52 protein-coding genes and 1 tRNA gene (2 of these 53 cut by a window edge) are annotated in these 56,055 nt (G+C 69.0%); 27 read left to right on the top strand and 26 right to left on the bottom strand.

Going from position 1 to position 56,055, the window contains the following annotated elements; translation table 11 throughout:
* From pstA to ACIQ6S_RS04115, 7 genes are all read left to right on the top strand, one after another.
* Positions 1-945, top strand: partial view of a phosphate ABC transporter permease PstA gene (gene pstA / locus ACIQ6S_RS04145; protein WP_397607261.1) — the 3' portion only. It extends 12 nt beyond the left edge of the window; 945 of the gene's 957 nt are visible here — the last part of the coding sequence; its start codon lies off the left edge, out of view; the stop codon is at positions 943-945.
* A complete protein-coding gene (pstB, locus tag ACIQ6S_RS04140; RefSeq protein WP_397607260.1) occupies positions 938-1,753 on the top strand; it encodes a phosphate ABC transporter ATP-binding protein PstB in 816 nt (271 codons plus the stop codon). Before pstA ends, pstB begins: the two co-directional genes overlap by 8 nt.
* A gap of 14 nt (positions 1,754-1,767) precedes the next feature.
* Positions 1,768-2,460 carry a phosphate signaling complex protein PhoU gene (gene phoU, locus ACIQ6S_RS04135; RefSeq protein WP_397607259.1) on the top strand — a complete coding sequence of 231 codons (693 nt, stop codon included), beginning with the start codon at positions 1,768-1,770 and terminating at the stop codon, positions 2,458-2,460.
* Positions 2,461-2,464: 4 nt separating this feature from the next.
* Complete coding sequence (locus ACIQ6S_RS04130) at positions 2,465-2,899, top strand: hypothetical protein (RefSeq protein ID WP_397607258.1); 435 nt, start codon at positions 2,465-2,467, stop codon at positions 2,897-2,899.
* Between the two features lie 41 nt (positions 2,900-2,940).
* Positions 2,941-3,357, top strand: a complete 417-nt coding sequence (locus tag ACIQ6S_RS04125; RefSeq protein ID WP_397607257.1) for a hypothetical protein — start codon at positions 2,941-2,943, stop codon at positions 3,355-3,357.
* Between the two features lie 88 nt (positions 3,358-3,445).
* Positions 3,446-4,126 (top strand): ribonuclease T, encoded by a 681-nt coding sequence (gene rnt / locus ACIQ6S_RS04120; RefSeq protein WP_397574197.1) that lies wholly within the window; start codon positions 3,446-3,448, stop codon positions 4,124-4,126.
* A gap of 6 nt (positions 4,127-4,132) precedes the next feature.
* The gene (locus ACIQ6S_RS04115; RefSeq protein ID WP_397607256.1) at positions 4,133-4,498 is read left to right on the top strand and encodes a TfoX/Sxy family protein; all 366 of its coding nucleotides are present in this window, start codon (positions 4,133-4,135) and stop codon (positions 4,496-4,498) included.
* A gap of 4 nt (positions 4,499-4,502) precedes the next feature.
* On the opposite strand, the gene ACIQ6S_RS04110 is transcribed toward ACIQ6S_RS04115, so the two are convergent.
* Genes ACIQ6S_RS04110 through rnr form a run of 3 tightly spaced genes read right to left on the bottom strand, consistent with a single transcriptional unit; the run spans position 4,503 to position 8,033 of the window.
* On the bottom strand, positions 4,503-4,796 hold the full coding sequence (locus ACIQ6S_RS04110; RefSeq protein ID WP_397607255.1) for a hypothetical protein: 294 nt from the start codon (positions 4,794-4,796) through the stop codon (positions 4,503-4,505).
* On the bottom strand, positions 4,793-5,539 hold the full coding sequence (gene rlmB, locus ACIQ6S_RS04105) for a 23S rRNA (guanosine(2251)-2'-O)-methyltransferase RlmB (protein ID WP_297875750.1): 747 nt from the start codon (positions 5,537-5,539) through the stop codon (positions 4,793-4,795). The genes ACIQ6S_RS04110 and rlmB overlap by 4 nt, the downstream gene beginning before the upstream one ends.
* Positions 5,540-5,561: 22 nt before the next feature.
* Complete coding sequence (gene rnr / locus ACIQ6S_RS04100) at positions 5,562-8,033, bottom strand: ribonuclease R (RefSeq protein ID WP_397607254.1); 2,472 nt, start codon at positions 8,031-8,033, stop codon at positions 5,562-5,564.
* A gap of 6 nt (positions 8,034-8,039) precedes the next feature.
* Between rnr and ACIQ6S_RS04095 the strand changes: the two genes are divergently transcribed.
* Genes ACIQ6S_RS04095 through ACIQ6S_RS04060 form a run of 8 tightly spaced genes read left to right on the top strand, consistent with a single transcriptional unit; the run spans position 8,040 to position 19,185 of the window.
* Entirely contained in the window at positions 8,040-9,950 is a 1,911-nt protein-coding gene (locus ACIQ6S_RS04095) for a BcsE family c-di-GMP-binding protein (protein ID WP_397607253.1), read from the top strand.
* A complete protein-coding gene (locus tag ACIQ6S_RS04090) occupies positions 9,950-12,289 on the top strand; it encodes a hypothetical protein (protein WP_397607252.1) in 2,340 nt (779 codons plus the stop codon). Before ACIQ6S_RS04095 ends, ACIQ6S_RS04090 begins: the two co-directional genes overlap by 1 nt.
* Positions 12,280-13,638: a glycosyltransferase gene (locus ACIQ6S_RS04085; RefSeq protein ID WP_397607251.1), complete on the top strand. Its 1,359-nt coding sequence runs from the start codon at positions 12,280-12,282 to the stop codon at positions 13,636-13,638. The genes ACIQ6S_RS04090 and ACIQ6S_RS04085 overlap by 10 nt, the downstream gene beginning before the upstream one ends.
* Before the next feature lies 1 nt (position 13,639).
* Positions 13,640-13,885, top strand: a complete 246-nt coding sequence (locus ACIQ6S_RS04080) for a hypothetical protein (RefSeq protein ID WP_397607250.1) — start codon at positions 13,640-13,642, stop codon at positions 13,883-13,885.
* A complete protein-coding gene (locus tag ACIQ6S_RS04075; protein WP_397607249.1) occupies positions 13,882-15,747 on the top strand; it encodes a polysaccharide deacetylase family protein in 1,866 nt (621 codons plus the stop codon). Before ACIQ6S_RS04080 ends, ACIQ6S_RS04075 begins: the two co-directional genes overlap by 4 nt.
* Positions 15,748-15,767: 20 nt before the next feature.
* Positions 15,768-17,195 carry a hypothetical protein gene (locus ACIQ6S_RS04070; protein WP_397607248.1) on the top strand — a complete coding sequence of 476 codons (1,428 nt, stop codon included), beginning with the start codon at positions 15,768-15,770 and terminating at the stop codon, positions 17,193-17,195.
* Positions 17,192-17,872 (top strand): DUF4397 domain-containing protein, encoded by a 681-nt coding sequence (locus tag ACIQ6S_RS04065; protein ID WP_397607247.1) that lies wholly within the window; start codon positions 17,192-17,194, stop codon positions 17,870-17,872. Before ACIQ6S_RS04070 ends, ACIQ6S_RS04065 begins: the two co-directional genes overlap by 4 nt.
* Complete coding sequence (locus ACIQ6S_RS04060) at positions 17,869-19,185, top strand: hypothetical protein (protein ID WP_397607246.1); 1,317 nt, start codon at positions 17,869-17,871, stop codon at positions 19,183-19,185. Before ACIQ6S_RS04065 ends, ACIQ6S_RS04060 begins: the two co-directional genes overlap by 4 nt.
* 15 nt (positions 19,186-19,200) lie before the next feature.
* Here the strand turns inward: ACIQ6S_RS04060 and ACIQ6S_RS04055 are convergent, their stop codons facing one another.
* Genes ACIQ6S_RS04055 through bcsD form a run of 12 tightly spaced genes read right to left on the bottom strand, consistent with a single transcriptional unit; the run spans position 19,201 to position 35,365 of the window.
* On the bottom strand, positions 19,201-20,358 hold the full coding sequence (locus tag ACIQ6S_RS04055) for a hypothetical protein (protein ID WP_397607245.1): 1,158 nt from the start codon (positions 20,356-20,358) through the stop codon (positions 19,201-19,203).
* A gap of 10 nt (positions 20,359-20,368) precedes the next feature.
* Positions 20,369-21,748, bottom strand: a complete 1,380-nt coding sequence (locus ACIQ6S_RS04050) for an MBOAT family O-acyltransferase (protein WP_397607244.1) — start codon at positions 21,746-21,748, stop codon at positions 20,369-20,371.
* A gap of 17 nt (positions 21,749-21,765) precedes the next feature.
* On the bottom strand, positions 21,766-22,917 hold the full coding sequence (locus tag ACIQ6S_RS04045) for a glycosyl hydrolase family 18 protein (RefSeq protein WP_397607243.1): 1,152 nt from the start codon (positions 22,915-22,917) through the stop codon (positions 21,766-21,768).
* On the bottom strand, positions 22,914-23,666 hold the full coding sequence (bcsQ, locus tag ACIQ6S_RS04040; RefSeq protein WP_397607242.1) for a cellulose biosynthesis protein BcsQ: 753 nt from the start codon (positions 23,664-23,666) through the stop codon (positions 22,914-22,916). The genes ACIQ6S_RS04045 and bcsQ (ACIQ6S_RS04040) overlap by 4 nt, the downstream gene beginning before the upstream one ends.
* A 3-nt stretch (positions 23,667-23,669) precedes the next feature.
* Positions 23,670-24,065, bottom strand: coding sequence for a tetratricopeptide repeat protein (locus tag ACIQ6S_RS04035; RefSeq protein ID WP_397607241.1), 396 nt, complete (start codon positions 24,063-24,065; stop codon positions 23,670-23,672).
* Between the two features lie 50 nt (positions 24,066-24,115).
* Positions 24,116-27,961, bottom strand: coding sequence for a cellulose synthase subunit BcsC-related outer membrane protein (locus ACIQ6S_RS04030; protein WP_397607240.1), 3,846 nt, complete (start codon positions 27,959-27,961; stop codon positions 24,116-24,118).
* Complete coding sequence (gene bcsZ, locus ACIQ6S_RS04025; protein ID WP_397607239.1) at positions 27,949-29,058, bottom strand: cellulose synthase complex periplasmic endoglucanase BcsZ; 1,110 nt, start codon at positions 29,056-29,058, stop codon at positions 27,949-27,951. Before bcsZ ends, ACIQ6S_RS04030 begins: the two co-directional genes overlap by 13 nt.
* Position 29,059: 1 nt before the next feature.
* A complete protein-coding gene (gene bcsB, locus ACIQ6S_RS04020) occupies positions 29,060-31,291 on the bottom strand; it encodes a cellulose biosynthesis cyclic di-GMP-binding regulatory protein BcsB (RefSeq protein ID WP_397607238.1) in 2,232 nt (743 codons plus the stop codon).
* Positions 31,288-33,528 carry a UDP-forming cellulose synthase catalytic subunit gene (bcsA, locus tag ACIQ6S_RS04015; protein WP_397607237.1) on the bottom strand — a complete coding sequence of 747 codons (2,241 nt, stop codon included), beginning with the start codon at positions 33,526-33,528 and terminating at the stop codon, positions 31,288-31,290. Before bcsA ends, bcsB begins: the two co-directional genes overlap by 4 nt.
* Positions 33,525-34,283 (bottom strand): cellulose biosynthesis protein BcsQ, encoded by a 759-nt coding sequence (bcsQ, locus tag ACIQ6S_RS04010; RefSeq protein ID WP_397607236.1) that lies wholly within the window; start codon positions 34,281-34,283, stop codon positions 33,525-33,527. The genes bcsA and bcsQ (ACIQ6S_RS04010) overlap by 4 nt, the downstream gene beginning before the upstream one ends.
* Positions 34,280-34,885 (bottom strand): cellulose biosynthesis protein BcsP, encoded by a 606-nt coding sequence (gene bcsP, locus ACIQ6S_RS04005; protein WP_397607235.1) that lies wholly within the window; start codon positions 34,883-34,885, stop codon positions 34,280-34,282. The genes bcsQ (ACIQ6S_RS04010) and bcsP overlap by 4 nt, the downstream gene beginning before the upstream one ends.
* An 18-nt stretch (positions 34,886-34,903) precedes the next feature.
* Positions 34,904-35,365: a cellulose biosynthesis protein BcsD gene (gene bcsD / locus ACIQ6S_RS04000; protein WP_397607234.1), complete on the bottom strand. Its 462-nt coding sequence runs from the start codon at positions 35,363-35,365 to the stop codon at positions 34,904-34,906.
* A 232-nt stretch (positions 35,366-35,597) separates the two neighbouring features.
* Between bcsD and ACIQ6S_RS03995 the strand changes: the two genes are divergently transcribed.
* A tRNA-Leu gene (locus ACIQ6S_RS03995) sits at positions 35,598-35,682 on the top strand.
* Positions 35,683-35,760: 78 nt separating this feature from the next.
* Here ACIQ6S_RS03995 and ACIQ6S_RS03990 read toward each other — a convergent pair.
* The 3 genes from ACIQ6S_RS03990 to ACIQ6S_RS03980 are packed head-to-tail and all read right to left on the bottom strand — an operon-like array spanning position 35,761 to position 38,842.
* Complete coding sequence (locus ACIQ6S_RS03990; protein WP_397607233.1) at positions 35,761-36,423, bottom strand: M24 family metallopeptidase; 663 nt, start codon at positions 36,421-36,423, stop codon at positions 35,761-35,763.
* Entirely contained in the window at positions 36,420-37,607 is a 1,188-nt protein-coding gene (locus ACIQ6S_RS03985) for an FAD-dependent oxidoreductase (RefSeq protein WP_397607232.1), read from the bottom strand. Before ACIQ6S_RS03985 ends, ACIQ6S_RS03990 begins: the two co-directional genes overlap by 4 nt.
* Positions 37,604-38,842 (bottom strand): FAD-dependent monooxygenase, encoded by a 1,239-nt coding sequence (locus tag ACIQ6S_RS03980; RefSeq protein ID WP_397607231.1) that lies wholly within the window; start codon positions 38,840-38,842, stop codon positions 37,604-37,606. The genes ACIQ6S_RS03985 and ACIQ6S_RS03980 overlap by 4 nt, the downstream gene beginning before the upstream one ends.
* Positions 38,843-38,950: 108 nt before the next feature.
* Here ACIQ6S_RS03980 and ACIQ6S_RS03975 point away from each other — a divergent pair, with 108 nt between their 5' ends.
* From ACIQ6S_RS03975 to ACIQ6S_RS03965, 3 genes are read left to right on the top strand one after another with little or no spacing between them, the layout of a single operon-like run.
* On the top strand, positions 38,951-39,538 hold the full coding sequence (locus ACIQ6S_RS03975) for a hypothetical protein (protein ID WP_397607230.1): 588 nt from the start codon (positions 38,951-38,953) through the stop codon (positions 39,536-39,538).
* A gap of 58 nt (positions 39,539-39,596) precedes the next feature.
* Entirely contained in the window at positions 39,597-40,148 is a 552-nt protein-coding gene (locus tag ACIQ6S_RS03970) for a cob(I)yrinic acid a,c-diamide adenosyltransferase (RefSeq protein ID WP_297864943.1), read from the top strand.
* Positions 40,148-41,068 (top strand): histone deacetylase family protein, encoded by a 921-nt coding sequence (locus ACIQ6S_RS03965; RefSeq protein ID WP_397607229.1) that lies wholly within the window; start codon positions 40,148-40,150, stop codon positions 41,066-41,068. Before ACIQ6S_RS03970 ends, ACIQ6S_RS03965 begins: the two co-directional genes overlap by 1 nt.
* Here the strand turns inward: ACIQ6S_RS03965 and msrB are convergent.
* Complete coding sequence (msrB, locus tag ACIQ6S_RS03960) at positions 41,055-41,450, bottom strand: peptide-methionine (R)-S-oxide reductase MsrB (RefSeq protein WP_397607228.1); 396 nt, start codon at positions 41,448-41,450, stop codon at positions 41,055-41,057. The genes ACIQ6S_RS03965 and msrB overlap by 14 nt on opposite strands.
* A 104-nt stretch (positions 41,451-41,554) precedes the next feature.
* On the opposite strand from msrB, the gene lptD reads away from it, so the two are divergent.
* Genes lptD through ACIQ6S_RS03930 form a run of 6 tightly spaced genes read left to right on the top strand, consistent with a single transcriptional unit; the run spans position 41,555 to position 48,224 of the window.
* Positions 41,555-43,789 carry an LPS assembly protein LptD gene (gene lptD / locus ACIQ6S_RS03955; RefSeq protein WP_397607227.1) on the top strand — a complete coding sequence of 745 codons (2,235 nt, stop codon included), beginning with the start codon at positions 41,555-41,557 and terminating at the stop codon, positions 43,787-43,789.
* A gap of 38 nt (positions 43,790-43,827) precedes the next feature.
* Positions 43,828-45,150 (top strand): peptidylprolyl isomerase, encoded by a 1,323-nt coding sequence (locus tag ACIQ6S_RS03950; RefSeq protein WP_397607226.1) that lies wholly within the window; start codon positions 43,828-43,830, stop codon positions 45,148-45,150.
* Positions 45,151-45,154: 4 nt separating this feature from the next.
* The gene (gene pdxA, locus ACIQ6S_RS03945) at positions 45,155-46,144 is read left to right on the top strand and encodes a 4-hydroxythreonine-4-phosphate dehydrogenase PdxA (protein ID WP_397607225.1); all 990 of its coding nucleotides are present in this window, start codon (positions 45,155-45,157) and stop codon (positions 46,142-46,144) included.
* A 13-nt stretch (positions 46,145-46,157) separates the two neighbouring features.
* Complete coding sequence (gene rsmA, locus ACIQ6S_RS03940; protein WP_397607224.1) at positions 46,158-46,988, top strand: 16S rRNA (adenine(1518)-N(6)/adenine(1519)-N(6))-dimethyltransferase RsmA; 831 nt, start codon at positions 46,158-46,160, stop codon at positions 46,986-46,988.
* Positions 46,989-47,001: 13 nt separating this feature from the next.
* Positions 47,002-47,382 carry a Co2+/Mg2+ efflux protein ApaG gene (apaG, locus tag ACIQ6S_RS03935; protein WP_297864950.1) on the top strand — a complete coding sequence of 127 codons (381 nt, stop codon included), beginning with the start codon at positions 47,002-47,004 and terminating at the stop codon, positions 47,380-47,382.
* Entirely contained in the window at positions 47,382-48,224 is an 843-nt protein-coding gene (locus ACIQ6S_RS03930; protein WP_397607223.1) for a symmetrical bis(5'-nucleosyl)-tetraphosphatase, read from the top strand. The genes apaG and ACIQ6S_RS03930 overlap by 1 nt, the downstream gene beginning before the upstream one ends.
* Positions 48,225-48,230: 6 nt before the next feature.
* Here the strand turns inward: ACIQ6S_RS03930 and ACIQ6S_RS03925 are convergent, their stop codons facing one another.
* From ACIQ6S_RS03925 to ACIQ6S_RS03895, 7 genes are read right to left on the bottom strand one after another with little or no spacing between them, the layout of a single operon-like run.
* Positions 48,231-48,752: a dihydrofolate reductase gene (locus tag ACIQ6S_RS03925; protein ID WP_397607297.1), complete on the bottom strand. Its 522-nt coding sequence runs from the start codon at positions 48,750-48,752 to the stop codon at positions 48,231-48,233.
* 11 nt (positions 48,753-48,763) lie between these two features.
* Positions 48,764-49,558: a thymidylate synthase gene (locus ACIQ6S_RS03920; protein WP_397607222.1), complete on the bottom strand. Its 795-nt coding sequence runs from the start codon at positions 49,556-49,558 to the stop codon at positions 48,764-48,766.
* Complete coding sequence (gene lgt / locus ACIQ6S_RS03915; RefSeq protein WP_397607221.1) at positions 49,558-50,433, bottom strand: prolipoprotein diacylglyceryl transferase; 876 nt, start codon at positions 50,431-50,433, stop codon at positions 49,558-49,560. The genes ACIQ6S_RS03920 and lgt overlap by 1 nt, the downstream gene beginning before the upstream one ends.
* Before the next feature lie 11 nt (positions 50,434-50,444).
* On the bottom strand, positions 50,445-52,280 hold the full coding sequence (locus tag ACIQ6S_RS03910; RefSeq protein ID WP_397607220.1) for a putative bifunctional diguanylate cyclase/phosphodiesterase: 1,836 nt from the start codon (positions 52,278-52,280) through the stop codon (positions 50,445-50,447).
* A complete protein-coding gene (locus ACIQ6S_RS03905) occupies positions 52,280-53,473 on the bottom strand; it encodes a class I SAM-dependent rRNA methyltransferase (RefSeq protein WP_297864956.1) in 1,194 nt (397 codons plus the stop codon). Before ACIQ6S_RS03905 ends, ACIQ6S_RS03910 begins: the two co-directional genes overlap by 1 nt.
* Before the next feature lie 10 nt (positions 53,474-53,483).
* Positions 53,484-54,236: a TerC family protein gene (locus ACIQ6S_RS03900; protein WP_397572265.1), complete on the bottom strand. Its 753-nt coding sequence runs from the start codon at positions 54,234-54,236 to the stop codon at positions 53,484-53,486.
* Between the two features lie 36 nt (positions 54,237-54,272).
* Positions 54,273-54,656: a diacylglycerol kinase gene (locus ACIQ6S_RS03895; protein WP_397595761.1), complete on the bottom strand. Its 384-nt coding sequence runs from the start codon at positions 54,654-54,656 to the stop codon at positions 54,273-54,275.
* A gap of 159 nt (positions 54,657-54,815) precedes the next feature.
* Between ACIQ6S_RS03895 and ACIQ6S_RS03890 the strand changes: the two genes are divergently transcribed.
* Positions 54,816-55,595: a tellurite resistance TerB family protein gene (locus ACIQ6S_RS03890; protein ID WP_397607219.1), complete on the top strand. Its 780-nt coding sequence runs from the start codon at positions 54,816-54,818 to the stop codon at positions 55,593-55,595.
* A 22-nt stretch (positions 55,596-55,617) separates the two neighbouring features.
* Positions 55,618-56,055, top strand: the 5' end (the start) of a protein-coding gene (locus ACIQ6S_RS03885) for a TIGR00266 family protein (protein ID WP_397607218.1). Its footprint extends 567 nt past the window's final position; 438 of the gene's 1,005 nt are visible here — the first part of the coding sequence; its start codon is at positions 55,618-55,620; its stop codon lies beyond the right edge, outside the window.

Raw genomic sequence — 56,055 nt, 5'->3', positions numbered from 1 at the left:
GTCTCCGAGCGCCTGTTCCAGCGCCGCCGCATCGTCAACGTGCTCGCCCTCGTGCTCTCGGGCACGGCAGCGATGGTCGGCCTGTTCTTCCTCGTCTGGATCCTCTTCACCACGCTCTCGAAGGGCATCGACGGCCTCAGCCTCGCGATGTTCACCGAGATGACCCCGCCCCCGGGCGCCGAGGTCGGCGTGGGCGGCCTGCTCAACGCCATCGTCGGCAGCATCGTCATGTGCACGCTCGCGGTGCTGATGGCCGCACCGGTCGGCATCGCGGCGGGCACCTACCTCGCGGAGTACGCCAACTTCCGCAAGATCGGCAGTGTCATCCGCTTCGTCAACGACATCCTGCTGTCGGCGCCGTCGATCGTGCTCGGCCTCTTCGTCTACATGGTGCTGATCGGCACGCCGCGCCAGGTGGCGACGGCGATCCAGTCCACCGAGGCCGGGCAACAGGGCTGGCTGGCGGGCATCGCGGACTGGCTGATCGGCGTGTCGGGCTTCTCGGCCATCGCCGGCGCGGTGGCGCTCGGTTTCATCGTGTTGCCGGTGGTCGTTCGCACCACCGACGAGATGCTGCGCCTCGTCCCGGCCCAGATGCGCGAAGCCGCGCTCTCGCTCGGCATCCCGCAATGGAAGGTCACGGTGCACGTGCTTTACCGCGCGGCGCTGTCCGGCATCCTCACCGGCGTCATGCTGGGCCTCGCCCGCATCTCCGGCGAGACGGCGCCGCTGCTGTTCACGGCCTTCAACAACAGTTTCTGGAACCTCGACCTGGGCGAGCCGATGGCCAACCTGCCGGTCACGGTCTACCAGTTCGCGATGAGCCCGTTCGAGAACTGGCAGCTGCTGGCCTGGGCCGGCGCCTTCCTCATCACCTGCTTCGTCCTGCTGGTCAGCATCACCGCCCGCACCCTCCTGCTGCGCAAGAAGATCGCCAATGACTAACGCCCCGATCGCCCTGCAGACCGCCGTCGCCGGCGGCGAGCCCGCCACGGCTTCGCCGGCCAAGCTGGTCGCGAAGAACCTCAACTTCTTCTACGGCGACTACCGCGCGCTGAAGGACATCAACCTCACCGTCCCCGAGAAGCGCGTCACCGCGTTGATCGGCCCGTCGGGCTGCGGCAAGTCCACCCTGCTGCGCATCTACAACAAGATCTATTCGATCTACCCGGGCCAGCGCGCCGAGGGCGAGATCCTGCTCGACGGCCAGAACCTGCTGGACCCGAAGTACCCGATCAACCGCCTGCGCAGCAAGATCGGCATGGTGTTCCAGAAGCCGGTGCCGTTCCCGATGTCGATCTACGACAACGTGGCCTACGGCATCGGCCACTACGAGAAGCTCAACAAGTCCGACATGGACGAGCGCGTCGAGCAGGCCCTGCGCCAGGGCGCCCTGTGGGAGGAGGTGAAGGACAAGCTCAAGCAGAGCGCCCTCGGCCTCTCCGGCGGCCAGCAGCAGCGCTTGTGCATCGCCCGCGCCGTCGCGCTGAAGCCCGAGGTGATCCTGTTCGACGAGCCGACCTCGGCCCTCGACCCGATCGCCACTGGCAAGATCGAGCAGCTGATCGCCGAGCTCAAGCAGCAGTTCACGATCCTGATCGTCACCCACAACATGCAGCAGGCCGCCCGCTGCTCCGACTTCACCGCCTTCATGTACTTGGGCGAGCTGGTCGAGCACGGCGTCACGCAGCAGATCTTCACCAAGCCCTCGAAGCAGCAGACCGAGGACTACATCACCGGCCGGTTCGGCTGAGCCAGGAGCGAATCATGGGCACCGAACACATCGTCAAGAGCTTCGACGCCGAGCTCCAGCGGATCAACGGCGAGATCACCCGCATGGGCGAGATGGCCCTCGGCCAGATCGAAGCGGCCATCGACGTGCTGCAGCGCCGCGACAGCAAGGCCGCGGAGCGCGTCACCATCAACGACGACGCCATCGACGAGCTCGAGCAGGTCATCTCCAATGACGTACTGCGCGTGCTCGCCCTGCGCCAACCGATGGCCCGCGACCTGCGCGAGGTCTACGCCGCCCTGCGCATCGCCGCCGACATCGAGCGCATCGGCGACTACGCCTCCAACGTGGCCAAGCGCTCGATGGTGCTGAACCAGAGCGCCCCCGTCGCCCCGGCCCGCGGCCTGCCGGCGCTGGCCGAGCTGGCCAGCGGGCTGCTGGCGGAAGCCCTCGAGGCCTACCGCCTCCGTGACGCCGACCGCGCCGCCGCGATGCGCGACCGCGACGCCGAACTCGATGCCGCCTACACGAGCCTGTTCCGCGAGCTGCTGACCTACATGGCGGAGGATCCCAAGCAGATCACGCCCTGCACGCACCTGCTGTTCATGGCCAAGAACATCGAACGCATCGGCGACCATGCCACCAACATCGCCGAGAACACCTGGTTCCTGGTGCATGGCGAATCGATGAGTGGCGACCGCGAGAAGGCCGACAAGACCAGCGAGTAAGCCGATGGCTTCGCCTCACCCCGACGGAGACCTTTTTCCCGCCCACGGGCGGGTCGAGGTGCATCCCCACGGCCGGGTGGTCTACTTCGAGGCCACCGGTCCGTTCAACGCAGAGGCGGTCGCGGTGATGCGCACGGCCTATACGCCGATCATGGCGTCGATGGCCGAGGATGGCGCGTTCGGGCATATCAGCACGTTCCACGAAAGCATGCTGGCAACGCCGGAGGCCTTCGCCGCGTTCGGGGCCCTGCTCGTCGAATGGAAGGCGGCGGGCATCCTGCCGACGGCGAACGCCTACGTGGTCGGGCCCGAGGTGGAGGGCGTCACGATCGTGCAGTCCCACTACCGGCGCGCCTGGGAAGGGGCCTGTTTCGAGATCTTCGAACGCCGGGACGAGGCCGAGGCGTGGATCGCCCGAATGCTGGCCGAAGCGTCGTGAACCGGGCGGCCCCGCCCGAGCGGTCCATGGGGGCGTAGGCCGTGGTCCCGCACGCGTCGCGCGGCCACATCACCGCCCACATCGCGGATCGGGTGCTGTTCTTCGAGTCGACGGGGCCCTTCGATGGCGAGATCGTGGAGGCGGTGATCCGCGCCTATCGACCGCTGCTCCAGCGCCTCGCCGATGGCGGGCCCTTCGCCCACGTCAGCACGTTCCACCGGAGCATGCTGGCGACGCCCGATGCACTGGACGCCTTCGACCAATTGCTCGGCGAGTGGCGGAGCTCCGGCCTCGCGCCGATCGCGAACGCCTACGTCGCGGCATCCGACATCGAGGGCCGCGGCCTGATGATGCCAATCTTCGCCAGCGTGTTCAGCGGATTCAGTCCCTTCCGCGAATTCGACCGGTTCGAGGCGGCCGAGGCCTGGGTTCGCCAGCAGCTCGCCGCGGTCGATTGAGCTCGGCGGACATCCTGGCATCACGACGACTGGGGTGGCCGATTCGAACCAACGGAGACCGGCGCGCGGTGGCTGGTATCCTGCGGGCATGAGCGATTTCGACGAACAGGGCCCGCAGGGCACGCCCGCCGCCACCGGCGCGCCGCCGATGGCCTCGCGCTTCCGCGGCTTCCTGCCCGTCGTGGTCGACGTCGAAACCGGCGGCTTCGAGTCCGCGCGACACGCCCTGCTGGAAATCGCCGCGGTGCCAATCGAGATGGACGACGAGGGCTTCCTATTCCCCGGCGAGACGGTGAGCGTGCACGTGGAGCCGGCACCGGGCCTCGACATCGACCCGAAGTCGCTGGAAATCACCGGCATCCAGCTCGACCACCCGTTCCGCGACGCGCAACCCGAGAAGATCGCACTGGACCGCATCTTCACCCCCATTCGCGCGGCGGCCAAGCGAAACGGCTGCCAGCGGGCGATCCTCGTCGGCCACAACGCGCACTTCGACCTCGGTTTCCTCAACGCGGCGATCGCGCGCGTCGGACACAAGCGCAGCCCCTTCCATCCCTTCAGCACCATGGACACGGTGACGCTTGCCGGCATGGCCTATGGCCAGACGGTGCTCGCCAAGGCGGTTCAGGCCGCAGGGCTGCCCTGGGACGGCAACGAGGCACATTCGGCCGTCTACGACACCGAGCGCACGGCGCAGCTGTTCTGCGCGGTGATGAACCGCTGGAAGCAGTTCAACGACCTCGATCTTCAGCGCGCCGCGCAGGACTGAGCCGACATGGGCACGGACGTCGATTTCGCCGAGTACGTCCGTGAGCAGGCCCGAGGGGCGAGCGAGGTCGCGCTGAAGAAGATGTTCGGCGAGTACGCCGTCTACGTGGACGGCCTCGTGGTGGCACTGGCCTGCGACAACCAGCTGTTCCTGAAACCGACGCCGGCCACGGCCGCGCGTCTGGCCACGGCGACGATGGCGCCGCCGTATCCGGGCGCCAAGCCGCATGCCCTCATCGACGAATGGCTGGACGACCCGGAGGCGCTCGCCGCGCTGCTCCGCGACACCGCGAAAGCGCTGCCGCCACCGAAACCGAAGGCTGCAAAGAAAGCCGCGGCCAAACCGGCCGCGCCGAAGCAGCCGAAACGCTGAGCGCTTACGCCGGGGCTTTAGGCGCGCGGAACGCCGCCGCACGCGCTGCCAAGCCACGCCACAGCCCGTAGAGGCTGATCGCGATCCACGCGATCTGCATCAGGAAGGGCGTGAGCACCTCGGTGATCGGGGCCGGCGAACCGAAGATCGAGGCGAGGATGAAGATCGAACCGAACAGGTTCGCGACCTGGTAGCCGATCGAGCTGCCCTGCAGCTTGCTGGCTTGCAGCAGCGCATAGGCCAGCAGCACGAAGGCGATGCCGGCCATGCCGATGAAGTCGAACCACTGCAGGCTCACGCGGCGCCCCGCTGGCGGACCGCCTCGAACAGCGCGACGCCGGTCGCGACGGAGACATTGAGGCTCTCCATGTCGCCGGGCATCGGGATGCGGACGAGCTGGTCGCAGGTCTCGCCAGTGAGGCGGCGCAGGCCGTCGCCCTCGCCCCCGAGCACGAGACCCACATTGCCCTTGAGGTCGAGCGAGTAGAACGAGGCCTTGGCTTCGCCGGCGAAGCCGTAGAGCCACACACCGAGATCCTTCAGCTCGCGCAGCGCGCGGGCGAGGTTGGTCACCTGCACCAACGCGATGCGGTCGGCCGCGCCGGCCGCGGTCTTGCGCACGGTGGCGGTGACGCCCACGGCCTTGTCCTTCGGGATGATCACGCAGGTGACGCCCGCGGCGGCCGCGCTGCGCAGGCAGGCGCCGAGGTTGTGCGGGTCCTGCACGCCGTCGAGGACCAGCACGAGGGCCTTGCCCTCCGCCGCTTCGATCAGGCCCTTGAGGTCCTTCTCGTCGAGCAGCTTGGCGGCTTCGTAGCGCGCGGCCACACCCTGGTGGCGCGTGCCACCGGCGATGCCTTCCAGCGCCTGCGTGTTCACCTTCCGCACCGGGATGCCGCAATCGACGGCTTCCTTCTCGATCTCGGAAAGGCGTGGGTTCTTGCCGCTATTCTCCATCAGCACTTCGCGCACATTGGCGACGTCGTGCTCGAGGGCGGAGGCGACGGCATTGATGCCGACAATCCAGCTGGTCTTGCTCATGAGGGGTTCCGTATCGTTTTCGTCAGCGGCGGGACTTGCCGGCCTTCGATTTGGGCGCGCCGCCTTTGCCGGCAGGCTTGCCGGGGCCAGCCTTTGCCGCACCGCGCGGCGCCTTGGCGTTGGGATGCGGGCGCGCGGTCGGCGTGCCGCCCTTGCGCGGCGTGTCGATCTCGTCCGGCAGCACCAGCTTGAAGTCGATGCGACGATCCTCGACAGAAGCGCGCAACACCTTCACCCGCACCGTGTCGCCGAGCGACCACGCCAAACCCCGGCGCTCGCCGGCCAGCGTTTTTCGCGTGGCGTCGAAGTGGTAGTAGTCGTGGGGCAGCATGGTCACGTGCACGAGCCCGTTGACCTTCGACTCGATGAGTTCGACGAACAGGCCGAAGCTGGTGACGCCGCTGACGACGCCGTCGAAATCGCTGCCGACGTGCTGCTCCATCCACGCGCTGCGGTAGCGCTCGTCCACCTCGCGCTCGGCCTCGTCGGCGCGGCGCTCCTTCTCCGAGCAGGCGAGGCAGAGCGTGCCCATCTCCTTCTCGGTGTAGCTGAAATCGCTGGCGCTGCCGCCATTGAGGATGTGCTTGATCGAACGGTGCAGCAGCAGGTCCGGGTAGCGGCGGATCGGCGAGGTGAAGTGGCCGTAGCTTTCCAGCGCGAGGCCGAAGTGGCCGATGTTCTCGATGGAATACTGCGCGAGGCTCTGCGAGCGCAGCAGCACGGTTTCCAGCAGGGCGGCGTCCGGGCGTTTGCGCACCTTGCGAAGCAGGGTGGTGAAGTCCTTGGGCTCGACCTTCTGCCACGGCGGCAGGCGCAGGCCGAATTCCATCAGGAATTCCAACAACTCGGTGTACTTGCGCTCCGGCGGACGGTCGTGGATGCGGAACGGAGCCGGGATCTTTTTGCGGATGACGAAGCGCGCGGCCTCGACGTTCGCCGCGATCATGCATTCCTCGATCAGCTTGTGGGCGTCGTTGCGCTCCAGCATGCCGGCCTGGATCACCTCGCCCTTGGCATCGAGCACGAAGCGCACTTCGCCCGATTCGAACTCGATCGCGCCGCGCTCGCTGCGCGCCTTCGACAGCACGCGGAAGAGCTGGTGCAGGGCCTCGATCTGCGGGCGCAGCGAGCCGAGCTGGACCAAGGCCTCCTCGTCGCCGTCGATCGCCTTACCGACGGTCGTGTACGTCAGGCGGGCGTGCGAACGCATCACCGCCTCGTAGAACTTCGAGCGGCTGACCTTGCCGTCGAAGTCGACGCGCATGTCGCAGACGAAGCACAGACGGTCGACCTTCGGATTCAGCGAGCAGATGCCGTTGCTGAGCGTCTCCGGCAGCATCGGCACGACGAAGCCGGGGAAGTACACCGACGTGCCGCGTTGCACCGCTTCGGCGTCGAGCGCCGTGCCCGGGCGCACATAGGCCGAGACGTCGGCGATGGCGACGATCAGGCGGAAGCCCTTGCCGTCCGCCTCGCACCACACGGCGTCGTCGAAGTCCTTCGCGTCCTCGCCGTCGATGGTGACCAGCGGCACGCTGCGCAGGTCCACGCGCTTGGCAGCGACGTCGGCCGGCACCTCGAGCGGCACCGCCTCGGCCTCGTGCAGCGTCTCCTGCGGGAAGTCGTGAGGCAGGTTGTGGGTGTGGATGGCGGCTTCGACCACGCGCGAGGCGGTGAGTCGATCACCCAGCACGACGAGGATCCGGCCGAAGGGCGGGCGGCCCGACTCGGGCGGCGCGGTGATCTCGGCGACCACGCGCTGGCCTTCCTTCGCGCTGTTGCGGGCCAGCGGCGGGATCAGCACCTCGGCAAGGATGCGGCGGTCGTCGGGCACGACGTAGCCGATGCCGGCACGCTCCTCGAAACGGCCCATCACGCGGGTGAGGCGGCGTTCGAGCACTTCGACGACGGCGCCTTCTCGGCGACCCCGGCGGTCGACGCCGGTGACGCAGCCGAGCACGCGATCGCCATGCATCACCTTGCGCATCTCGTTCGGCGGCAGGAACAGGTCGTCGCTGCCGTCCTCGGGCTTCAGGAAGCCGAAGCCGTCCGGGTTGGCGATGACGCGGCCTGGGATGAGGTCGAGTCGCTCGGCCGGCGCGAAGCCGCCGCGGCGGTTCAGCAGCAGCTGGCCGTCGCGCACCATCGCGGCAAGCCGCTTCGACAGCGCTTCGAAACGGTCGGGCGCCTCGAGGGCGAAGGCCTTGGCCAGTTCGTCGGCGGTCACCGGGCCGGGCGCGGCGACGAGATGCGCGAGGATGGCCTCGCGGCTGGTGATCGGGTTGTCGTAGCGCTGGGCCTCGCGGCCGGCGTGGGGGTCACGGAACTCCGGTGGCCCGGCGCGACGCGGCGAGGACGTCTGGTGCGGCGCGGCAACGCGTGACGACTTTTTACCGGAGCCCCCCCCCGGCCGCGGTGCCTCGCTCGATCGGAAAACATCGGGCATCCACGGCGGAAGCTGCTTCCCGCCGGCCTTTCTGGGAGGTTTCTTCATTCCCGGATGGTACACCGCCACCCCGCGACCTCCTCCGATCTGGTCAGGGTTCCTCGTCTAAACTCACCGGGTCCATACAGAGTTTCATCTATGCCCCCCTCGCTCGACGATCGCGCCACCGCCGAGGCACCCCGCGCGGTCTTGGGCGTTCGTGGCCTCCCTGCGTTCGCAGGGGGCATGAACGCCGGCGGTATCTACGCCCTCACCACCGAGACCCCACCGGCCCGCATCCCCCTGCTTGCCGGAGCCCTCGGGTGGGCGACGGCTTCCGGGCAGCCCGGGACACTGGTGGTGGCCGGCAAGCCGGAGCAGTTCCTCGGCCGCCTTGCATCGAATGGCCTGCCTGACGTCCAGCACAGCATCGAAACCGGAAAGCTAGGCGTCTTCGTCCAGCAAGGCGATTTCAACAAGAAGATGTTCCGTTTCGGAGCCACGGCACTCGTCGCCGAATTCGAACGATTCGGTTTTCCGAAGAACGGGCTCTTGGTGTTCGACCAGGCTGACGAGCTCTTGGGCCTCAACGACCTCGGCTTGGCGCTCGAACAGATCGAAGCCCTCCATCGTTGGGCCGAGGAGTCCGGCAGCACCATCCTCCTCAGCTTCGTCCACCTTTCGAATGCGCCGCAAGCGATGAACACGCTGATGGCGATGGCCGACCACCTCGCGGGAATCGCCAGGCTCAACGCCGGCGATGACGGTCTCGAACTGACTTTCGATTACTGGCAGTCGCATCACGGAGCGATCGCCGCGCGCAGCTTCCCGGTCCAGCGGGTGCCTCAGGGCTACGCCGTCGTGGAACAGGGCGTCGTGTCGAACGCGGAAGTCGGTGAGCCCCTGGCCCCAGCGCAACCCGTTGGCGAGACGCGCTACTTCTACCTCGACCGGTCGCTCGCCCTCCTCGACTCGGCACTGCCCGGCCACTGGAGCCATCGCGAGTCGCTGATCGGCCTCCTGCAGGCCTGCCAGGGCAGCCGCACGCCCACGGTGCTGCTGACCTTCACGAGCGACACGTCGGTACGGGAATTGGCGCAGACGGTCCACACGCTTCGCATCTCGGTGGGACGTGGCGCGAAGATCCTGATCTTCGAGCAGGGCGCATCCCTCCGGTACGCCAACGAGGCGCTGCTGCTCAATCTGGGCGCCAACCTCATCGTCCATCGCGGTACGCCGGAGAGCCGCTGGCCGCTGGCCGTGCAATCCATCGAGGGGCAAACCTTCGATCGCGAGATCAGCGTGGACTTCGACACCGCCCTGGCGAGCGTGTCGGTCACCCCGCTGCGCGGCTATCTGCTGCCCATGCCTTTCGCGCAGGAAGCCATGATGATCCTCGAGCGCGCTGCCGTCCTGAACGTGCCGGGAGTCTTGGTCGTGGCGCGCGCCGGGCGCGATCTGGTTCTCGAGGAGATCCTGGACGGCTGCCGCCTGTCCCGCGCTGGCGACCTGCTCACCTGCGACGGCGAGCAAGCGTATTTTTTCTTCGCCGGGTGCCCGGCCAGCAGCCTGAGGATGACCTTGGAGCGCGCGCTGGGCCAATCGGCGGACGCCTTGCTGTCCGAGACGCGCAGCCTGACATCGCGGGAAGAGATCCAGCGCGAGCTTGCCTCGCTCGGTGAACGTACCCGCTCCCAGCCGATGCCGGATCTGCGAGACCGCTTGGCGGGCGTCGCTTCCGCACGAGGCCCGCAGGCCGAGGCCTCCGGCCCGCGGGCGCCGGTGCCGCTCTCCCGCGCCAGCCGAAGCCGCGATGGGCGGGAGCCCCAGACCACCCAACAGGCACCGGTCGTCGAGGTTTCGGAGCCCATCGACCTGCAGCGCTTCCGATACGGTGGCCGCCTCGCCCGCGAAGGTGGAAAGGGGCAGACCTCGATGGCGCGCGCACGACGTCCCCTCGGCCCCGACCAGGGCGAGGGCGCTTGATGTCGTTGCCGGCATGCCGGACCGCTTGGCTCGCCCTGCTGCTGTTTGGCGCATCGAGTGACCTGAAGGCCTCCGTCGATCTCGGGGAGATGGCGGCTTTGCGCGCTGCGGATCGTCATGCCGCTGCCGCCGATCTCGGCCTCAAGGGCGTACTCGAACAGCCTTGGGACCACAGCCTGCGCTATCTCGTCGCGGACAGCCTCGAGCGTGCGGGGCGACTGGATGAAGCGGCCGCCCAGTTCTCCGCCTTGCAAGGCACGCCCCTGCAAGGCGCCGCGCAGGGGCGACTGGCCGCGCTGGCCGGACGCACGCCCAGCCGGCCTGCCGCGGCACCGGTCGACGCGGCCCCAACCCGCGTGGCCATCGCCGCACGCCCGGCCCCGGCCATGCCGCAAGCCGTTACGCCGCCTCCCGCCGCCACTGCGGCCATGCCCGCGGCACGGACGACCTCGCTTGCGTCGACCGCGCTTGCGTCGACGGCACGAGCAGCACCCGCAGTTCGTGAGCCCGCCGCAACGGTAGCGGCGCCCGCGAGCGCCCCGGTGAACCAGACCGCCCGCGTGACCACTTCGCCGACGACAGCGACCACGCCCGGCGCGCTGGCGGCACCCCGCCGGCTGGGCAGCCCGGCCACGGCCACTCCAGCGCAGCCGCGGACACTCGCCGCGCCGCCGCCCGCGCAGACGAACTCGAACACGGCCTCGACGCAACCCCGCCGGCTCGGCAGCCCGGCCACGGCCACTCCAACGCAGCCGCGGACACTCGCCGCGCCGCCGCCCACGGCGACGAACTCGAACACGGCCTCGACGCAACCCCGCCGGCTCGGCAGCCCGGCCACGGCCACTCCAGCGCAGCCGCGGACACTCGCCGCGCCGCCGCCCGCGCCGACGAACTCGAACACGGCCTCGGCGCAGCCCCGCAAGCTCGGCAGCCCCGCCACGACCACCGCCAACACACAACCCCGCAGGCTCGGCGCGCCTGCCTCGCTGGCAGCGCCCGCAGGGCGACCGGCAGCACGACCGCCGGCCGCCGCACCCGCCACGCCGACGCAGCGCATCGATGCCCTGTACGCGAAAGGCGAGTACGCCAAGGCGGGCGCAGAGGGTCTTGCCCTGCTCGAGAAGGCGCCGATCGATGCCGAGCTGCACCTCAAGGTGGCCAACAGCCTCGCCTGGAGCGGGAAGCTCCAAGCGGGCCAAGCGCAGTACCGGGCGCTCTTCGATTCGAAGGTCGATCGCGACGCCCGGCTCGGCCTGGCGAACACCCAGCGATGGAACGGGCGCTTTGATCTCGCGATGGCGGGCTACCAGGCCGTCCTCGATCGCCACCCGGACGACAGCGACGCTCTCGAGGGTATGAGGCAGTCACGCCTCGGCCTCGCACCGCGAACGACGTTCGGCGTGGACTACACCACCGACATCAACCCGGTCGAGCGGCGCGGCGCCATGCTCGGGCACCGCTGGCACAACGCCTCGGGCGATACCCGCTACGAAGTGAAGCTCGCCCGTTACGACGACAGCATCGAGTGGGAGATCCCGCCGCTCAGCATCCGGGACCCGCTACCGATCCCACGCCGAGCCGAAACCAGCCGACAGAGCCTCTCTGCCAGCATCGAAATGCTGGGGCATCCGCTGCAGCCGCAACTCACGCTTTCGCTGCAGCAACAATCCGCACACCCGCCGCAGCCGCCGCTGCCACCCCGCCTCGCCGTGCTCGAGGCGGGCCTGCTGCAGGAGCGGGACGACGACTCGATCTTCGGCTCCGCCCGCATCAAGCTCTACGAATGGCCGGTGTGGTTCCGGGCTGGCCGACTCGACTGGAGCCACGAAGCCCTGGCGCCACGCGCGGCCCTCCGCGGGCTGGTCGCGAGGCACAGCGGCCTCGAAGCGATGGGTGAATTCGACTGGGGCCAGCTCTACGGGCAGGTCGACTACTACGGGATCACCGACGGGAACTCGATCAGTGCGGCGCAACTGCGCTGGACGCCGTCATGGCGCCCCCTGGGCGCGCGCTGGCGTCCCCTGCTCGGCGTCGAGTTCCGCCAGGCCATGCGCCCGGCCGCCGAGTACTGGTCGCCCTCCCTCGGCCATGGCTCGGCCTACGCGGGCTTCAGCGGCGACTGGAGCCTTGGCCGCTGGAGCCTCTATGGCAGCGCCCAGTACGGCACGCCACTGCTTGAGGAGTCCGGAACGTCCTGGAGCCTCTCGCTCGGCGGGCGCTACCAGTTCGCCGAAGACCTCGCGTTCTCGTTCGGGTTCTGGCGGATGTCGAGCTTCCGCGACAACGCGGCCTACGGCGCGCGGTCGGCGAACCTGCAGGTGGAGAAGGTGTGGCGCTAGCACGCACCTGGCGGGTCCTGATCGCCGTCGGCGCCGTGCTCTTCCTCGTCGCGCTGCTCGCGGCGACGTACGGGAAGATCCTGCAGCTCGGGTCGGGCGCGCTGCGCGTGTTCCTGGAGAACTGGATCCTCGGGGCGGTCGGGCTGTACCTGATGGTCTTCCTGGCCATCCTGGTGCTGCGCTACGCCTTCCTGCTGCTCTACTCCTTCATGGAGCACATCGAGTACACGCTGTCCGACCGGACGGCGCCGCCGCCGACGGAGAAGCAAGACCGCCAGTTGCCGATGATCAGCCTCGTGGTGCCGGCCTACAACGAAGGGCTGGTGATCCAGCCCGCGATCCGCTCGCTCCTGCACCTCGATTACCCCAACTACGAGATCCTCGTCGTCAACGACGGGTCCACGGACGACACCTACGAGAAAGCCCTCGTGGTCGCCCGTGAATCCACGAGCGTGCCGGTGCGAGTCATCAACAAGCGCAACGGCGGCAAGGCCGATGCGCTGAATACGGGGATGACGCAGGCGCGCGGCGAATTCATCCTCAACATGGACGGCGACACCAAGCTCTCGCCGAACTCCCTGCGGGCGTGCATCCGGCATTTCGACAACCCGCGGATCGGCGCGGTGGCCGGCAACGTCAAGGTGCTCAACCGGGAAAGCCTGTGGGCCAAGATCCAGGCGGTCGAGTACATCGAGGGCCTGGCCATGGCCCGGAAGGCGCAGAGTTACCTGCGCTCGGTGGTCATCATCCCTGGGCCGCTCGGGATGTTCCGCAAGACCGTCTTGCAGCAGGCCGGCGGCTACGACCACGACACTTTCGCGGAAGACGCCGACCTGACGCTGAAGCTGCTCATGCGCGGCTGGCAGATCGCCTATGAACCCGCCGCGGTGGCCTGGGTGGAAACGCCAAGCCGCCTGCTCGACCTGCTGAAGCAGCGCTACCGCTGGACGCGGGGCATCCTGCAGGCCATCCGCAAGCACGCTTCGGCGCTGTGGCGCCCGCGGAAAGGCGGCGTCAACTTCTTCATCCTCTGGTACATGCTCTTCGAGGGCATCCTGTGGCCCTTCTCGACCGTGCTGGGCAGCCTGTTCTTCGCCTACGTCGGTCTGTACTACGGCGTCGCGACGTTTATCTTCTTCTGGTGGCTGCAACTGACGCTGCTCGACGTGATCGCCGCCGCGTACTGCGTGATCGTCGAGGAGGAAGATCCGTCGCTGATCGGCTACTCCATCTATTTCCGCCTGTTCTACATCGTCATCGTCGACGTCGCCAAGGTCTTCGCCACCATCGAGGAATGGCGAGGAAAATCGATGACCTGGGGCAAACTGCAACGCGAAGGAAAACTCTGACGTGGACCTGTTCTCCATCCTGGCCACCGTGATCCTGCTGACCACCATCGGCACGCTGGTGGTGGCCGTCGCGGCGTATGCGGCCTTCAAGATGCGCGAGAAGCGCAAGCCGAAACGCCATGATCCGACCGTCCCGCTGCACGGGGCACGCGAGCCGGTGTTCCTCACGCGATTCATCCCGGAAACCACGAAGCCCGAAAGTGCAGGGGCGGATGCGCCCGAGGGCAAGGGCGAGGCCGCGCCATGAGCATGGAAGACCCGACGGAATTCGAGACCCGGCCGGGTTACCGGCGCATGGGCATCTACCTCCCCGCGCTCGTCGTCGGCGGCCTGGCGATGCTCGCGCTGGTGTACCTGCTGGCCATGCGGACCTTGGGATGGCCGGTGCCGGACCGCCTCGACACCGCCCTGCCGCCGTTCGTGCAAAGCGAAGGCAGCCGTGATGTGGTGCTCTTCGTTTCGCCCACGACGCAGCGCTACTTCACCGGGGTCGGCGGCAACTACGAGGTGCTGCTCTCACCGTGGCGGAAACATCTCTCGGCGCAGCGCTGGCGGGTCACCGAAGCCAGCACGCCGGAGGCGTTGTCCAAGGGCGACGGGCGCATCCTCATCGTCCCCTCGGCCGTGGCATTGAGCCCGCAGGAGCGCAGCGCGATCGAGGCTTTCAAGGCCGACGGCGGCAGCGTGCTGCTGACCTGGGCCAGCGGAACGCGGGACGACGCGAACCAGTGGACGGGATGGGAATGGCTCGAGCGCATGGGCCAGGCGCGGGTCAATGGCGAAGTGGCGAAGGCCGAGGATGCCCCCGGCTTCCTCGTGCTCGACGGCGAGTCGCCGGTCAACCGCCAGCAGGCTGCCGGCATGCGCATCTGGCTCGGCGCCAACCACGAGCCGCTGCTGCGCCTGATGCCGATCAACGATGCACAGCTCGCGGGTCGATTCATGGATTGGGCGCGCACGCCGGCGCCTGCCGATCTCGCCAACGGAGCCATCGTCCTTTCGGAGGACGAGCGTGGCGTTCGCTCGGTCGTGCTTGGCTTCTCCGAAAGCACCTGGGAGTACCAGCCCCACCGCATCGGGCCGGTGATCGAGGATGCGCTGGCCTTTCTCGGCCGTCGCCCCGAGGCGATGCTGGCGAATTGGCCTGAGGGGCATCGGGCCGCGCAGATCGTCGAGATGGACACGGAAGACCAATTCAGCAACGCCCTGCACTTGGCTTCGCTGATGGACAACATCGGCTACCGGGGCACGTTCTACGTGCTGACCTCGATGGGCATGCAATTCCCCGACGTGGTGAAGACTCTCGCGCGCTCGCACGAGGTGGCCTTCCACGGCGAGGTCCACACCTCGTTCAAGGACCTGCCGGAGGCGACGCAACGCCAACGCCTCGAGACCATGCAGGCACAACTGGCGACGGCCCTTCCGAGCGACCAGACGACGATGGGCTTCCGAGCGCCGACCGAAGGCTACGACGGGACCACCGAGCGACTGCTGGCGGAGAAGGGCTTCACCCACCACCTCGCCGACCCGCATCGCAGCGATGCGAGGCTGCCGCTGTTTGCCGCCGAGGAGGGTGTGGGGAAACAGCTCGTCGTGCTGCCGCGCACCCAGCGCGACGACATCAACCTGTTGTCCGAAGGCACCACCGATGCCGTCGTCCTCGCCCAGCGCCTGGGCGACGAGCTGGCCCTGGCGGAGTCGCAGGGCGCCTTGGGCATCCTGTCCGTGCACACGCAGAATTTCGCCCCGGGCAGCCCCTTGGCATCGGCCGTTTCGATCTACCTGCACCAGTTGGCCTCGCGGCGCGAAACGGTCTGGCTGGCATCGGCCGGCGAGGTCGCCGAGTGGTGGCGGGATCGCGATCGCGTGCGCGTGGTCTCGCGCGATCTCGGCCTCCGCGCCGAGTTCGACCTGAGCGTCACGTCGGGCGAGCCGGTGGACGGCGTGTCCGTCGTCGTGATGCTGCCGCGGAAGAACGTCCTGCCGACGGTCCGCGGCGCCAAGACGGGCATGCCGCCGGTCGAGGTGACGCCGATCGATCCCTACCGAGCCAGCGTGCGCTTCGGCGAACTCCCGGCCGGCAACTATCATTACCAAATCACGTTCTAAGTCTGGAGGCGCCCAAGACCATGTTGAAGAAACCCCAGGCCCGATTGGGCCAGTCCATCGCCGCCGCCCTCATCGCCGCGGCCCTCATGCCCGCCGCCCATGCGGAAGAAACCGGCACGATCGTCGGCAAGGAAGACTGGCTGTACTTCCGTTGGGAGCGTTTCGACGCCTCCCTCATGCCCGAAGTGGACCGTTTCACCGACATGTTGGCGCGCGCCGGCCGCGTGATGGCGGCGAACGACGTGCATGTCGTGTTCACCGTCACCCCGCTGAAGCTGCAGATCTATCCGCAGTACCTGCCCGCCGATTTCGGTGCCGCGCCGGGCACGGAGAATCGCAACCAGCGCATGGTGCAGGCACTGCGCGCCGCGGGCATGACGGTGGCCGACCAGCTGCCGGCCTTCCAGGCCGAGGCCGCCAAGGGCGGCGAGCCGCTGTTCCTTCGCCTCGACTCGCATTGGACGCCCACCGGCGCGATGTTGGCCGGACAGACCATCCGCAAGGCCATCGACGCCGACCCGAAGGCCAGTGGCGTGCTCGCCAGCATCCCCGAAGCGCAGTTCGAGGCCTCTCCGAACGGCGAACGCGAGCCCTCGCTGACGACGGATCTCCTGCCCACCCTGCCGGCGGGCGCCACGGCGCCACCGGCGGAAACCGTGCTCCGCTACACCGTGCAGGCGCTCGACGCCGGCTCGGTGGATGCACTGACGGGTGAATCCGGCGTGCCGCAGGTGACCGTGATCGGCAGCAGCTTCACGCACCCCGGCACGCAATACCCGGATGCGGTTCGCGTTGCCCTGCAGCGTCAGCTGCTCGACATCTCCATCCCCGGCCGCCAGGGCCCCTTCGTGGGCATGGAGAACTACACCCGCGACCCCGCCTTCCAGCTGCATCCGCCGAAGCTGCTGATCTGGGAAGTGCCCGAGCGCGACAGCGTGAATCCGCCCGACTCTCCCTGGCGCGATGCCGAGTACTTCCGCGACGGCAAGGAGTGGTTGCTGAACCTCGCGACGGCGGTCTCGCGCAACTGCGCGACCTCGCCCGTGGCGGTGCAGTTGTCCGAAGCCAATCTCCCCGACGCGCAGACGCGACTGGCCGACGGCGGCGTGGGCTACGGCCCCAGCAATGCCGACAGCTATGTCCAGCTCGATTTCGCCCAAGCCTTGGACACGACGGATTACCTCTGGGCGGATGTCGCCATCCAGGGCGGCGGAACGGTCCGCCTCGAAGCCACGGGTAGCAATGGCAAGACCGCCACATGGTCGATCGGCGTCCCGGAGGATGGAACGCCGGTGCCCCTGAAGACCCGCCTGCCTGCCGACGCGCGGGATGCACGCAGCCTGCGCATCTTCCCGGGCGCAGGAGAAAATTTCGCCGTCGCGCAGCCGGCCGTGTGCCGGCATGAGGCGTCCTTGATTGCCGGCCTTCCGGAAGGAGCGAAGCGATGATCGTCCGCCGCCGTTTTCTCACCCTCGCCGTCCTGCTGCTGTCCGGCATGGCGAACGCGCAACAAACCGGCCTCCTCTACGATCCCGAGCCGCCCGCCAATTCCGCCTACGTGCGACTGCTGGTCGCCGCTGATGGCCCCGCCATGACGCTGACCGTCGACGGCAAGCCGCGCGGGGCCGCCCTTGCGGCCGGAGAGCCGGGCGAATACCTCGTGCTTTCCGCCGGCACGCACAATCTGAAGCTGAGCGGGGGCGGCCAAGTGCTGGAGACGACGCTGGAGGCACCGGCGGGCAAGGCCCTGACGCTTGCCTACACGAGCCGCGCGCCGGGCACCCAGCCCCTTCGCTTCGAGGACAAGGCCAATACCAACAAGCTCAAGGCGGTGCTGACGGCCTACCACCTCGCCCCCGGACAGGGGCCGCTCGACGTGACCGCCGGCGACCGCGCACAGGTCGTTTTCCCGGCCGTCGCGGAAGGCGCCTCGGTGTCGCGCCCGGTCAACCCGCTGAACATCGGGTTCGGCCTTGCTCGCACCGGTACCGCCGTCGCGGCACCCGGCGCACCGCTGGCCATGGAATACGGTGGCACCTACAGCCTGTTCATCCTGCCGGGCGAGGACGCTCCGGTGCTGAAGGCCGTGCTCAACCGCGTCGAACGCTACACGGGGACGCCATGAGGATGAATCCCAAGCGCTTGTGGGCGGCGCTTGCTGCCGGCCTCGCCGTGCAGTTCTCTGCCCCCGTGGCAGCGCAAGAGGGCGCAGGCATCGTCGGCCAGAACGACTGGCTTTACTACCTGTACGACATCACGAACGAGAGCGAACAGCCCTCGATCGCGAAGTCCATCGGACTGTTCGCCGCACTCTCGGACGTTCTCGCCGCCAACGACACCCGGATGGTGCTTGCCGTGGTCCCCGCCAAGGTACGCGTGTATCCGGAGAACCTTCCGCCCGAGCGTGCACCGACGCCTTTCCTCATCGAGCATTACCGCAAGAGCGTGCAGGCGCTCAGGCAGGGTGGCGTCGATGTCGTGGACCTCGAGACGCCGTTCCTTGCGCAAGCCAGAGCCGGAGACGGCGAACTGCTGTTCATGCGGCTCGACAGCCACTGGTCACAAACCGGGGCGCTCCTCGCCGCCGAACGCATCGCGGAGCACGCCGCAGGCAACCCCGCGACGAAGGCCGCCCTCGACGCGCTTCCCGCTCGCGCATACACCTTGGAATGGAATCCCACGCCGCAGACGCTGGCCGCGGGCGACCTGACGTCCATCCTTCCGGCGGGCACGCCCGCCTTCGAGCCCGAGCAGGTGCGCGTCTTCGGCGTGACCGCACCGGCGGGCGGCGACTTGCTCGCCGAGGATGCCGCGCCGGGCATCGCGCTCATGGGCAGCAGCTTCAGCGGCGCGTGGACAGGCTTCCCTGACGCCCTTCGCTTCGCCCTGCAGCGCGATGTCGCAGACCTGTCCGTCGCTGCGGATCGCGGGCATTGGGTGGGACTGGAACTCTATCTGCGCGACGACGGCTTCCAGACGCAGCCGCCGAAGCTCCTCATCGTCGAGATCCCCGAACGCGGCCTCGCGGCGCCGCCGAGCTATCCCTACCGCGAAGCGCGCTACATCTCGGACGAACGTACCTGGCTGCGGCGCGCCACGGCGTGGATCACGCGGGCATGCATCCCGGCAGGGACGGTGGGCGCAGGGGAAACGGCGGGCAGTTGGACGCTGCAGCCCCAGGGCGACACCTACCTTTCCGCCACGCTGGCCGTGTCCGGACCGAACCAGATCGCTCTGACGTGGCGCGACACCGCGGGTGCCGTCACCACGCAACCCTTCGACGTACGTGGCGATGGCACGTGGCAGGCCTTCCGCCTCCCGCTGCCCGAAGGCGCCATCATCGAGGCCCTGACGCTGGCCAGCGAAGGGGCGGCTGCGCTGCAACTCGAGGACATCGCGTTGTGCCGGATGCCGACCCTCCCCGCGGTTTCCCAGTAAACCTCGCTGCCGGCCTCACGGGGCCGGCAGCAGCACCGCCGGCTCGGTCTTGCCCTCGTCCATCGGCAGAGTCAGGAAACGCTCCGGCACTTCCCAGACCACCAGGGTCGGCGGCGACTGGCTGAAAGCGTCGTCGGCGAAGTACTCCTCGGCGGAACCGGCGATGCGCCCGCCGTCCTTCGACGCATTGAGCACCTCGCTCCCGAGGTGCAGGCGCAGGAAGTCGCCGAAAGCGGCACGCTGCGAGTAGGAGGTGCCCAGCAGCACCACGGGCACCCCGGCGTCACCGAACAGGTCGCCCAAGGCGTCGGCCGACGCCGAGGCCTGCGCTTCGACGACGACGGGCACCTCCTGATCGCCACGCGGCCGCATCCACGCTGGCGCCTTGTCCAAGCCGATCAAGGCCAGCAGGTCGCCCACGCGCTCGGCGGCCTCGCCTTCGCGACGGAGCTCGAACGCCGTCTGGCCCGCGACGATGCCTTTCTCACTGTTCCAGCGCGCGACGGCCTTGGCCGCCAACTCGGCACCGTTCTGGTTCCAGTGCGTGTCCGTGCGGTAGTAGAGCTCCTGCGTCGGGTCGTTCTGGAGCGCCGCCTGCATGTCCGCATGCAGGTCGATCACCGGCACATTCGCGGCCTTCAAGCCTTCCAAGCCCAAGGCATAGCGCCGCTCGACAAACTCGGGGCGGATCGCCCCCAAGGACTCCGAATGCACGCGCGTCTTGTCCGGCACCAGCAGGATGACAGAAGCGATACCGCGGGCCTCGAGTGCGCGATGCGTATCGGCCAGCAGGGCGACGCGCTGCTGCAGGCGCTGTTCCGCCCCGGCGTCCACCTGAAGCTCCTCGGTGAGGAACAGCCAGTTGTCGTCACCCACTCGCACCTTCGGGCCTGCACCGTGGGTGAGCCAGTAGCGCGCGGCGTTCGCCGCCATGATCAGCTCGGGCCGAGCCGGCACGGCCTGATCGAGGCGCTTTTCAAAAGCCTGCGTGGTGCTGCCGTCCCAGAAGCTGCCCCAGCCCGAAGGCACGGTGCTGAGATCAAGGTTGCGACTGGCTCCCGCCATCTGCCAAAGGCCGAACACCATCACCGCCAGCAGCAATGCGGAAGCGAGGAAGTTCTGGATGCCGATCGAGCGGGGCGACGGATTCTGCGTCGTAGTTTCCATGGACATGGTCGGCCACTCAGAACTGGAAGTAGAGGAAGGGCGAGAAGGACTGCGCGGACAGCGTCGCGACGGCCCAGGCGAAGAGCGGCAGGATCACCCAACGCAGGTTCTCGCCATTGCGTTTGATCCACGGCATCGCATAGACCAGCAGGAAGGCGAAGATCAGCACACCCACGCGATCCGCTGTCACCTCGGACATCAGGTAATCGCTGATGCCGATGCCGTTGAATCCGAGCATGCCGGCATACATCTGCAATGCGCCATCAACGGTGGTCGCACGGAACATCACCCAACCGATGATCACCAGCAGCATCGTGCGCGCCACCTGGAGGGGCACCGGCAAGCGCGACGGGCCGAACTTCTCTTCCCAGTAGCGCTCGAAGGCCAGCACCGCGCCATGCCACATGCCCCAGAGGACGAAGGTCCAGTTGGCACCGTGCCAGATGCCGCCAAGCAACATCGTGAGGAACAGGTTGATGTAGGTGCGCAGGCGCCCTTTGCGATTGCCGCCGAGCGAGATGTAGAGGTACTCCCGCAGCCAGTTTGAAAGCGAGATATGCCAACGCTTCCAGAACTCCGTGATCGAGCGCGACACGTAGGGATCGTTGAAGTTCTCCATGAAGACGAAGCCGATCATCAGCGCCATGCCGATCGCCATCGTGCTGTAACCCGCGAAATCGAAGAACAGCTGGATCGTGTACGCCAGGGCGCCGATCCACGCATCGGCAAGGGTCGGGGCCTGCAGCGCGAACGCCGCGTCGACCAGCGGCGCAACGGTGTCGGCGACCAGCACCTTCATGCAGAAGCCGACCATGAAGATCATGCAACCGCGAGAGAAACGTTCCCACGAGTAGGTGCGGACGTAGAACTGCTCGGCCAGATCGTGATAGCGCAACACCGGGCCGGCGACCAACTGCGGGAACAGCGCGATGAAGGCCGCGAAATCCACGAGATTGCGCGCCGGGGGTGCCGTCTTCCGATAGACGTCGATGATGTAGCTGATGGCTTGGAAGATGTAGAAGGACAACCCGATCGGCAGGACGATCTTGGTCCAACCGATCGTTTCGAAACCCGCGGCCGTGAGCAGCGCATTGAGGCTGTCGATGCCGAAGTTCGCATACTTGAAATAGCCGAGCGCGGCGAGGTTGGCCGTGACACCGACCGCGAGCCAACGCTTCCGGTTCTGCACCGCCGCCGCTTCAACCGCCGCCGCGACGTAGTAGCTCACGACCGTCACGCCGATGAGCAGGCCGAGGAAGTCCGGACGCCACCATCCATAGAAGACGTAGCTGAAGAGCAGCATGTGGGCCGAGCGAAACCGCTGCGGACACAGGTAGTACGTCAGCAGGAACAGCGGCAGGAAGAGGTAGAGGAAAAGCTGTGAGCTGAAGAGCAAGGCGGACTCCTGCCGGCTTAATGCATCGAACCGTTGGACTCCGGCGCAGCTCGCGTGGGCGCGAGGCAGTCAGAGTCGTCGGGGAAAGTGCGATCCAAATTGGAAACGAGGGTGCCGCCGTCATAGCCGAGGGCGAAGAACGCCAGGCCATCGACACCCTCGCATTTCAGCCACTGGCGCTTGATCTGGAGGGAGGTCCAGTCCTCGAACCATCCCTCCCAAGCGGTGCCGTCCTGTTCGAAGGCGTAGCTGCCGGAAGCACTCTCCGGGTGGAACACCGCGCCATGGCGCGCGACCCGCTCCACGACGCTCGAGGGAAAGCTCCCACGCATGGTCGCGGGCAATGGTGCGAGCGGCAGCGCACGCCCCTTGCCCGTGGTCTTGCGCCGAATCCCTTCGCCCTGCACCGGCCATTCGTAACCGTAGAGCGGGAACGCGAGACGGAGACGCGCATCGTCGACCCCGAGGGCACGCGCTTCCGCCAGAGCCTTGGCCCAGGTCACGGCTTCCGGTCCGCGTAGCGGTGCCACGGGGCCCGCATTAGGACCCTCGGGCCAATGCGCGTCGTAACCCTGCACGACCACGCGGGACATCCCGGCAAGCGTGGCGGGCGTGTAGAGCTGCAACTCACCGCCGATCGGCAGGAAGGCGCTCAACTGCCAGCGTTTCGAGCGGCGGGCGCGTTGGGCGAGTTCCTCGACAAAGGCACGAAAGCCTGCAATGGCTTCCGGCGACGTGGACGCCTGGCGATAGACCTCGATGTCGATGTGCAGGCCCGCCACATCGGGCTGCCGCAAGAGGCGGGCCGTTTCGCGCAGCAAGCGGCGGCGCGCTTCAGGCGAAGCGAACAGCGTGGCGAAATCGGATTCCTGCACGAGCCCGAGGGAAAGGTCGATGCCGACGCCAGCCTCGCGCGAAGTGTCGCGGAGTTCCTGCCACTGTTCCGGCCAACCGTTGTGCTCGCTGATCCGACCCGTGGCATCGATACGCTGTTCGATGAAGATGATCCGCTCGAAGCCCTCGAGCGGCGTCGACTTCCAGGCATCACCCAGCCACCAGGCGACGTAGCCCGTCGTCGGCGGGGGCGACGTGGCGGGCGCCGACGAAGCCGCTGCCGGGAACACCAGCATCAGGCACAGGGCAGCAGCCCAATGGCGCAGGCATTTCACGACTCGAGCGTGGCCAGCAGCCAATCGGCGAGATGCTGCAGGTCGAGGCAGGCCTCGGCCCCCGGCTCGTAGTCGAGCACGGTGCGCTCGAACGCCAAGGCCTCCGCCACCGCCGCATCACGATGCACGGCGACCGGAGCGACGCGGCCCGGGAAATGGGCATGGATGGCCGTGCGCACCTGGTGGCCGAGGCGGCTCTGGTGCGGCAACTGGTTGATCAGGATCTGGCTGCCCTGGAAACCGTCGCGTCCGGCCGTGAACTCGTCGATCAGCGGGAAGAACATCGGCAGCGTCGTCAGGGAGGCCGCATCGGCCAGCACGACGACCAGCGCCCGATGCGCGGCCTGCAGCGCCTGCTGGAGGAACACCGTCGGCCCCGGAGGCGTATCGATCAGGACGTAGTCGAAACGTCCGCGCGCCGCCGCGTCGGCGAGTCGCTCCGCGAGCCAGCGGGGGTCGTCCTGCAACACCGCCTCCAACTCTTCCAACTCGGCCTCGAGCAAAGCGCCGAAAGGAAGGAAGGACACGCCGCCCGCGCTTTCGAAGATCGCCGCCGTTCCGAAACCTTCGCGCGACCAGCCCGCCGGGTCCGCCGGGTCCATCCCGAGGTGCAGGCGCAGGGCATTCTGCGGGTCCAGATCGATCGCGAGGACGCGCCGGCCGCGCTGTGCAAGCGCAACGGCCGTCGCCGCCGTCAGCGACGTCTTGCCCACGCCGCCTTTTCCGGAAACAAATGCGATCACGGCCATGCGTCAGCCCCGTCCACCGACGGCGGCGCGGCGCGGCCACGGCGCCGGCGGCTCGGGCGGCACGACGCGCGCGCCGGGCTGCTGCAGGGCGGGATGGGCGCCCGGCGGTGCGATGCCGTCGCGCTGGCGATCCATCCAGTCGGTCAGACGCGCCAGGTTTGCTGCGATGTCCTCGCGCCCGGGCGCGAGGCGCACGGCACGCTGCAGCAGTTCGCGCGCGGCCTGGTAGTCGCCGCGGGCCGCCTTGGCCACCGCCAGGTTGTTGAGATCGGCGGGATCGAAGGGGTTGACCTCCAGGCGCGCTTCCCACGCTGCCGCAGCGGCATCGTGTTCGCCCTGGGCGAACTGCTCGCGCGCCAGTCCGGCGTCCTGCGCCACCGTCAATGAAGGGCCAACCATCGCGGAAATTCCCAGCATCACGGCGCCGAGGGCTCGAAGACTACGATGCATCAGGGCACCCCTTTCTCAATCGGCTGCAAGGGCCTGGGCGGCGGCGCCGGTAACGGCAAGCCCTGCAGGCCATAGCGCAAGTAGAGCAATCCGCCATATCGGCTGAAGTCGCGGCTGTCGTCCCAGAAGAATCGCCCGCCCACGGAAAGATCGGACATCACCCGGTACTCGAAGGCGCCATGCATTCCGAAGCCCACGCCGCGCTCGGTCGAGCCCGGATGCCGGGCGGAGAAAGCGCCCAAGCCGGGCGTCGACAAACGTCGCTCCCACTCGAATTGCAGCGCGGGGTCGTTCGGGAAGTACGGTGCAGCATCCTGGCGGATGTTGCGGACGCCGACTTCGGCACCCCACTGGTAGCTCAGGTCGCCGCGCTGGCCGCTGGCGGTGAACGGGAAGCTGAGGCTGACGAAGCGCTGGGGACTGAAATAGCCGCCATGCCCGAACGTGAATCGGGAGAGGTTCTTCTCATAAGCCTGCGCCTCGAAATGCACACCGAGCGTGGCGCTTGACGCACCCTCATCCCAGAGCCGCATGTAGGCGCCGACGCCCAACTCCGTCGCATTGTTGCGGGCGACCAGGCGACCATCGAGCTGGTACATGCCCAAGGCACCGTACACACCGGCTTGCTCGTCTCCCGAGGCCGCGGAGAATCGCGCGCCGTTGCGCGTCACCGCGCCCCAGCGCCGCAGCGATTGCGGATCGCGAATCCCTCCCCAGGACAGCAGGCTGTCGGTGACGGCGCGGCGTTCCACGGTGCCCTGCAGCCGCCAGTCACCCGCGTCGCTGAAGAGGCTCAGGCCGCCCACCGCCCGCCCGAGCACGAAGCCGACCGGCGTAACGCCGGCATCGAAGGCGAGCACGTCGTCTCGATAGGCGAAGGCCGCGGCGAGGCCGCTGTCGGTCGTCACGGGCGCCGGCGGCGGCGCGGCGATGAAGGCCCCGAGGGCATTGGTGCCGAAACGCGGCGAGGTAAAGATGTCACGGGTGTCGAAAGGACCGGCATCGATATCGACGGCGGTCATGGAGGCACTCAAGGTGCCGCCCCAGGTCGTCGGCCAATGGCCCTGCACGGTCAGCGCGGTGTGGTCGAGCTGGCCGAGGCCGGTTTCGCCAGTGCGCCCCCCGATGTCGATGCCCACTTCCACTTTCGGGGAACGCTCGGCTTCGAGCTGGGCCAACTCGCGCTCGGCCTCGGTGGCGGGTTCGGACGAAGACGATGCCGTGGACCGCGGCAGGGACGGAAGCCGCGTCTCGCGGGAGGGCACGGCGGCGGCACGGCCCAACGGTGACGCGCTGCGGCGCCCTGCGTCCGACGTCGCGCGGGGCAGTGACAGGCCGCGGCTCGACGGAGGCAGCGCGCCCACCGAAGCGGCCTGACCCGGCATCGGCAGAAGGCGGGGTCTCGCGGGGATCACCGGCGCGGGAGCGGCACGTCCACCACCGGGCCAGCCGACACTGCCTTCCGACTCGACGAGACGCAGCGACATCAAACCACCGCCTGGTGTGATGCCGGCCCGAGTGCCCTCCGCGGCCAGCGCCTGCTCGAACAGTGCCGTCGCGCCGGCTCGATCGCCTCGCGCCTTGGCAAGCCGCCCCTGCATCGTCAGCACGCGGGGATGGCCGGGTGAAATCTGACTCGCCACCGCGAGGTGCTGCTCCGCCGCCGGCCAGTCCCTCGCACTGATGCTGATGCTCGCGACGAACAGGCGGTGCTCGAGCGAGCGGGGCTCGGCCTTCAAGACGGATTCCGCCAGCGCCTGCGCTTCCTCCCTGTCGCCGGCACTCAGATACAGCCGGGCCAAGGCCATGGTGAGCGCCGTGTCGGGGCCCTGCTGCATCACCGGGCGCAGGACGTCGAAGGCCTCCGCATAGCGGCCCTCCTCGCGAAGCAGATCGGCCTGTCGCAGCGTGTAGGCGCGGATCAACGCGTTCAGATCGTTGATTTGGCCATCGCTGAGCGATTGCCCGGACAGGTGTTCGAGGATGAGGGCGGCCTCGTCCGTTTCACCGGCCCGAAGCAGCAGGCCGGCGTAGGTCGTCTGCAGTCCGATGTCCGGCGTTGGCGACGCGGACACCAGGCGCCGCGCCATCGCGATACCGCGCGCGGGCTGGCCCAGGTCGACCCATGCCGAGGCCACCGCAGCCATCGCGCCCGGGTTCCCTTCGGCCCGTCGCTCGGCTTCCATCAGCAGCGTGAGGCCCTCGCCGGCTTGACCATCCCCGGCAAGCGCTACGGCCCGTTCCGCCCGGGCGTTGACCCAGAAGCGGTTCTGCTCGGCGGCCATCGCATCATCGCGCTCGCCGAAGGGGATGTTTTCCATGGCGAACAGGGCTTCGAGCCAACGCTTCTGCGCGGCCAGCGCCTGCGCCTTGGCGAACCATCCGTCATCCCACTGGGCATCGGCATCCAAAGCGGACCCGAGCAAGCCGACAGCCGCCTGCGCACGCCCCAAGCGCTGATAGACCCGCGCCAGCGCGACGCGGATCGGCTGGCTGCCCGGATCGCGCACGAGCGCATCCTCGAGCAGCGCGGCGGCGCCGGCGTCATCACCCGCTGCGGCCAGCACCTCGCTTTCGCGCAGCATGAGAACGGCCCGCGCCTGGCCACTCGCACCATCGCCACCCGCCTTCGCCTGCATCTCCGCGACGAGGGTCTGCATCTCCGCGATGCGCCCCGTGTTGGCCAGAATGGCGAGCAGCCCACGGAACGCGCCCTCGTGCGTGGGGTGGCGGGCCAATACCGCGAGATACGCGCGCTCCGCCAGCGCCGCCTGGCCGCGTTCAACCTGGATATCCGCCAACAACACCGCGGCCTCGGGCTCCGAAGCATCCGCTCGCGCGGCGGCTTGGGCGAGTCGCGCCGCCTCGTCGCGCCGACCAGCGAGGCGCGCGGCCCTGGCCGCTTCGACGTCCCGCCAATACCGGGCGCTGCGCGCGGCGTCGCGCCATTGGCCGCCTCCGGCAGCAACGGCGCGGTCCAGCAGGCGCGCGGCTTCCGGGAAGTCCTCGCGGCGAAGGAAGATCACCCCGAGCCCGCCCAGCGCTTCCGCATCATTGGCACGGGATTGCAAGGCCGCGCGGAACGCGGCTTCCGCCTTCTCGTGGTCACCGCGATCCAGGGCGGCGAAGCCCGCCAAACGGGAGAGCGAGGTCGCGCTGCCGCGCGCGCCCGTCGCGGGCGCACGCAGGCGTTCCCGCAGCGACTGGTCGCCCGGGTGCTTCGCGAGGTAGGCCTCGATCAGTGCCCGGTCCGAGGCGCGGTTGCCCAACCAAGTGAGCGCCTGCCGCCACGCATCGCGGATCGCGGCGTCATCCGGCTTCGCCTGTGCCAAGGCCTGGAGCATCCGCAGGCCTTCGGGCCGCGTGCCCTCGCGATAGGTCAGCACTTTCGCGAGTTCGAAGCGCACCGCGGCGTCTTCGGGATTCTGTCGCGCCAGGACCTCGAGGCTGGCACGCGCTGCGGCCCAACCCTCGGTGGAGCCGGTGAGACCGGCATAGGCCTGCGGGCGCGTGGCCGTGCCTTCCGGCGAGCGCGGCGAGGGCGTTGCCGCGCGCGGCGCGGCAGACGCTGCGCGATCGCGCGCGCCCGGCACATCGTCAACGAGGGGCTGCAGCACGCCGCCACGGCGGGCATTGAGGCGCGCCATCCCGGCCTGCGCCGTGGCGTTCAGCGGATCGGCGCGCAGCAGTTTCTGCCAAGCCTGCGCGGCGCGCTCGTCGTCGCCCTTCTTTTCCCAGTACTGGGCCTGGTCGACCAGCTGACGCACGGCGACGTCGTCCGCGGCCATCACGACCGATCCGAAGGCCAAGGCGATCGCCAGCGAAAGGGCTTTCATCGTTCGCATTCCGAATCCTCAGCCAGCAGCAGACGGCCGTCAGCCGCGAACCGGAACCGCCCCGCCATCCAACCCGCCGCGAACTGTTCCAAAGACCGCGGATAGTAACGCTTGCCCACGGGCGAAGTGGCCGCGGCCGCACGTGCCCGCTGGGCCTGCGCGAGGTCGTCCCGAGCCATCAGGAATGGCAGCACGGCCCAGGAAAATCCGGCGTCGGCGGTGCCCGTGCAGGTGCCCCGCGTCGCATCGATGCGCTCGGCGACGCGCCCTTGGGCATCCACGCAGGCCTTCATGCCCGCCAGCGCCCGGAGCACGGTCTCCCGTGCCGGGTCATCGGGGTGTGTCATGCCCGCCCAAAGGTAGACACGGATGGCGTCGTAACTCCCGACCGGGAAGTCCGCAGCCAACGAATAGCCGGAAGCGGGCGCCACATGAAGCCAGTCCGGCGCGACCTTCGCGGGCGAGGCCGCCAGCATCTCCGGCAGGCCTTCAGCCAAGGACCGCCACGGCCCCTGCGGCGCTTCGCGCGCCAAACCACGCAGGACGAACAGCGGCAGGTAGCTGGGGTTCACCCGCACACCGCCGCCCGGCAGGGAGAATCCTTCGGGACCCGGCAGCAGGGTTGCCCGGCTACCCACGCGTGTCACGAGATCGCGGGCGACATGGGCCTGCATCGCATCCGCCTTCAGCCGCCATGCCGGCACCTGCCAGCGCCGCGCGGCTTCGTAAAGCGTGTATGCCATCCAGAGGTCGGCGTCGCTGGCGGCATTCGCGTCGAGGACGCGCCACTGGCCCTGGTCATCGCGACCCCACTTCCAGGCCATCGCCCGGTCCTCCAGCCGGCCCTGCGCGAGGTTGTCCTCGGCCCAGCGCAGCACCGTCTCGAAGCGGGCGCGATCACCCGCCACGAGAGCGAAGAACAGCGCATAAGCCTGCCCCTCCGAGGTGCTGATGGCCTCCGCCTCGTGGTCGATCACACGGCCATCCGCCTGGATGAAATCCCGGGCGAACGCCGGCCAGTCGCCCGCTGGCTCGGCCGCGCACAGCAGCGCAGGACCCGCCGTTGCCAGCAGGCCCAATGCAGCCTTCAGGAGCAGTCGACGCACGTTACTTCTTCGTCGCCAAGCGGCGCGCCGCGAGACGACGCAGGCTGCGGTAGGCCAGGATGGCCGCCAGCAGCGCGAGCAGGATGGAGAGCACGCCCAGCAGGACGGGGTTCTCGGTGAACCACCAGCGCAGCTTCAGCAGCCAAGGCAGCGAGCCGCTGTAGTAGGTCTCCGCCACCTGGTAGTGCCCGACGCGATCACCACGCACGACCACCCAGTCGCCCTGGAACTTCGAGATGCGTGCCGGATCATTGAGCGCCTGGCTGATCGAACCGAGGTGCCGCGGTTGGTCCGCGTAGAAGGCGATCGCACTGCGGCCCGACTTCAGCGGTGATTCGAAGGCGATCGCCGCCGCCAACGCGCCACCTCCGGTGAAGCTGACATCCCCGAGCGGGTCGGGGCGCTCCTGCACATCCTTTTCCTCCCAGCGATAGGTGGAACGCAGGAACTTGTCAGGATCGCGCAGGCGCCGCACGCCCTGCTGCTCGACGAGCGCCAAGTGCTCGGCCCAACGGCCGAACAGCGGTTGGCTCGCGTGGCTGCCGATCAGGATGAGGTCCTTGTCGGCATGCTCCTCGACCGCGTCCGCGGTGGTCAGCGCGTGACGGAAACCGGGATAGCCCGTGGCCTCGCCCATGCGCCCCATGAGGTCGAGGTACATCTGCACTTCGGCGGCGGCCGGCGAGGACGGCATGACGATCGCGGTCTCGGAAAGATCCGCGAGACGGGTGAAAGGGAAGCCGATGTTGGCGAAATAGGCGAGGTTCGGCAGCGCCACGTAATGCGGGAAGCTGCTGAAGTCGATGGTCGACTCCGGATCGACCATCGCGCGCATGTTGTCGGGGATGGAATCCCGGCATTCACCCTGCTTGTGGATGTCGAAGTAGAAGTGGAACTGCATCTGGTTCCGGCCGCCCACCTGGTAAGGCGGGACGAACAGGACGTCCTCGCGCAGCGCGAGGTTCTCGTCCAACACGGGCAGCCGCAGCTTCTCCTGCTCCTCCTCGCGACGCTCGGGGTCGTTCAGGGCGAGGGCATGGATGAAATTGTTGTTGAGGCTGATGTTCAGGCTGGAATTCTTGTTGAACGGCAGCCGCGTGAAGCGGTACTTCAAGTCGATCGGCACGCCTTCGCTGCGCCAGGTGAACAGGTCAGGGGCGACGCGGAAGTTCATCCGGATGACATCCGGGTAGTACCCCTTGACCTGCATGTCCTGGAGCGCCATCACCTCGCCGAACCGCACCGGCCGATCCACGGGCAGCCATGCCGGTGCGTCGTAGGGCACGCGCGGCGCGGGGAGGTTCTCGCTGGTGATCACGACGCGAGGACCGCTGAAGGCGCCATTCGAGAAGACGAGGGCGCGGGCCGCGCGCTGCAAGGCTTCGTCATCGACACCCGAGAGGATCAGCAGCTTCGCCCCCGGCACCGAGGGGTGCGCCTGCACTTCGATGGCAGGCCCCGCCTCGCCCGCCGGCGACGGACGACGACGGAAGAGCACGGCGTGGCCGGCCGGCAACCCCTCGAGGCGGACCGGGAAGCTCGCACCCCGGTAGCTCGCCTGGCCGCCGAACCACGACGCGACGATGCCTGCCGCCTTCATCATGCCCGGCGACGGCGTCTCCTCGAACACGAAGGGGAGGCGCAAGGCGCCCTGGTCACGCGGATCGAAGAAGGGGTTGGGCAGCAGGCGCAGGTCGTTGGCCAAGGCCAGGGGCGCCAGCGTGAGCTCGAGCACACCGGACTGCGCGAGGCTCAACCACAGCGAAGAGTGCGTCGGGTCCTCGCAGCGGTAGGTGTAGTGGCCGATCAGGCGGAACGCGAGTTTGTTGTGGTCGATGAACAGGCGCGGATCGAGATCGATCTCGCGGCGATTGCCCATGCCCTGCCCCTTCGGGAGCGCGATGGTCGCGGCGACCTCGTCGTTGAGGGTGACGACGAGGTGGCTGAGCTCCTCCAGCAGGGACGGCGAATACTGGTAGTCCATGCGGAGCTTGGCCCCGACGACGACTTCGTCCGAACGGATGGAGAACGGCAGGCCGATCGAACCCTCCACGCCACGAAGCATGAGCGGCCCGCTCGCGCCGAGTTCCTTGAAACCGAGGCGCAGCACGCGGCTCGCCGGCGTCGCCGGAGCGGGCGCTTCGGCGGCGGGCGGGCGCGCGACCGGCGCCTGGGCGGGAAGGTTGGTCGCGCACAGGCACGCGAACAGGAAGATCGCCGGAAATCGAATCACATGAGCTCCTTGAAGCGGGGTCGCGCCTGTCGCAGGCGCCAGGCCAGCAGTGCGCTTTCTGCGAAACGCCGCATGCCTTCGATGCTGAATTTGAAGATCTCCACCAAGCCGCGCAGCGGACGATCGGTTTCTTCCTGCGGCAGCCACTCCTGCCACGCGTCGCCGCGCGAGAAGGTCGCCGCCACGAGCGCGCGGTAGTCGTCCAGCGACAGCTCATGGAACTGCAGCCGCAGGGCCTCCCCTTGGCTGTAGACCACCTTGACCGGGAACGGGTAGGCGCGGTCACCGCGGTAGAGGGTCAGCGTCACCTCGGTTCCCAGCGGCAAGGCCATCTCACGACCGAGCGCGAGCGCCACGCCACCTTCCGAGTAATCCTCGGTCTCGCAGGCAATGGTGCGGCCGTTCGGCAGTTGCACCATCGCCGGCAGGCGGCTGCGCACACGCCACGACCGCCGGATCTGCCGCGTCTCGAAAGCGACACCGAGGGTCGCACCGAGCATCATCAGGTTGTAGAGCGTCCAGAGCAGGTTGAGGATCACCGTGCCCGCTTCATGTGTGTTCCAGATGAACAGGCGACCGAGGCCGACGATGAGCCCGATGAGGTTCAGCGCCAGGAGGGCCACGTAGGGCGTCGCGATCTTCCAGTCAAAGTAGTCGCGCTCGACCACGCCGCCTTTCGCGGTGACGTTGAAGGTGCCCAGCTTGGGATTGATGACGGCCAGCGTGGTGGGCACGAAGATGTACCAGGCCAGCGCCGTTTCGTAGACCTCGGCCCAGAAGCTGTGCCGGTGCTTGCCCTGCATTCGCGAGTTGGCGATGTTCGCGTGGATCAGGTGCGGCAGGGCATAGGCGGCGATGAGCACCGACGGCGCGGCGATGATGTGCGCCTCGAAGAAGAAATAGGCCAGCGGTGAGGTGAGGAACACCAGTCGCGGCAGGCCGTAGAAGAAGTGCAGCATCGCGTTGATGTAGCAGAGCCGCTGGGCGAGGTTGAGGCCCGGCCCGAGCAGCGGATTGTCGATGCGGAAGATCTGCGCCATGCCGCGCGCCCAGCGGATGCGTTGCCCGACGTGGGCGGAGAGGCTCTCCGTGGCAAGGCCCGCCGCCTGCGTGATGCCGATGTAGGCGGTGTTGTAGCCGCGCCGATGCAGCTTCAGGGCGGTGTGCGCGTCTTCCGTCACGGTCTCGACGGCGATGCCCCCCACCTCCAGCAACATGTCGCGCCGGAGGATCGCGCAGGAGCCGCAGAAGAAGGTCGCGTTCCAGAGGTCGTTGCCGTCCTGCACCAACCCGTAGAACAGCGCGCCCTCGTTGGGCATCGCACGGAAGACGCCGAGATTGCGCTCGAACGGATCGGGCGAGAGGAAATGATGCGGGGTCTGCACCATCGCCAACTTCGGATCGACGAGGAACTGCCCGACGGTCATCTGCAGGAAACTGCGATTGGGGATGTGGTCGCAGTCGAAGATGGCGACGAGTTCGCCTTCCGTCTTGGGGAGCGCCTGGTTGATGTTGCCGGCCTTCGCATGCCGGTTGTTGTCGCGCGTGATGTGGGTGACGCCCACCAGCTCGGCGAACTCCCGGAACTCCTGCCGGCGCCCGTCATCGAGGATGTAGACCTTGAGGCGGTCGCGCGGCCAGTCCTGCGCCAGCGCCGCCATCACCGTGGGGCGAACGACGGACAAGGGCTCGTTGTAGCTGGGGATGAGGATGGCCACCGAAGGCCAGGTGGACACATCGTCCGGCATCGGCACAGGCTTCCGGCGCAGCGGCCAGATGGTCTGCACGAAACCGATCATCAGCACCAGCCACGCGTAGACCTCCGCGAGCAGGAGTCCCGTTCCGAGGAACAGGTCGAGGCTGGACTCCACCGCCAGGGTCTCGGTGAACCGCCAATAGAGGTAGCGCGTCGACGCCAGCATCGACAGCCCGATCAGCAGAAGCGTCACCAGCGTCCCGACGAAGCGCCGCAGATAGAGCGACACGACGAGGAAAACCGCGGAGAACAGCAACTGCTCGGTGAGGTCGAAGGGAACGATGACGATCAGAACCGCAAGCACCACGCAGAGCGCGCCGGCCACCTGGCGCAGCAGGCGCGACTCCCACACGCGTGCGTCGACCACGCGCCGCCCCCAGTCGTTCAGTCGGCCGTAGACGTAGCGCGGATTCAGGCGGGAGCGCTCGCCCTCGGCAAGGTCGTGCACCAGCCCGCGCAGTCGGCCGCGCAAGTCGCTCATGGGCACTCGCGCGCCACGGCTGCGGCGAGCTGCCGGAAGTCCAGCGACGCCCGGCAGTGCGGGTCGTACTCGATCACCGACTGCTGGACGGCCAGCGCTTCGCCGATGGCTTCGTCACGGTGGATGCCCACCGGCAGCAGTCGATGGGCCAGCCGCTGCCGCAACACTTCGGCGACGTCGCGGGCCAACGGGGAGGACGCGTCGGTCTGGTTGAGCACGTACGCGGCGCGCAGGCCGGGCCGCTGCGACTGCCACTCGTCCACCCAGGCCTCCATGGCCGGGATGGTGGCGTACGAGCCGCCGTCGGCAAGCAGCACGAGCAGGGCGAGGTCGGCGCACTCGAAGGCCGCCTTCAGGTAGGGCGAGGGCCCAGGCGGCGTGTCGATGAGGACGATGGCCTCGGGCTCGGCGGCGCAGGCGGCGCGCAGGGCCTCGCCGAGCGCTTGCGGGTTCTCGTTCAAGAGCCGCTCGAACCGGGCCACCTGCTCGCCACGAAGGAGCCCGTAGGGCAGGCAGAGCACGCCGGAGTCCGACACCAGGGCTGGCGAATGCCATGGCCTGCCGTCCAGTGCGGCGACCGCCAAGCCGTCGCGATTCGACCCATCGAGGCCGAAGTGAAGGAAGAGCGAGTTCTGCGGATCAAGATCGACCACCAGCACCGGGCGACCGAGACGGGAGAGGGCGAAGGCGAGGTTCGCCGTGGTCGTCGTCTTGCCGACGCCCCCTTTCATCGATGCGACAACGACAACGCTCATCGCTTGCGCAACCGCCCGGGCACGAGCGGCTTCGTCCCGCGAGCCTCGCCTTCGAGCCTCGAGAACAGCCCGGAAAGCGCGCTCCGCGGCGCTTCTTCGCCGGCCTTTTCGCCACGATCGATGCCGCCGAACAAGCCGGCTTTTCCCCGCAGGTCGAGCCGCTGCGGCTCTTCCTTGCGGACCGACCGCGACGCGCCAGCGGACGACCGCGGCGCTTCGGCCGGAACGGGGGGCTGGGGCTGGGGCTTGGCCGCTCCCCAAGCCCTGGGGGCCGGAGCGTCCGCTGGATCAGTCTGGGGAGCACTGCCCCGCTGCAACAGGTGGTCGAGCCCACCCATCAGGCGTCGGCCCTCCGCCGAAGCCTGCGGCGGAGGCAGGGGCGACTCGGCGTCGCCTTCGCCATGCTCCCGCCAATGGCGCTTGCTGGCCGCATCCAGCGCATCGGGGCGGACGCCGGCTTCAGGAGCGATTTCCCCGAGCATCGGCCAGCGCTGCTGCGCATCGCGGGCATCCGCTTCCCGGGCGAGCTCGCGATACGAGCCGCTGTCGCTGCCGAAGCTTCGGAACAGCCCTTCGATGTCGCCGCCTGCTTTCTTCACCATGTCTTGATCCTCCGTCGATCAACGGCCGAAACGGAAGCGCAGGACGAGCCCTTCCGCATCACTCGATTCGGCAACCACTGCAAGACCATCCCCCGCACCCAAGGCATGCAGCACCGCTTCGTAGAAGCCCTCCAGAAGACCGCAGGTCCAGACCAGCGATGCTTCGCCGAAGGCGGCAGCCAGCGGTGCCGCGTAATGGACGATCTCCATGTGGCCTTTCCGCTCGTCGAGGGTCACCCGCCCCCACCGACGGACGTGCCAGAAGGCATTCAGGGACGCTTCGAGCTCGGAAATCGTGTCGACTTCCGGCATGGCGTCGACGGCCGCCTCGCCCATCGATCGGCCCGCCTGACGGAACAAGGCCTTGAGTTCGCGCTCGGCCGCGGAACCCGCCATGGCCTCGGCCAGCGCAGGCAAGGCGAAGGCCCACTGCGCGGAAAGCTGCTGCGCGCGAAAACAGTCCTCCAATTCGGCATCCATCGTCGCCCTGCCCCTTCAATGCCTGCCCGGTACGGGCGCTTTTCGAGGCGCGACGACGATGTCGAACCGCGCGTTCCGTCACGATTCTATCAAGCCGGACTCACGCAGGCATGACACACCCGAGTCAAAGCGCGTGTTTTGCCAGCCACGCGCAGCGCTAGGGACAAGTTGACAGGGTGAAGGCGGGCATCTAAAGTTCCGGGCTCGGTCGTCCTTGTGGCTGCCGACACCTGCCCAGGTGGCGGAATTGGTAGACGCACTAGTTTCAGGTACTAGCGGGTAAAACCGTGGAGGTTCGAGTCCTCTCCTGGGCACCAGATATCGAAAACCCGCCGGAAGGCGGGTTTTTTATTGGCCGCGCTCCCGCCGAACGACGGGCTTTCTTGTTCCCGCCCTCAGCGCGCCAGCAGGTCCTCGTGGAACGCGCCGATCGGCCGCTCCGGATGGCGGATCTGGATCTCGAGGATCCACAGCGCGTCGCCCGGCTCATGGCTGACCGCGCCCAAGTCCGGCGCCTTGTGGATCGCGTGCGGGAAATCGCCGACGCGATGGCCCTTCACGTCGTGGTTGAACTCCCAGCCCATCGCGGTCGCCTCGCGCTTGGCGAAGGCGTACAGCTCACGGCCGGTCGGGCGCAGCTCGCGCCATGCGGCGGCGACGCGGTCCCACAGCTCACGACAGGCCGCGGCGCAGGCGTGCATCGTCTCGTCCTCGCCCACCACGAAGGTGGTGCCGGCATCACCCTCGTGGCCATCCCACACCGCGCCGAGGTCGACGAAGAACAGATCGTTCTCGCCGAGTGCCGCGTCAACGGGCGAGCGCTCCTTCCACATCAGCCGCGTGTTCGGGCCGATGCGGACGATGTCAGGGTGCCAACGCCGCTGGTAGCCCAGCGAAGCCAGCACCTCGCCGGCGAGGGCCTTGGCCTCGCTCTCGCGCATGCCGGGCTGAACGCCGCGGCCGATCGCATTGACGGCCTCCCAGGTCTTGGCCTGCGCGTGCAGCAGGGCCTCGCGGCGATAGCCCGCCCCGGTGCGTTCGTGGGCTTCGGCGCTCATCGCGCGCCTCCCGCGGCATGGCCCCAGAGCAGGCGGTTGAGTGGCGGAAGGTTGCCCGCCGCCAGCGCCCAGCCGCGCAAGGCGACGGCCGGCAGGACCGCATTCGAGTAGACGTCGTGGATGGCTTCGAACGCCCGCGCCGACACGACGTTCTCGCTGTGCCGGCGCCGCGCCCACCGCGACAGCATCGTTTCCGAAACCGGCGCACGGCGCCGCAAAAGGGCTTCGTCAACGCCCGCGAGGAGTTCGCCGACATCGCGAAGACCGAGGTTCACGCCCTGCCCGGCCAGCGGATGTACGGCGTGCGCGGCGTCGCCGAGCAGGGCGATGCGTCCTTCGCGCAGACGCGAGGCGAGCTGGCGCTTCAGTGGGAAGGCGATGCGCGGCGAATCAAGCGCGAGATCGCCGAGCACGCGATCGGACGCCCGGGTGATCTCGGCGTTGAATTGCGCTTCGGGCACGGCGGCGAGGCGATCGGCCTCGTCCTGCGGCAGCGACCAGACGATCGAGACGCGGCCATCGGCGCAAGGCAGCAGGGCCAGCGGCCCGGACGGCAGGAAACGCTGCCAGCAGGTAGCGTCGTGCGGGCTCCCGGTGCGCAGGTAGGCGACCAGCCCTTTCGCGGCGTAGTCGCGGGCATCCACATCGATGCCGGCCAGCCCGCGCACCGCGGAGGCCGCGCCGTCCGCGCCGAACACCCACGAGGCGCGGACGCGGCGCTCGCCGGACAAGCGGAGCGTCACGTCGTCGTCGCCGGGGTCGAGGCCTTCGACCGCGGCATCAAGGATCGGCACGCCCGCAGCGCCGAGCGCCGACTGAAGACGATCGACGAGCAGGCCGTGTTCGACGATGTGGCCCAGGCGAGGCACGCCGAGCGCCGCGGCGTCGAAGCGCAGCGGCGCGCCACCGCCGGCGTCCCAGACCTGCATCGCCGCGTAGGGCTGGGCGCGTGCAGCACGCACGGCCGGCCAGACCTCGAGCGCGGCAAGCAGGGCCTCGCTGTCGGGCGCGATCGCATAGACGCGAAGATCCGGCGACTCGGCGCGCCACGCGGCCGGCGGCGTGGATTCGACCACCGCGACGTCGAGGCCGCGGCGCTTCAAGCCCAGTGCCAGCGCGCTGCCGACGATGCCCGCGCCGACCACGACGGCATCGAGGCGGCGACGTTCGATCGAGGCGCTCATGCGACGTCCCTCGCCAGTGTCGGCACGCGACCACGGAAGCCCATGGCGCCGGCGACGAAGCCCGCGCGCAGCCCGGCATCGAGGTTCATCGCAGCGAAACCGAGGCTTCGTCCGAGGCGGTGCCACGGCGATTCACTCGCGGTCACCCGCGCGAGACCGTCGCTGAAGGCGAGCGTCTCGGCGCGGTCGATGCCGCGGCGATCCTCGTAAGCCGCAAGCACGGCCGCGGCCCCGGGGTCCGAAGCGCCGCTCGTCCGCGTCTCGGCCAGCACATCGACGAGGCTCAACGCATCGCGCAATCCGAGGTTGAAGCCCTGCGCACCGATCGGATGGATCGTCTGCGCGGCATTGCCGACCAGCACCAGGCGCTCGGCCACCAGCGATGTCGCCACCAGCCGGCGCAGCGGCCAGGCGCTGCGCGCACCGACCTCGCGCACGGCACCCGCACGCCAGCCGGCACGGCGTTGGAAGGCCTCGACGAAGTCGCGATCATCCAGGGCCATCACAGCGTCCGCCTCGTCGGTGGCCACGCCCATCAAGGCGCCATGGCGCCCGCCGGCCATCGGCAGCAGGGCGCAGGGGCCGGTCGCCGTCAGGCGTTCGTAGGCCGTGCCCGGGGTCGCGGCCCCCATGCGCACCGACGTGACGATCAGGGTCTGCCCGTAGTCGTGGGTCTCGACACCGATGCCGGCGGAAGCGCGCAGCGGCGAGTGCGTGCCATCGGCCGCGACGACGAGTCGGGCCCGCCAGCGCTGCACGGACGCCGCGGTCCCGGGGTCGCCCGCGCTCACGTGGACGTCGAGGGCGCGATGACCGTCGTCGGCCACACCGGCCGCGGTAGCCGTGCCGCGCACCGACACCAAGCCCGGCAGCGCGGCCACCGCCTGTTGAAGTGCCGACCCGAGATCGCCCGCCAGCACGACACCGCCGAAGGCCTCGCGCCCGACATCGCGCGCAGCCACCGCCAGCACGCCGAAATCGCCCTCGCGACTGACCTGAAGGCGCTCGATGGGCGTCGGGGGCGTGGCAAGGCGAGAGAGCACGCCCAGTCGGCCCAAGGCATTGAGGCTGGCGGCCGCCAAGGCCAGCTTGCGCGGATCCGCCGCCAGCGGCGTCGGGCCGGTGCCGGCATCCACGAGGCCCACGGCCAGACCGAGCGGCGCCAGTGCACACGCGAGGCTGCAACCGACGAGGCCGCCGCCGACCACCACCACGTCGAAATCTCGGTTCTCCATGGCGCGCAAGGATACGCGGCTCCCTCGATCCGGAGGTCGTCGGCCGGTCACGGCGGCCGGGGCATCGGCTAGACTCTCGACCTTCGATTCCGCTGCCGACCACCCTCCATGCGCCTTGCCGTCCGCCCCGCTCTCGCGGTGTTCGCTGCCCTCGCCCTGCTCATGGCCGCCACGCGCGCCCATCACTTCGGCGCCATCCCGGACGCCTCATGGGCGGTGTTCTTCGCCTCCGGCGCCTACCTCGCCGGCCACCAGCGCTGGGCCTTCCCGGCCCTGATGGCGCTGGCCGTGGTCGTCGACTACCTCGTCATCTCGGCGACCGGCGTGAATTTCTGGTCGCACTACTGCGTCTCCCCGGGCTACTGGTTCCTGCTGCCGGCGCATGCCGCGATGATGGCCGCCGGGCAGTGGGCTGCCGCGAACGGCCTTGCCCCGCGCTGGGCGCTGCTGGGACGCCTCGTGCTGGCGCTGGCCGTCGGCACCGCCGCCTGCCATCTGCTGGCGCAGGGCGGCTTCTACTGGTTCAGCGGCAGCGTGGCCGAGCCCACCCTCGCGGGCTGGGCCAAGAACTTTAGCGACTGGCTGCTCCCTTACGCGCAGGTCGCGTTCGCCTGGATCGCCGTGGTCGGCGCCGTGCACGTCGCCCTTCAGCCGCTTCTCGCCCGCCTGCCTCGCGCGGCGGTGAAGGCCGACTGACGCCATCGCCACGCGCAGGGGTCGACACTGAAGGCCCCTCCGACGACAGGAGCCCCGCGTGGGCAATCGCCTCTCCAAGATCTACACCCGCACCGGCGACGACGGCAGCACCGGCCTCGGTGACGGCGCCCGCGTGTCCAAGGATTCGGCCCGCGTCACCGCTTACGGCACCGTCGACGAAGCGAACAGCGCCATCGGCATCGTCCTGGCCTGCGAGATCCCCGATTCGATCCGCAACGTGCTGGTGGCCGTGCAGCACCAGATGTTCGATTTGGGCGGCGAACTCTGCATCCCCGGCCACGCGGCCATTTTCGACGCCGACATCCAGGCGCTCGAGGACACGCTCGACCGCTTCAACGCGGACTTGCCGCCGCTGAAGGACTTCATCCTGCCCGGGGGCGGCATGGCGGCGGCGCAGGCGCACCTCGCCCGCACCATTTGCCGTCGCGCCGAGCGCGAGGTGGTGACGCTCTCGCACCACGACGCCGTTCGCCCGGAGGCGATCCGCTACCTCAACCGCCTCTCCGACCTGCTCTTCGTGCTGTGCCGTGTGCTGGCCCGTGAGAGCGGCCACGGCGAAGTGCTCTGGCGCCACGATCGCCGGCGCTGATGCGCGTCTACACGCACCCGTCCTGCCTCGCCCACCAGCCCGGCCCGGGGCATCCGGAGTGCCCGGCGCGCCTGCAGGCCGTCACTGAAGCGCTGCGCGCGGCCATCCAGCCCTTGGAGTGGATCGAGGCTCCGCTCGCGACCCGCGAAGCCGCCGAGCGCGTGCACACCAAGGCCCTCGTCGACGCGATCTTCGACGCCCGCTTCGACGGCGAGGCGCTCGTGCGCCTCGATGCCGACACCGCGATGTCGCCGGAGTCACCGGAAGCCGCCCGGCGGGCCGCCGGTGCGGTCGTGGCGGCGGTCGACGCCGTGATGGCCGGCGAAGTGACCCGCGCGTTCTGCGCCGTGCGCCCTCCGGGCCACCACGCCACGCGCGACACGGCGATGGGCTTCTGCCTGTTGAACGGCATCGCCATCGGCGCGGCGCATGCCGTGCAGGCGCATGGCCTCTCGCGTGTCGCGGTGGTGGATTTCGACGTACACCACGGCAACGGCACCGAGGCGATCTTTGCCGCCGAGCCGCGCGTCGCCTACCTGAGTTCGCACCAGCATCCGCTGTATCCGGGCACCGGCATGGAAAGCGATACCGGCGTCGGCAACGTGGTCAACGCGCCGCTGCCGCTGCGCGCGGGCAGCGCGGTGTTCCGCGATGCGTGGCGCGCCAAGCTCCTGCCGGCGCTCGAGGCCTTCCGGCCGCAGCTGCTGCTCGTTTCGGCCGGCTTCGACGGCCATCACCTCGACCCGCTCGCCGATCTCGAACTGACGGCCGAGGACTACCGCTGGCTCTCGGCGGAGCTGGCCGACCTGGCGGTCCGCCACTGCCGCGGGCGGCTCGTGTCGGTGCTGGAGGGCGGCTACAGCCTGACCGCGCTGCGCGAATGCAGCGTGGCCCACCTCCGCGGTCTCACCGCGGCGTGAAGCGCAAAGCCGCCGAGTTGATGCAGTAGCGCAGCCCCGTGGGCTTCGGCCCGTCGGGGAACACGTGCCCCAGGTGCGAATCGCAGGCGGCGCAGCAGACCTCCGTGCGACGCATGCCGTGGGTGCCGTCTTCCCTCAGCGCCAGCGCCTCGCGCGCCACCGGCTGCCAGTAGCTGGGCCAGCCGCTCCCGGAGTCGTACTTCGCCGCCGAGTCGAACAACGCCGCCCCACAGGCGACACAGCCGTAGATGCCGTCGGCATGGTGGTCCCAGAACGCGCCGGTGAAGGGCGGCTCGGTCGCGGAGCATCGGCAGATGGCGTACTGCTCGGGGCTCAGCTCGGCCTTCCATTCGGCCTCGGATTTGCGGACGGGCGCGGTCATCGGGGGTCCTCCGGCATCGTCGGGGCCGCGGATCGCGGCGCGGGGCTCCCGGCAGGGAGCGGTTTTGAGTCAAGCTTACGGGTCACGAAGTGAGAGGCTTGTCCGTGTCGCGACCGAACCTGCACCCGCTGGCCCTCGCCCTGGGCCTCGCCCTGGCCCTGCCCGCACGCGCCGCGGAGCCCCTCGGCGACTCGGCCTGGGCCCTGTGCCGGGCGCCGATGACGCTGGAAGGCGCGCGCACGAGCGCACCGACAGCCGGCGCGGCCGAACGCGGCACCGGCCCCACCCAGGTGCAGTCCGATGCGCTGGACGTCTCCGGCGAGAAGGTGACGACCTTCCGCGGCCGCGTCGAATTGACGCGCGCCGACCAGTGGGTGGGCACCGACGCGCTGGTCTACCGCCACGAGAACGAGACTTGGGAGAGCCCCGGTCCGCTGCGCTTCGAGGACGAGCGCCTGCGCGTCGCGGCGACGTCGGCCGACGGCGACAACGCCGCCGAGCGCGTCCGCCTGCGCGACGTCCAGTTCCAGCTGCTCGACGGCACGATGGGCAACGGCACCGCCGCGAGCGTGGTGCGCGAGGGCGAACGCAGCACGCTGGCCGACGCGCTGTTCTCCACCTGCCCGCCCGGGCAGCGCCAATGGGCCTTCGAGGCTTCGACCATCGAGATCGACGACGCGGCCCAGCGCGGCGTCGCGCAGAGCGCGGTCCTCCGCGTTGGCAACGTGCCGGTGCTGTGGCTGCCGTGGATCAGCTTCCCGACCACCAGCGAACGCCGCACCGGCCTGCTGGCCCCGAAGATCGGCGTGCAGGACGAGAACGGCTTCGACTACGAGCAGCCGATCTACCTGAACCTCGCGCCGAACATGGATGCCACGCTGACGCCGCGTTGGATGTCGCGCCGCGGCCTGATGCTCGGCGGCGAGTTCCGCTATCTCGGCGCGGCCAGCGCCGGCCGGGTCGAGGGCACCTACCTCGCCGACGACAACCGCACCGGCGACGATCGTGGTTTCTTCCGCTGGCAGCACTTCAGCGCGCTGTCGCCGAACTGGTACGCCAGCGCGAACCTGCAGGACGTCAGCGACCGCGAGTACTTCCGCGACCTCGGCGACAACTTCGGCCAGAACACGCTCAGCCTGCTCGACAGCAGCCTCGCGCTGAACGGCCGCGGCCGCTACTGGTCCACTGGCGTGTCGTTCGAACGCTGGGAGGCCGCCAATCCGGCCGTGCTGCCCGGCAGCGAGCCCTACGCTCGCCTGCCGCGAATTCGCGGCCAGTGGCTGCAGCCGGTGCTGCCGTGGATGGATCTCGGCGTGAGCGCCGAAGCCGTGCGCTTCCAGCACGACGAACTGCCCGGCGGCCAGCGCCTCGACGTGAAGCCTTCGGTACGCCTCAACTTCGGTGGCGCGAGCTGGTTCGTGAACCCGGAATTCGCCGTCCGCCAGACCAGCTACACGCTCGAGCGTGATCCGCGGGTGCTGGCGCAGCGCACCGACCTCAGCCCGGACCGCAGCACCACGATCAGCAGCATCGACGCCGGCTTGCTGTTCGAGCGCGAGACCACGCTGTTCGGCGACGACTACGTGCAGACGCTGGAGCCGCGCCTCTACTACCTGCGCGTGCCCTACCGGGTGCAGGACGACCTGCCGCTGTTCGACACCCAGCCCCTGTCCTTCAGCTGGCCCGGCCTGTTCCGCCAGAACCGCTACACCGGCGCCGATCGCCAGACCGACGCCAACCAGGCCACGCTGGCCGTGACCACCCGGCTGCTCGACGCCGACGACGGCCGCGAGCGCCTGTCCGCCAGCCTCGGCCGCATCCACTACTTCGACCCGCCGCGGGTGGCGGTCCCCGGCGAGCGCCCGCCGGCCAGCGACGGCTCGGCCTACGTCGGCGAGCTCGACTGGCGCGTGAGCGACGCGTGGAGCGTGTCGCTCGCCCAGCAGTGGAACCCGGGGGAATTCGGCACCGACCTGTCGGCGGTGCGCACGCAGTGGCGCTTCTCGGAGCGCGGCGTGATGAACGCCAGCTACCGCTACCGCAAGGACCTGATCGAGCAGACGGACGTGAGCTTCGCCGCGCCGATCACCGCGAACTGGCGGGCAGTCGCCCGCTGGGCATGGTCCCTGCGCGACCGCCGCACGCAGGAAGCGCTGGGCGGCCTCGAATGGCAGAGCTGCTGCATGGCGGTGCGCGTGCTGGCCCGCGACTACGTCCGCGACCTGAACGGCGACCGCAACCTCGGCGTCTACCTCGAAATCGAGCTGAACGGCATCGGCAGCTTCGGCCGCGATTCAGAGCGGTTGTTGTCCGATGCTATCCTCGGCTATTCGCCTTGACCCAGCGCTTTCCGCGCGCCAGAGCCCGTTCCAGCCCCATGTCGAAGTCCTCGCTCCTCCAGCCCGCGTTCACCGGCCTCCTGGCCGCCGCCCTCGCGTTCGCCGCACCTTCCCGCGCCCAGCTGCTCGCCGGCCCGGGTGCCAGCAGCGGCGGCGTGGACAGCATCGTGGCCGTCGTCGACGAGGACGTGATCCTGAAGTCCGAGCTCGACCGCGCCGTCGCCAACGTGCGCACCCAGTACCGCGGCCGTGAAGCGCAGCTTCCGCCGGAAAACGTGCTGCAGCGGCAGGTGCTCGACCGCCTGGTGCTCATGCGCCTGCAGGTCGCGCGCGCCGAGAGCACCGGCATCCGCATCGGCGATACCGAGCTCAACCAGACCCTGCAGAGCATCGCCGGCCAGTCGAACGTCAGCATCGAGCAGATGCGCGCGCAGATCGAGGGCAGCGGACTCAGCTTCGACGACTACCGCCGCAGCGTCCGCGAGGAGCTGCAGATGCGCCGCCTGCAGCAGCGCGTGGTGCAGAGCCGCGTGGTGATCAGCGAATCGGAAATCGACCAGTTCCTGGCGCTGCGCAACGTCGACAGCACCGAATTCCAGCTTGCCAACCTGCTGGTGGCACTGCCCGACGGCGCCACGCCGGAGCAGGTGGCCACGGCCGAGCAGAAGATCAACGGCATCAAGGCACTGATGGATCGCGGCGAGATCGACTTCCGCGCCGCCGCCATCCGCTATTCCGACGACCGCAACGCCCTCGAGGGCGGCGACCTCGGCTGGCGCGAGGCCAACAGCATCCCGCCGCGCTTCGCCGAGCTGATCCAGGGCCTGCAGCCCGGCCAGTACACGGCGCCGGTCCGCGGCCCCAGCGGCTTCCAGATGGTGCAGCTCGTCGGCGTCCGCGAGTCGGGCCCGCAAACCGTCGCCGAATACCAGGCCGACCACCTGCTGGTGGCGGTGAACGACGTGGTCGGCGAAGAGGCCGCACGCCGCAAGATCGACGAACTGCGCGCGCGCATCGAGTCCGGCGAGGATTTCGCCAAGATCGCCCGCGAAAACTCGGACGATACCTTCAGCCGCAATCGCGGTGGCCGCCTCGACTGGTTCAGCGGCGAGACCTTCGGCCCCGCCGTGACCCAGCAGGTGCAGTCGCTGCAGGACGGCCAGCTCTCGGCGGTGTTCCGCACCGAGGCCGGCTGGCACGTGGTCCGTCGCATCGCCGAGCGCCAGCAGGACGTCACCGACGAGAACCGCCGCCAGCGCGCCCGCCAGCAGATCGGCGAGCGCAAGGCGCAGGACGAGTTCGAGCGCTTCCTGCGCCAGCTCCGCGCCGACGCCTACGTCGAGTCGCGCCTCGGCGCCTGAGCCAATGCCCATCGCGCCCCGGCTCGCGCTGATCCCCGGCGAGCCGGCCGGCATCGGTCCGGAACTCTGCGTCCGGATCGCCCAAACGCCCCGTGACGCCGCGCTGGTCGCCTATGGCGACGGAGAGACCCTGCTCGCCGCCGCGCATTCGCTCGGATTGCCGCTTCGCTTGCGTGAGGCGACGGCGCATGCCGGACCGGGCGAGCTCGCGCTCATCGAACACGCCAACGCCGCACCGACTCGGTTCGGCCACGCCGATCCCGCGAATGCCGGCGCCGTCATCGGCGCACTGAAGAGCGCGGCGCGCGACGCGCTGGCCGGAGACGTCGATGGCCTCGTGACCGGCCCCGTCCACAAGGCCACCATCAATCGTGGCGGCATCGCCTACACCGGCACCACGGAGCTGTTGGCCGAAGTGGCCGGTACCGACGTGGTGATGATGCTGGCCAATCCGCGACTGAGGGTGGCGCTGGCCACCACCCACCTGCCGCTGCGTGCGGTGCCCGACGCGATCACCGCGGACGGCCTCGAACGCGTGCTGCGCATCACTGCCAGTGCACTTCGAGATTCGTTCGGCATCGCGAACCCGCGCCTGCGCGTGCTTGGGCTGAATCCGCATGCCGGTGAATCGGGCGAGATGGGCCGCGAGGAAATCGACGTGATCATCCCCGTGCTTGAACGCCTGCGCGCGGAGGGATGCCTGCTGGAAGGCCCGCTGCCCGCCGACACCGCCTTCCTGCCGCAGCACCTCGGCCACTTCGACGCCGTCGTCGCGATGTACCACGACCAGGGCCTGCCGGTGCTGAAGGCCAGCGGCTTCGAGGACGCGGTGAACATCACGCTCGGCCTGCCCTTCCCGCGCGTCGCCGTCGACCACGGCACCGCACTCGACCTCGCCGGCCGCGGCATCGCGGACCCGTCCAGCCTGCAGCATGCGGTCGCGCTGTGCGCCGACCTCGCCCGCCACCGCGCCGCCGCGCGCGGCACGCACTGACCCGAGCCGCCCAATGAGCCTCGACGCCCATCGCCACAAGAAGCAGCTCGGCCAGCATTTCCTGTCGAGCCCCGGCATCGTCGAGAAGATCATCCGCGCGGTGGCGCCGAAGCCCGGCGAATTCATCGTCGAGATCGGCCCCGGTGGCGGCGCCCTCACCTTCCCGCTGCTGCGCGCCCACGGCGAACTCACCGTCATCGAATTCGACCGCGACCTCATCGTGCCCCTGGCGGAGGAAGGTGCGAAACACGGCAAGCTCACCATCGTCCATCGCGACGTGCTGAAGGTGGACTTCGGCAAGCTCGGCCACGGCCACGACGTCGAGGGCCCGCTGCGCCTCGTGGGCAACCTGCCCTACAACATCTCCACGCCGATCCTCTTCCACGTGATGGAACACGCGGAGGCCGTGAAGGACATGCACTTCATGCTGCAGAAGGAAGTCGTCGACCGCATGGCCGCCGAGCCCGGCAGCAAGACCTACGGCCGCCTCTCGGTGATGCTGCAGGCGGTGTGCCGCGTGACGCCGCTGTTCGACGTGCCGCCGGGCGCCTTCACGCCGCCGCCGAAAGTTGATTCCGCGGTGGTGCGCCTCGTGCCGCGCCCGCTGGGCGAGGCCGGCGTGAAGGACGCCGCGCATTTCGCGCGCACGGTCGCCGCGGCGTTCTCGCAGCGGCGCAAGACGCTGCGGAATTCACTGTCGACCGTCTGCGACACCGAGGCCATCCGTGCCGCAGGCATCGATCCGGGCGCGCGCGCCGAAGCCGTGCCCGTCGAGGCGTACGTCACGCTGTCGAACCAGCTCATCGACGCCGGCATCCAGCCCCCGGAAGCCGACGCGCTTTAAGTAAAATCCCGGCATGCCCAACCCCCGTTATGCCATCGCGGTGGCCGTCGCCACCCGCTTCCTCGACGAACAGAGCGCGCCTGACGAAGGCCGCTACGTGTTCGCGTACACGATCCGCATCGCCAACACCGGCGACGTGCCGGCGCGCCTGCTGTCGCGCCGCTGGCTGATCACCGACGCAAACGGCAAGGTGCAGGAGGTGGCGGGCGAAGGCGTGGTGGGGCAGCAACCCTGGCTCAAGCCCGGTGGCGAATTCGAGTACACCTCGGGCGCCGTGCTCGAGACCTTCTGCGGCCAGATGCGCGGCAGCTACCAGATGCTCGCCGACGACGGCACCGAGTTCGACGCCGAGATCGCGCCTTTCGCGCTCAGCATCCCGCGGACGCTGCACTGATGGCGACTTACGCCATCGGCGACCTCCAGGGCTGCCACGACATCCTGCTGCGCCTGCTCGAGGCGATCCGCTTCGACCCGGCGAACGACCGCCTGTGGTTCTGCGGTGACCTCGTCAATCGTGGCGGGCAGTCGCTGGAAACGCTGAAGCTGCTGCACGGCTTGCGCGAACACATCGTGGTGACGCTCGGCAACCACGACCTGTCGCTGTTGGCGATCGCCGGTCGCCGTCCGGACGAGCAGCGCCGGGTGAACCCCGACCTGCAGCGCGTGCTGTTCGACGACGACGCCACGACGCTGATCGAGTGGCTGCGCGCGCAGAAGCTGATGCACGTCGACCGCGAGCTGGGCTTCGCCATGGTCCACGCCGGCCTCGGGCCGAAGTGGACGGTCCGGATCGCCGAAGCACGGGCGCGCGAGGTCGAAGAGCGGCTGCAGGGCGAAGGCGGCGCACGCCTGCTCAAGAACATGTACGGCGACAAGCCGAACTGGACGCCGAAGCTCGAAGGCGTCGACCGTTGGCGCGCGATCATCAACATCTTCACGCGCATGCGCTACTGCACCACCGCCGGCCGCATCGCCTTCGAGGAGAAGGGCCGCCCGGGCACGCAGAAAGCCGGGCTCTACCCGTGGTTCTCGGTGCCCGGCACCGTCGAGCGTGAGATGCCGGTGGTGTTCGGCCACTGGAGCACGCTCGGCCTGTTCCAGGGCCTCGGCGTGCACGGCCTCGACACCGGCGCCGTGTGGGGCGGCAAGCTCACTGCGCTCGAGCTCGGGCCGGAACCACGCGTGCACCAGGTGCTGGGGCGCGTTGTCGTCGGTGCGCCGAAGGCTGAGGACTGACGCGGTTCAGCGTCGCGAGTAATCAGCGAAACGGAAGGCGGTCGCGTGCCGCGCGTCGGCCGCGTGCGACTCGCTGTCGGTCATCGTCCAAGCGGCGGGATCGAAACGCGGAAACCAGGCATCGGCACCCTCGACGCGCGTATCGACCCACGTGAGGTGCAGGCGCGAGGCCAGCGGCAGCGCCTGTGCGTAGACATCGCCACCGCCGATGACCATCAGCGTTCGGGACGCCCGCTCGGACGCGGGCGCATCGCCGCCCGCCACGACCGCCGCGACCGCCGCGACCGCCGCGTCGATCGAGGCCACCGCCTCCATGCCATCGAACGGCACGCGCCCTGTGCGGGTCAGCACGAGGTTGCGGCGCCCCGGCAGCGCGCGACCGAGCGATTCCGCGGTCTTCCGCCCCATCAGGATGGGGTGGCCGAGTGTCAGGGCCTTGAAGCGCTTCAGGTCGTCGGGCAGCGACCAAGGCAGGGCATTGCCGCGGCCGATGGCGAAGTCGCGGTCGAGTGCTGCGACCAGCGCGATATCGACGCCGCTCACACCGCCACCGGCGCCTTGATGGCCGGATGCGAGTCGTAGCCGACCAGCTCGATGTCCTCGTAGCGGAAGGCCAGCACGTCGCGCACTTCGGGGTTGAGGCGGACGGTGGGCAGCGCGCGATGCTCGCGCGAGAGCTGCTCGTTCACCTGGTCGACGTGGTTCGAGTAGATGTGGCAATCGCCGCCGGTCCAGACGAAATCGCCGAGGCCGAGGTCGCAGGCATGCGCGATCATCTGCGTGAGCAGCGCGTAGCTCGCGATGTTGAACGGCACGCCGAGGAAGAGGTCGGCCGAGCGCTGGTAGAGCTGGCAGCTCAGCTTGCCGTCGGCCACGTAGAACTGGAACAAGGCGTGGCAAGGCATCAGGGCCATCTGCGGCAGGTCGGCCACGTTCCAGGCGCTGACGATCAGCCGGCGCGAGTCGGGGTTCTTGCGGATCTGCGCGATCACGTCGCTGATCTGGTCGATCACCGTGCCGTCGGGCGCGGCCCAGCTGCGCCACTGCTTGCCGTACACCGGGCCGAGCTCGCCGTCAGCGTTGGCCCATTCGTCCCAGATGCCGACCTTGTTCGCCTTCAGGTAGGCGATGTTCGTCTCGCCCTTCAGGAACCACAGCAGTTCGTGCACCACCGACTTCCAGTGCACCTTCTTCGTGGTGACCAGCGGAAAGCCGGCGGCGAGGTCGAAACGCATCTGCGCGCCGAACACGCTGCGGGTGCCGGTGCCCGTGCGATCGGTCTTGATGGCGCCGTTCGCCATCACGTGGATGAGAAGATCGTGGTAGGCCTGCATCACGCGCCCTCCTTCGCAAGCGTCGGCGCCGTGTGCGAGCGCCACAGGAACACGAGGCCGAGCGCGACGAGCGGCAGGCTCAGCACCATGCCCATCGTCAGCCAGCCGAAGGCGAGGTAGCCGTACTGCGCGTCGGGCTGCCGGAAGAACTCGGCGACGATGCGGAACACGCCGTAGAGCAGCGCGAACATCCCGGACACCGCGAAGCGCGGGCGCGGCTTCGCGCTGAACCACCACAGCACCGCGAACATCACCAGCCCCTCGAGCAGCGCCTGCAGCAGCTGCGACGGATAGCGCGCGAAAGGGTCGAGCACGCCCTGGGCATGGAGCACTCGGAGCTGCTCCACCGGCAGGTTCGCGTACTCGGGCGGCAGGGCGCGCGTAAACACGACGCCGAGCGGCGAGTCGGTGACGCGCCCCCACAGCTCGCCGCCGATCCAGTTGCCGATACGACCGAAGCCGAGACCCAAGGGCACCAGCGGCGCGACGAAATCCATGACGTCGAACCAGTGCATCCGGTGCTTTCGGCACCACCACCATCCGGCCGCCATCACGCCGAGCAGGCCGCCATGGAAGCTCATGCCGCCGCCGCGGACGTTGAACAGCATCAGCGGATCCGCGAGGAAGGCCGGCAGGTCGTAGAACAGCACGTAGCCGACGCGCCCGCCCAGCAGCACACCGAGCATCCCGTAGAACAGCAGGTCGCCGTAGGCGTTCTCGTCGATGCCGGGCAGGCGTCCGGCGCGGAGGCGCCGTTGGCCTAGCCACCACGCAGCGGCGAAGGCCAGCACGTACATCAAGCCGTACCAGTGGATGCCGTGCGGCCAGAACGGCAGGGAAACCGCGATCGGATCGATGTCGTGCAGAGAGCTCATTCAAGGTTCCATCAATCGCCCAGCCAACGCTGGGCGAAGGGTTCAAGGTCCAGCGCCCGGTCGAACAGGTAGCCCTGGGCCACAGTCGCGCCCAGCGACACCAGCAAGGCGCGCTGCGCTTCGGTCTCCACGCCTTCCGCCACCACGTCGAGGCCTAGGTGGGTGGCGAGGCCGAGCAGGCCGCCCACGACGGCCTGCGCCTTAGCATCGTCGGCGCAGCGCAGGCAGAAGCTGCGGTCGATCTTCAGGCCGTGCAGCGGCAGGTCGATCAGGTGGGTGAGCGAAGCGAAGCCGGTGCCGAAATCGTCGAGCGACACCGGGATGCCCATCTCGGCGAGGTAGCGCAAGGTCGAGGCCGCGTCCTCGCCGCTGGAGAACAGGGTGTTCTCGGTGATCTCGCAAACGAGCAGCCCCTCCACGCCATAGGCCCGCGCGGTATCGCGCAGTTCCTCCACGAAGCCCGGCGACTGCAGCTGCACCGGCGAGAAATTCACGTGCAGCTGGAAGCCAGGCCGGCGTTCGAGCAGCGATGTCTCGCGCGCCCAGGCGAACAGGTCGCGCAGCAGGCCCATGTGCACCTGCGCGATCAGGCCGCTGTCCTCGAGCAGCGGCACGAAGTCGGACGGCGGCACATCGCGACCCTCGCGCGGCCAGCGCATGAGCGCCTCGGCACCGACGGCGCGCCCCGACACGAGGTCGACGATCGGCTGCAGTCGGAAGGTGAACTCGCGGGCGTCCGCAGCGCGGCGCACTTCCCTTTCGAGCTCGAGCGAACTCTGCAATTCGTTGCGCACGTCGGGCCAGACCACTTCGACGCGCCCGCGGCCCTTGCGCGCTGCGCTGAACGCCGCGGTGAGCGCATCGCGCAGCAGGCGATCGGCGTCGGGCTCGGCGCGCGCGCCGGGGACGATGCCCACCGCGGTGCTGAATTCCAGGCTGTCGCCGTCCGGTGCCGCCATCGGCAGCGCGAGCGCGCGTTGCAGTCGCCCTGCGAGGCGCGTAGCCAAGCCTTGGGCGCGATCCCCGGACACCCACAGCGCAAAGGTGTCATCGGCGATGCGGCCACAGCGGGCGGCCGGCACCACCTGGCCGATGCGCGCCGCGCCTTCGGCCATCACGCTGTCGGCGAAATTGCCGCCATACCGGTGCGCAAGACTGCGCAGGCGCTCGAGGTCGAGTGCGAGCACGGCGAGGTCGTGGCCCGCGGGCAATTCGGCAACGGCGTGGGCGAGGCGATCGATGAACAGGCTTCGCCCGGCCAAGCCGGTAGCGGCATCGAACAGCAGTTGCCGCTTGCGCTCGTCTTCCGCCGCGGCCATTCGCAGGCGGTCATGGCGTTGCGACAGGATGCCGGAGAGCGAGGTGACGAACAGGCGCTCGGCGCCGCTCCAGCGTCGCGGCGGACCGAGGTGTTCCAGGCAGAGCACGCCGACGATCTCGCCGAATTCGCAGATCGGCACGTCGAGGATGGCCCCGATGCCGAGCGGCTTCAGGTAGCCCTCGGCGAGCTCGACGGTGCGCGGATCTCGCTGCGCGTCCTCGGCGGCGAGAACCAGAAGCCCCTCGATGGCCTGGAAGTAGGCCGGTGCCGCATCGCAGGCCAGTTCGGTCTGGGGGGCGAGCATGCCCTGCCCTTGCTCGAACATCGCGCGGCAGCGGATGGAGCGGCGCCCGGGCGTCAACGACCACAGGCTGGCCCGCGCCACGCCCAAGGTCTCCGCGGTGATCTCCAGCAGCCGGCCCGGCACGTCCTCCTCATCGCGCTGCGCAAGGCGGTGCAGCGCCTTCAACGCGGCTTCGAAGGCCGGCGGCGGCTGGTCGAGCGTCAGCGTGTCGGGGGCGTTCATCAGGCAGGGAGGATGCGGAACAACGCGCCTTTCAGGTACTCGGTTTCGGGGATGGCCGGATGCACGGGATGGTCCGGCCCCTGCGCGAGGAATTCCAGCAACTGCGCCTGCCGGTCGAGGTGCCTTGCCCCGGCCTGCACCGCCTCGACGAGGGCGCTACGCGGGAAGTGGTGGCTGCAGGAGCAGGCCACCAGCAGGCCGTCCTTCGAGAGCACCTGCATGGCGGCTTCGAAGATGCGTCGATAAGCCAGCGCGCCTTCCTTGAAATCCTTCTTGCGCTTCACGAAGGCCGGCGGATCGACGATGACGACATCCCAGCGCCGGCGCTCGGCGCGCGCGGCCTTCAGGAAGTCGAACGCGTCCATGGCCTGTGCCGTCACGCGGTCGCCCAAACCGTTGCGTTCGGCGTTCGCCTGCACCGCCTGCACCGCACGGCCCGACACATCGACGCAGTCGGCGCTGGCGGCACCGTCGGCGACGGCGCGCAGGCCCCAGCCGCCGGCGAAGCTGAAGAGGTCGAGCACGCTCGCCCCTTTCAGCCAGGGCGCAAGGCGATCGCGGTTGCTGCGCTGGTCGTAGAACCAGCCGGTCTTCTGGCCTTCGATGACGTCGGCGGCGAAACGCAAGGCGCCCTCGCGCACTTCCACCGGCCCCTCGACGGGCATGCCGACCACGCGCACCTCATTGCCGAGGCCTTCGATGGCGCGGGCACTGCTGTCGTTCTTCCAGACGATGCTGCGCGGCTTCAAGACTTTGTCGAGCGCATCGGTGATCTCGTCCTGCAGGCGATCCATGCCGGCCGTGGTGGCCTGGGCCACCAGCACGTCGCCGAAGCGGTCGACGGTGAGGCCCGGCAGGCCGTCGCTTTCGCCGAACACCAGGCGATAGAACGGGTCGGCGTAGCGGCGCTCGCGCAGGGCCAGCGCCACGTTGAGCCGGTGCACGAACAGCGAGCGGTCGAGCGCGTGGCCGCCGCGGTCGACGAGCCGCGCGGCGATCAGCGTATTCGGATGGGCGTAGCCGCTGCCCAGCGTCTTGCCTGCACCGTCGATCAGCATCACCGGCTGGCCGGGCTGCAGCGCCGTCAGCGGGGTGCGCGCGACATCCACTTCATTGCTGAAGACCCACAGGTGCCCGGCACGCAGGCGGCGCTCTTCGCCCTTCTTCAGCACCAGCGGTGCGACATCGCTCATCGACAACTCCTCAGCCGGCCAGGCGCTTGCGTTCGGCCTTCTTCGCCTGGCGGTGGCGGGAAACCATGTTCAGGGCTTCGACGAGGCCCGAGAAGGCCATGGCGAAGTAAAGGAAACCACGCGGGATGTGATACCCGAAACCGTCGGCCACGAGGGCGGCACCGACGAGGATCAGGAAGGTCAGAGCCAGCATCTTCACCGTCGGATGCCGGTCGATGAAGTCGCCGATCGGGTTCGAGGCGAGGATCATCACGGCGACGGCGATGATGATCGCCGCCACCATGATGCCGGTCTGCTCGGCCGGCACCATGCCCACGGCGGTGATCACCGAATCCAGCGAGAACACGATGTCGATCACCGCGATCTGGGCGATCACCCAGCCGAAGACCGCCGAGGGCTTGGTGTCGATCTGCTCGGCGTCGCTGTCGCCTTCGACGGAATCGTGGATCTCCATCGTGCCCTTGACCAGCAGGAACAGGCCGCCGCCGATCAGCACGAGGTCGCGGATGGAGAACGCATGGCCGAACAGGGTGAACAGCGACTGCTTCATGCCGGCGATCCACGCCAGCGTCAGCAATAGCAGGATGCGGGTGATGCAGGCCAGGGCGAGGCCGAACTTGCGCGCCTTCGGGCGCTGGTGCGGCGGCAGCTTGCTGACGGCGATCGAGATGAAGACGAGGTTGTCGACACCCAGGACGATCTCGAGGGTCGCGAGCGTCAGCAGCGCGATCCACAGTTCGGGGCTGGTCAGGAATTCGATCATCGGTACCGGTTCAGGAGAAGAGGAAGCAACGCGGCATCACAGCCAGCGCGGCAGCAGGATCAGGCCCCAGCACAGCAACACGTTGAGGTCGCAAAGAAAAACCGCTGCCGAACCCATGTCCTTGGCGCGCTTGGCGAGCTCGTGCCACTCGCTGCCGAAGCGGTCGACCACCGCTTCCAAGGCCGAATTCAGCACTTCGACGATGAGCACCAGCATGAGGCAGCCGATCAGGATGGCGCGCTCCACGCCGTCCGCCCCCAGCCAGTAGCCCAGCGGGGCCAGCACCAGGAAGAGATAAACCTCGAGGCGGAACGAGCTCTCCAGCAACCACGCGGCACGGAGGCCCTGCAGCGACCACGTCATCGCCCGCCACACCTGGAAGGGGGTGCGCGGGGCGTGGCTGTCGATGCTGTCGGCCATGTCGCGCGCGGTCCGGATTCAAGGCGAAGTGAAGGCGCGGCAGTGTGCCACAGGCGGCCCCTCGAGGCCGGCGCCAGCGGGCAGGACCTCCGGCACTGACGAGGCATTAACCCCGCTTTGGCATGATGCGCTGGCCTCCCGCGTGTAGAAGGAACCCCCATGTTCGACCCCGAACGCCTGCTCAAGCAGGTGATGAACGAAGCCCTCAGCGGCAGCCTTGGCGGCAAGCAGCGCCGCCACAAATCGAGCTACGGCAGCAGCGGCCTCGGCGGGCTGGGTGGCCTGCTCGGCGGTTCGTCGGGCGGCTCGTCCAGCGGATCGGGCGGCCTCGGCAGCCTGCTGGGCGGCGTGTTGGGCAGCGGCAGCGGCCGTCGCAGCGGCGGCCTGTCGACCGCCACGAAGGCCAAGATCGGCATGGGCGCGCTCGGTCTGGCGATTGCCGCCTACGAACACTACAAGTCGAGCAACCAACCCGCCGCCACCGGCAGCGCGCCGCCCCCGCAGCCGATGCATGGAGGCACACCGCCTCCGCCGCCGCCGGCCGCTTCGGCCCCGCCACCGGCGCCGGGCGTCGCCGCGCCGTCGGACGCCGAGCGCGCCGTCGAAGCCATGCACCTGCTGCGCGCGATGATCTGCGCCGCCAATGCCGACGGCCTGATCGACGCCGACGAGCGCCAGCGCATCCTCGGCAGCGCCCGCGATGCCGGGCTGGACGCCGAGGATCTCGAGGCGCTGGAAGGCGAACTCGCCGCGCCGCTGACCGCCGCCCAGCTCGTCGCGCGCACGCGTCCGGCGCAGCGGGAGCAGGTGTACGTCGCTTCCGTCATCGCGATCGGTCGCGACACCGAGCTCGAAGTCCGCTACCTCGACGAACTCGCGCAGCGCCTCGGCCTCGACGCCGCCGCACGCGAACAGCTCCACGCCGAACTCGGCCTCTGACCCCCCCCCAAGGAGACTCGCCATGCACCAGTGGTACCTCAGCTACAACGGCCAGCAGATGGGCCCGCTCGATACCGCCGCCGCCGTCGCGCAGGCCGCGAAGAACCCGAACGGCCACTGCTGGCGCAACGGCTTCGCCGAGTGGGTGCCGATCGCCGCCTGCGCCGAGCTGCGCAGCGAGTCGGTGGCCGGCAACGTCACCTCGCCGCCGCCTCCGGCCTTTTCCGGCGGCCAGCGCGCCGACGTCATCGACTACAAGATCTACGGCGAGGACATGCAGTTCGTCGAGATCGAGCTCGATCCGGGTGAATCGGCGGTCGCCGAGGCCGGGGCGATGATGTACAAGGACGCCGTCGTGCAGATGGAAACCGTCTTCGGCGACGGCAAGCAGGCCAGCGGCGGCTTCATGGACAAGCTGATGGGCGCCGGCAAGCGTCTCGTCACTGGCGAGTCGCTGTTC

Source organism: Silanimonas sp. (assembly GCF_044377035.1).
GTDB lineage: Bacteria > Pseudomonadota > Gammaproteobacteria > Xanthomonadales > Xanthomonadaceae > Silanimonas.
The sequence above is the reverse complement of the archived record's forward strand: the minus strand, read 5'-3'. Positions and strand labels throughout refer to the sequence as shown.

Excerpts from the sequence above, each read along its gene's own strand:
- ACIQ6S_RS04070 (WP_397607248.1), top strand. The coding sequence starts at position 15,768 with ATGTTGAAGAAACCCCAGGCCCGATTGGGCCAGTCCATCGCCGCCGCC.
- ACIQ6S_RS03975 (WP_397607230.1), top strand. The coding sequence starts at position 38,951 with ATGCGCCTTGCCGTCCGCCCCGCTCTCGCGGTGTTCGCTGCCCTCGCC.
- msrB (WP_397607228.1), bottom strand. The coding sequence starts at position 41,450 with ATGACCGCGCCCGTCCGCAAATCCGAGGCCGAATGGAAGGCCGAGCTG.
- ACIQ6S_RS04035 (WP_397607241.1), bottom strand. The coding sequence starts at position 24,065 with ATGGTTGGCCCTTCATTGACGGTGGCGCAGGACGCCGGACTGGCGCGC.
- rnt (WP_397574197.1), top strand. The coding sequence starts at position 3,446 with ATGAGCGATTTCGACGAACAGGGCCCGCAGGGCACGCCCGCCGCCACC.
- ACIQ6S_RS04055 (WP_397607245.1), bottom strand. The coding sequence starts at position 20,358 with ATGTCCATGGAAACTACGACGCAGAATCCGTCGCCCCGCTCGATCGGC.
- ACIQ6S_RS03990 (WP_397607233.1), bottom strand. The coding sequence starts at position 36,423 with ATGAGCGCCGAAGCCCACGAACGCACCGGGGCGGGCTATCGCCGCGAG.
- bcsA (WP_397607237.1), bottom strand. The coding sequence starts at position 33,528 with ATGAGCGACTTGCGCGGCCGACTGCGCGGGCTGGTGCACGACCTTGCC.
- ACIQ6S_RS03950 (WP_397607226.1), top strand. The coding sequence starts at position 43,828 with ATGTCGAAGTCCTCGCTCCTCCAGCCCGCGTTCACCGGCCTCCTGGCC.
- rsmA (WP_397607224.1), top strand. The coding sequence starts at position 46,158 with ATGAGCCTCGACGCCCATCGCCACAAGAAGCAGCTCGGCCAGCATTTC.
- ACIQ6S_RS04090 (WP_397607252.1), top strand. The coding sequence starts at position 9,950 with ATGTCGTTGCCGGCATGCCGGACCGCTTGGCTCGCCCTGCTGCTGTTT.
- bcsQ (WP_397607236.1), bottom strand. The coding sequence starts at position 34,283 with ATGAGCGTTGTCGTTGTCGCATCGATGAAAGGGGGCGTCGGCAAGACG.
- ACIQ6S_RS03910 (WP_397607220.1), bottom strand. The coding sequence starts at position 52,280 with ATGAACGCCCCCGACACGCTGACGCTCGACCAGCCGCCGCCGGCCTTC.
- rlmB (WP_297875750.1), bottom strand. The coding sequence starts at position 5,539 with ATGAGCAAGACCAGCTGGATTGTCGGCATCAATGCCGTCGCCTCCGCC.
- ACIQ6S_RS03920 (WP_397607222.1), bottom strand. The coding sequence starts at position 49,558 with ATGCAGGCCTACCACGATCTTCTCATCCACGTGATGGCGAACGGCGCC.
- apaG (WP_297864950.1), top strand. The coding sequence starts at position 47,002 with ATGCCCAACCCCCGTTATGCCATCGCGGTGGCCGTCGCCACCCGCTTC.
- ACIQ6S_RS04130 (WP_397607258.1), top strand. The coding sequence starts at position 2,465 with ATGGCTTCGCCTCACCCCGACGGAGACCTTTTTCCCGCCCACGGGCGG.
- pdxA (WP_397607225.1), top strand. The coding sequence starts at position 45,155 with ATGCCCATCGCGCCCCGGCTCGCGCTGATCCCCGGCGAGCCGGCCGGC.
- phoU (WP_397607259.1), top strand. The coding sequence starts at position 1,768 with ATGGGCACCGAACACATCGTCAAGAGCTTCGACGCCGAGCTCCAGCGG.
- ACIQ6S_RS03890 (WP_397607219.1), top strand. The coding sequence starts at position 54,816 with ATGTTCGACCCCGAACGCCTGCTCAAGCAGGTGATGAACGAAGCCCTC.
- ACIQ6S_RS04095 (WP_397607253.1), top strand. The coding sequence starts at position 8,040 with ATGGTACACCGCCACCCCGCGACCTCCTCCGATCTGGTCAGGGTTCCT.
- pstB (WP_397607260.1), top strand. The coding sequence starts at position 938 with ATGACTAACGCCCCGATCGCCCTGCAGACCGCCGTCGCCGGCGGCGAG.
- ACIQ6S_RS03930 (WP_397607223.1), top strand. The coding sequence starts at position 47,382 with ATGGCGACTTACGCCATCGGCGACCTCCAGGGCTGCCACGACATCCTG.
- lgt (WP_397607221.1), bottom strand. The coding sequence starts at position 50,433 with ATGAGCTCTCTGCACGACATCGATCCGATCGCGGTTTCCCTGCCGTTC.
- bcsP (WP_397607235.1), bottom strand. The coding sequence starts at position 34,885 with ATGGTGAAGAAAGCAGGCGGCGACATCGAAGGGCTGTTCCGAAGCTTC.
- bcsD (WP_397607234.1), bottom strand. The coding sequence starts at position 35,365 with ATGGATGCCGAATTGGAGGACTGTTTTCGCGCGCAGCAGCTTTCCGCG.
- ACIQ6S_RS04065 (WP_397607247.1), top strand. The coding sequence starts at position 17,192 with ATGATCGTCCGCCGCCGTTTTCTCACCCTCGCCGTCCTGCTGCTGTCC.
- ACIQ6S_RS03980 (WP_397607231.1), bottom strand. The coding sequence starts at position 38,842 with ATGGAGAACCGAGATTTCGACGTGGTGGTGGTCGGCGGCGGCCTCGTC.
- ACIQ6S_RS03900 (WP_397572265.1), bottom strand. The coding sequence starts at position 54,236 with ATGATCGAATTCCTGACCAGCCCCGAACTGTGGATCGCGCTGCTGACG.
- ACIQ6S_RS04060 (WP_397607246.1), top strand. The coding sequence starts at position 17,869 with ATGAGGATGAATCCCAAGCGCTTGTGGGCGGCGCTTGCTGCCGGCCTC.
- ACIQ6S_RS04115 (WP_397607256.1), top strand. The coding sequence starts at position 4,133 with ATGGGCACGGACGTCGATTTCGCCGAGTACGTCCGTGAGCAGGCCCGA.
- bcsQ (WP_397607242.1), bottom strand. The coding sequence starts at position 23,666 with ATGGCCGTGATCGCATTTGTTTCCGGAAAAGGCGGCGTGGGCAAGACG.
- rnr (WP_397607254.1), bottom strand. The coding sequence starts at position 8,033 with ATGAAGAAACCTCCCAGAAAGGCCGGCGGGAAGCAGCTTCCGCCGTGG.
- ACIQ6S_RS03905 (WP_297864956.1), bottom strand. The coding sequence starts at position 53,473 with ATGAGCGATGTCGCACCGCTGGTGCTGAAGAAGGGCGAAGAGCGCCGC.
- ACIQ6S_RS03965 (WP_397607229.1), top strand. The coding sequence starts at position 40,148 with ATGCGCGTCTACACGCACCCGTCCTGCCTCGCCCACCAGCCCGGCCCG.
- ACIQ6S_RS04075 (WP_397607249.1), top strand. The coding sequence starts at position 13,882 with ATGAGCATGGAAGACCCGACGGAATTCGAGACCCGGCCGGGTTACCGG.
- ACIQ6S_RS03895 (WP_397595761.1), bottom strand. The coding sequence starts at position 54,656 with ATGGCCGACAGCATCGACAGCCACGCCCCGCGCACCCCCTTCCAGGTG.
- ACIQ6S_RS03985 (WP_397607232.1), bottom strand. The coding sequence starts at position 37,607 with ATGAGCGCCTCGATCGAACGTCGCCGCCTCGATGCCGTCGTGGTCGGC.
- ACIQ6S_RS04030 (WP_397607240.1), bottom strand. The coding sequence starts at position 27,961 with ATGCGAACGATGAAAGCCCTTTCGCTGGCGATCGCCTTGGCCTTCGGA.